Origin of the sequence: Nesterenkonia haasae (assembly GCF_010119385.1) — a bacterium.
Lineage (GTDB): Bacteria > Actinomycetota > Actinomycetes > Actinomycetales > Micrococcaceae > Nesterenkonia > Nesterenkonia haasae.
Map to the genome: position 1 here is coordinate 1 of NZ_VFIE01000022.1, position 57671 is coordinate 57671.

Below are 57671 nucleotides of genomic sequence, written 5' to 3' on the forward strand. Positions count from 1 at the left end.
GCAACATCCTCACCCCCCACCAATGGGAAAACCACCACTGGACCTTCACCCAACTCGGCCGCAAAACCAACCACTGAAGACCGCAAGGCTCCGTACTAGCCGCGCATGGAGTCCCAGCCGCGGTTGTCCCCTAAAGGTTCAGAACTCAACCCGGCCGGACCGGACTCGATAGAACCAATTCGACGGAATCCCTCCGGGAGGGGAACCTCAGGGGGAAATGCGGCCAGGAGGGCGAAATCCTCTCCTCCGGTGAGGACCCAGTCGCGGCAGACCGATGTCGCCAGGCCAAGCTGCCGGGCGATCGGCTCCAGCGCCCGAGCCTCTGCCTCCACGGCCGTGTTGTCGAACGTGATCCGCACACCAGAAGCCCGGGCCAGACGAGTACAGTCGCGCATGAGCCCGTCGCTGAGGTCCATTCCTGCTGTGGCTTGTGATCTGAGCGCCGCGGCCCCGGCGCTCAGCGGTGGTTCCGGCCGCTTCTGCGCTGCCACACACTCAGCCGCCGTGCCCGTTGGCGTGCCACTATCCTGGGCTGGAAGTCCGCTCTCATGGGGCTGTTCCGACTGCTCCAGCAGGGTCAACCCTGCCGCAGCGTAGCCCAGGCGTCCGGAGACCGCTAGGACGTCCCCGGGGCGTGCACCGTCACGGGTCAGCAGGTGCCCGCCCATCTGCGGCTCGCCCACAGCGGTGATGGTGACTGATATCCCGGGCCCGGAACCCAGGTCCCCACCGGCCACCACGCACTGCTCCGCGCCGCTCTGGCTGCAGGCTCGCACCACACCCTGGTAGAAGTCACTGACCCAATCCACCGTGAGCTCCGGAGGAAGTGTCAGGCTGACCAGGAGGGCTGTGGGTGTTGCGCCCATAGCATTGAGATCGGACAGGTTCTGCGCTGCGGCTTTAGTGCCGAGGTCCTGTGGCCATTCGGCATCCGGAGCGCCGGCCCACCACTCCGCCCTAAAGTCCTGTCCCTGGCTGAGAGTGTCGGTGGTGATCACAGTTTGGGCGCTGGCGCAGGTGAGTACTGCGGCGTCGTCCCCGGGGCCGAGCAATATGCCGGGGCGGACAGCATTATGCGGGTCGATCACCCGGCGGATCGCGTCAACCACTGCATCTTCGCCGGCCTGGGCCAGGGTGAGCGGATCGTCTGTCATGGAGGTCATCTTGCCATGGTCAGGAACATCGATGGAGATCACGATTACGATGAACGCATGCCAACCCCTCCTTGGGCACGAGCTGCTGCCGGTGCCAATACCTATGACCACACTGCAGAGGCTGTTCTGCCCACTGTCTATGAGCGCACCACTGCTGCGGCTATGTCTGCCGGCTCTATCAATCTTGGCCAGGGATTCCCCGATGGTGAGGGTCCGCTATGGATGCGGGCTGCCGCCGCAGAAGCGATCACCACGGATGCAGGCCCCACTAATCAGTACCCGCCGGGAATCGGGTTACCAGTTTTTCGTGAGGCGGTAGCGGCCCATCAACAGACGCACTACGGAGTGGAGTTGGACCCAGATCGCCAAGTGCTGTTCACTACCGGAGCCACAGAAGGCATTGCTGCGAGCATATTGTCCTTCGCCGAACCCGGCAGCGAAGTGGTGGCCTTCGAGCCGTGGTACGACTCCTATGGAGCAATGGTGGCGTTGGCCGGTGCTGAGTTGCGAACTGTTCCGCTGGAGGCGCCGGATTTTCGACCTGACATTGTGGGGTTGCGGGCTGCGGTGAGTGAGCGGACCTCCATGATCCTGCTGAACTCACCTCACAACCCGACGGGCGCAGTGTTCACCGCGGATGAGATGGCCGAGATCGTCACCATCGCCAGGCAGGCAGGTGCAGTGGTGATGAGCGATGAGGTCTATGAGCACCTGACCTTCGACGTTTCTGCTCACACACCTGTCCTGTCCATCCCGGGGTCGGAGGACGTCGCCGTTGCTGTGAGCTCAGTGGGCAAGTCGTTCTCTTTGACAGGGTGGAAAGTCGGGTGGGTCACCGGAAGCCCGGCACTGGTCAACTGCGTTCGGGGAGTTAAGCAGTTTCTGTCGTTCACATCCGCTCCCGCCTACCAATGGGCCACTGCTCAGGGGCTGCAGGACGACCGAGGTTTCTTTGCGCAGAACCAGGAGCAGCTTCAGAGTGCACGGGAGATGGTCATGTCAGGGCTAGCTGCTGCCGGACTGCGACCACACCGCCCCGCAGCCGGGTATTTCATTCTGGCCGACATCTCCCCGGTGACGGACAAAAGCGCAGCTGATTTTGCAGCAGAGCTGGTGGAACACGCCGGGGTCGGCGCGATCCCGGTGTCAGCGTTGACCCTGCCCAGCACGCAACAGGACCCCGGCAGCGCCCTGAACTATATGCTGAGGTTTGCCTTCTGCAAGAACGAACCGGTCCTCGAACGCGCCCTGACAAGGCTCAGCAGTTGGATTCGCTAACCTGGGTCCATGGCCATGACACATCACCGACGTACTCGGATAGTCGCCGCCGGCCGGCCGCACGAGCCGAATTCGCCGGTCAATCCTGCTGTTGACTTCACCTCCACTTTTACCTACCGGCCCAGCGTGGAGTACCCGCAGGTCTACGCCCGGGAGGGAATCCCCAGTTTCGGACCGCTGGAGCAACTGTTGGCCGAACTGGAGGGCGGGGCCCACGGCCTACTGTTCTCTTCCGGCCAATCAGCGATCTCGGCCATGATCAGTCAACTTCCGCTCGGCGGACACCTCATTATTCCGCGGCACGCCTATATGGGGTTCTCCTCCATGGCCCAGCAGATGGCCGAGAAAGGTATGTTGACCCTCCACCGCGTGGATATTGCTGACACCGAGCAGGTGCTCACCACCGTCCGCGAAGTGGCTGCCGACGCGCAGGCCGCCGGAACGACCGTCATTCTCTGGATCGAGTCCCCCACAAACCCGATGCTCGAAGTCGCAGATGTGCCGGTCCTGCTGGCTGAAGCGAAGTCACTGGGCGTGACAACAGCCGTTGATAATACGTTCGCTACTCCACTGCGGCAGAATCCACTCCAGCATGGCGCCGATGTGGTCATCCATTCGGTCACCAAGTTTCTCTCCGGACACTCAGACGTCATCATGGGAGCTGCACTCACCAATGACGCCGAACTTCACGCCACACTCCGGGCTCATAGGAACCTCCACGGCACAATTCCAGGTCCAATGGAGGTCTTCCTTGCTCTGCGGGGGGTGCGCACTCTCGCCGTGCGCCTTGATGCCGCTGAGCGAAATGCCGGGTATTTGGCCTCTCGGCTCAGCGATCTGACCAATGACGAGACGCTTCCGCTGGTCGACGTCTCCTATCCGGGGTTGCCTGGTCATCCACAATTCGACCGGGCGGCTCGGCTGCTCCGCGGCTTCGGAGCGATCATCACCATCGAAACGACAAATAGGCGGGCTGCCGACGCAGTGCTGGAAGCGGTGGAGGTGTGGACGCCAGCCACCAGCCTCGGAGGAGTCGAGTCCTTAGCTGAACGTCGGCGGCGCCATCCCGGTGAACCGGACACTGTGCCAGAAGGCCTGATCCGCCTGTCGGTGGGGATCGAAGACCCCGAGGACTTGTACACGGACCTGCTGCGGGCTCTGCGGTCTGCCGCAGATAACTGACCGTGGACCTCACCGGCTGGGGTGGGATCTTATATTAACGCGGTAAGCCCTCCGACGGCAGGCAGGGGGTCCTGCCGCCGGAGAGCGGATTATGGAGCTGAGATTCTGGGCTCAGCCTGGTGAGTGGCGCCGGAGCGCACCTCACTCAGTAGGCATCGCATCCGGTGATCACCGCTCTCGTCAGCGCGCTCGTCATAAGTTGCGACCCCGCCGGGCAGCGGCAGTCCGAGAAAGACGAGGTATTAAGTTTCAGCAAACTGTGCACCATGATTCCGTGTGACGGCACCGCTGACTCCGCTTTGAGGAGGGGGTGGGCCCCTGGGCGCTGCCGCAGAACCGACAACACTGCACGACGTAATCCCGGGCGGCCGATCGTAGGAATAATTGCTGTGATACGTGGCGGGTTCATCAGGCCCGCCCTGTTGTCTAGAGAGGTGGCGTGCTCGATGATCCGCAGCTGAGCTCTAGCACACCCCTCATCACAACTGGATTGGAGACTAAGACGACGAGAGTCATTGATGAAACTCCAATTGACCGAAATAGCTTCAATGGTGCTGAATAGTGTTTTATTATTTGCGAACTTTGAGTCACGCTTATTACTCATATTCCACCCTGTTATAAATTATATGAACTTCTAAGCGAAGTACTGTAAACACTCTATTTACAACTCCATGTTGGAGACAATAGGTACATTTACCATTCTTTTAAATTCGCACTACTTATTTCGTGCGAATCGGTTCCGCACCGACTGCATACTTTCCGCGAACACACCTGGCGATGTCCGCATAGGGTGAACTGAGCGAGGACCAGGAACGGTGGTTCACCGGAGAAACTCTGCGATTCTGACAGCGCTGGTTTGAGGGTGACGTCAGTGTTTTGCTGGAAATACAAGCGCAGAGGCCGGTCAGTGCGGTGTCCGAGCGCCTACAGGCTCAGCTTGTCAGGAGATCCAGTCCGATGAGCTCGACTCGGTTGGCGCAGCCAAAGCGTTTCAGCAGTGCCGAGACCGTCGCCTCGACTGTTCGCGGGGAGACACTGAGCATGCGGGCAATGGCTCGCGTGGTGTCGCCACGGTGTAGGGCTTCGAGTACAGAGCGCTCCCGCGGTCCAAGAGTGAGCTCCTCGAAGGTGCTGATGAGCAATGAATGCTCAGTCAGCTCCTGCCGCAGCGACAACACTGTCTTGGCGACACGGGCGCGTATCTCGTTGTCAAGTCCTTCACGTCGAGCCCATAAGGCTGCCAGGATGCTCAGCCCAAAGTGCTGAGAGCTCGCCGCAATGAAGACATCTGCGGTCTCAAGGGCTAGACGATCGTCAGAGGTGGTCAGAGCCTCAGCTAGTCTGTAGATCATGCTAGGTCGTCCTGGTTGCTCGCCCCATGGGGCTTCAAGGATCATTTCGGCGGCCTCGGTCGACATACCCAGTACTGAGAGCAGAAGAAGTTGCTGCTCCTGGAGCAGCTCTGATTCCTCACGTGCCTGCCGCGCTAATGGCAGCAGTGCCGCGGCGACTACCGGGGTGGGTGGCCCGCTACCAATAAGTGCCATGCCCTGAGTTGCTAGCCGGAGCGAGGGAAGACCTCGATCAACTCGTCCGGTACCGACTCGTGGGCTGCAGTTGCGACGTGCTCTGGCTCCCGTCTCTTCATCGAGATAGGACGCCGTGGCCATGACGAGCGAGGCACTAAAGGGGGCCAAACCGTAGGGGTCGCTCATGTCGAATGCACGCAGGGCAGCTGCGGCGTGCAAATGGGCACTGTGCATTCTGTCCTGTTGCATAGCCACGATTGCTGCCACCACGCTCGCAACTCCGGGCAGCGCTGGTCCACGAATGGTTCTGCCGTTCCATATCTGAAAGTGCACACGCATCATGTCCGTGCGCCAGCCCTGCGCCGTGACGATGAGCAGCAGCACAGCGACAACGGCCTCTTCGATGTCCGGTTGCCCGCCTTCACGGATCAAGTCGTCCAGCAGGGAGGAGAGCACCAGTCGGCCAAGCTCAGGATGCATACGGAGTCCGAGCTTGACGCCAACACACAACTGGGCAGTGACCGATTCCTCCCATGTGCCGTGCAGGCGAGCCTCCAGCATCTCCCCCACCCAGTGGTCGGAGTCATCGGCCTGAGTCGCTGCGACGACCCGCTCGAGTGACGGCGCGCTCGCTCCAGCCCCAAGAGTGGTGAGGCGTTCCACGATGGGACCAACCGCTTCTGGGTGGAACAGGCTCATTCGCCGCGCGAGGATGAGCGCCTCACGCTGTGTCTTGTGATCCATGGCATCGCCGTTGGCACGATCAATCTGCGTCAGTAGTTGATGCATCTCCTTACTGGCCCCGGCTACATCCCCCCGTGCATATTCCGCCCGCGCTCGAAGTGCTCGCATGGCCGGCGGAATCGTGGACAGCGCCTGGCTGAGTATCGCGACCTGCTCGTACCAGCCGTGGCTGATGCAGACCCGAGCCGCCCACTGCGCCCGGAATGAGGGAATGGGCTCGCCCGAGCGCGCTGCCCAGCACACCAAAGCAGCTTCCGACAGCGCACTGCCAGTAAGACGAGGGATTCTCTTTCCGTACTCATACCAGAGACTGATGGCCCCGATCTCGCGGACTACTCTCCGGACAGACTCGCGAAGCGCTTCTGGCTGAATTCGTAGATCGACGCTTCCCAAACGTGCCTTATAGTCTGGGCCGAGGATCCCTTGGTGCCTGAGGCTCAGGACCACTGCATCGGAAAACTCTTCGACGGCCCACTGCTCAGGAATCCTCCCAGCGACGGCAGTCAGTTTCAGTAGAGTTCGCTCGGAATCCGTTAGGCCACTGAGCAGGTGTCCGCTCTCGTTCTCGAGGGCCACATGCAGGGGCTGCTCATCCGGTTCCCAGATCCACATATCGTCACGTTGGCGTAGGACGCCGTGGAGTATTGCGGTCTCTACGACTCGGCGCGCTAAGGCGACATGGCCCCCACTGAGGGCAGAAATCCTGCGCTGAGAGGTGATCGACACTGGAGCACCCACCCAGGCTTCTAAGGCCCGGCCCATCGCCTGTTCACGGAGGCGCTGTGGAAACAGTTCGACCAGAGACCCAGCCTCCTGAAGGGCAACTGAGAGTTCCGACTTTTCCGAAAAGTGGCGCATGGGCAGCAGAAGTCGGATCCACCCTCGGCCTGCAAATTCGTGGAGCAGCGCTGCCGTGGCCCCGTCCATGAGGTTCGCAAATTCAGCGACGACCCATGGAACGGAGCCACTTGCCACGAACGCTTCTCGCGACCACTGCTCAAGTCGATCTCCCAATGGGTCAGAGACAGACGAACCGCCGGGACCGTTGACTGCGTCAAGTGCCGCTGCGAGTGCGCAGGTCCGTGCGCTGTTGCCACGGTTGACGTCCACGTAGAGCGTTGGGGCGTACTCCCCCAGACGAGCGACAACATCGTCTAGACACCACAGCCCAGGAAGTACGAGCACCACACTCTGCGAAGCAGGTGCTTTCAGGACCTCTGCGACCAATTCGGCCGCTGGCTCGAGGGCCGCCGACTCTATGCCGCGGGAACGAATACTCATAACGGCACCTCGCCGCCTCTGGCGAGTCTGGCGAGCAGTTGGAGTCTCGAACCCACGCCGAGCTTTCGGTAGATGCTGCGTATATGTGCCTGAACCGTGCGTGAAGAGATACTCAGTTGACGTGCGACCTCAGCTGCGCTGGCGCCATCAGCAAGGAGGGCGGTGACGTGGGACTCCCGACCCGAGAGCAGCTCTGCGATTTCAGGCTTCAGCTGCGGAACACCGTGATGCTCAGAGGCCTTAGAGACGCAGAAGCTGAAAGCAGGATGACCGGGGATAGGCTCAGAGAGAATATCGGTCCTAGAAGCGTCACCCCGCTCAAGACAGGCCTCAACGCGCCTGATAACCTCACGCTCGACTCCGGCCGTTTGCGCCATACCAAGGAGCTCACGCAGGACTTCAGCCGGAAGCACGCTCGCCCGCCGTAGAAGAAGACACCGCATGGACGTTCGCCACATGCCGGGAGCAAGTGGCCGCGCCTCGGCGGTCCGGTACATCGTCGAAATCAGGTCCCGTGCCGGCGTGTGGAGCAAACGGCCGAGAATGGCCACAACCTCCACGCAGATGTCACGAAAAGTCCTACCGAATGCGGGAAAGCTGAGCCCGGTAGGCCCGAAGATCTCTTCAGACCTGGGCCCTGAGACCACGAAGTCCAACGCTTCGAGGAGCCTCCGCGAGACATTTCCCGAGGGCAAGCCGACCTCGAACTGTAGCCAGAGGTCATCCAATTCCGCTCGAAGCACATGTGAGTCCACTCCGCACACAGTGTGTTTAAGCGCGAGAAGAGCTTGATCGGTAATGGTGTGCTGCAGTTGTCTTTCGGCAGGTTCCCCTGCCATCCATTCTTGCGGCAGGACTTCCTCACCGGGAAAAGCCAATACGCGAGCCAGGCCCACTCGTTCCAGAATCCAAGTCGAAGCAATAATAGGCAGCTCAGCAGCTCTAATGCTCATGACAACGGCTAGTGATGAGTGTGCGCGTTCTCCATCACCTGCGAGAACGGCTGCGTACGCATCTAGTGCTGCGCAGCTGGCGTTAGCAAGGAGTTCTGTGTCCACTACGTATTCGTCGTGTTTACTGCGGCTCCGCTTCCAATCTTCGGAAGCGACGAGGGGGCCCTGAGGTGCAGGGAAGGTCTCCAAATATCCATCCGGCGCGAAGTCTTCCAGTTGGTCAAGCCTTTGTGAAAGGTCTGCCATCTTCGAAAGGTCTTCACCCGGAGCCGATAGCAGAGCTGATCGCGCAAATGCTTCGAGAGCTGTCACATCTGTTGGAGATTCCTCCCGGGGATCCTGTTGCAGCAGTGTCTCCACCGCCGTGCGCGGCGCTCCTCGTACAGCTAGGACGCTGGCTTCAATACCCAGTTTTCTGGGGTCGGTCCTGGGTATATCGCTCACGAGGTACCACGCTTGGTCGAGGAGACCACGCTCCAGATGCTCTCGAGCGGCGAAAAGAGCCGCTTCGCCCTCAGGAACACGTGGGCGGGTGCGGTAATGCAGGATGTCCCCGGGAGTCTCATATTCGGCCAGGTCGTCCTTACCGTGGGACAACACCAAAGCGTGCCGATGCCACGCGCGCGCCAGATAGACGTGGGAGCCCCTCACAGTAAGTAGGCCCGCTTCTTCACACCAGTAGACTGTGGCCCGCGTTTCGGCATCAGCGAAAAGATTGACGATAGGGATTCGCTCCGCCAGCGCGACCTGTCGGAGCAGCTCTACTACGCCTTCGCTCAGAATGCTCTCGATTTCTTGCTTAAATGCATCGGCTCCGCGACGATCCAGCCAAATAGGAGACCGGAGGATGGCGCTTCGCGCGTCGATCGTAGCGATCCACCCTTCATCCCGCCCGGTGAGAGCCACAACGATGAGATCCTCCGCAAAAGAGCCAGTCACACTCTGAAGGTAGCGCTGGAGCGCCGAAGTAGGAGGAGCCCCTAGGACTTCGTGCAAAAGACCCCTGACATCTGCCTCGGCGAGCGCGGTCAGTCGGAGAATAAGGCCACGGTCGCCTTGGAGGGAGCGGCTTAGCTGAGAACTGATCCTGGACTCAGACGAACACGTCGCCACCACGCTCACCCACTGCGCGGCGATAATGAGCCGAAGCACTTCCAGGGAATCATCGTCGAAGAGGTCAACGTCACGAAAAACTAATGTTCTTGTGAGTCTGCCCTCAAGCATCCCGTTCGCCAGAGTGGAACCATGAAGTCTGGCGACAGCCTCAGCTGGTGTGTCGACTCCGGGTGAATCGAAGGCTTTGAGACGCCTGCCCAGAGATTTGCCAGGAACTGCCGCTGTGGAACACAGTTCAAATTGTGAACCAAGATGTGTTTCTAGGTCTTGGACGAAACGCCCTTTACCAGCGCCGAAAGGGCCGGAGACTAGAACAAAAGGAACTTTGACGCCATTGTAGTGCTGGACGGCTTGGCGCAGAACATCAGCCTTTAACATGTCAATCCCCCTGGCTCCGATTATGGTACCCCCTGGTTCTCGCACTGCCAACAAGTAGATTGGACCAACGCCTCGCAGGGCCTGATTCCGATCAATGCGCCCATCAGACGACCGTTTGTCATGCGCAGCTTTCATGTCACTCGGCCACTAACGGGTTTTACCACGCCCCCCCCTAAGAGAGCATATGGTGTCTGTCACTTAAAGCGAGAAGCATGGCAACACTGTTTCTTCCTGTCTCCTCAGAAATTCTCGAGGCCCTACGCGTCGCTATCACGCTATCTGTTCGGAACAACTAGGTCATCCGGATGGAACGTCACACACATGAACTTTCTCGGCGCCACTGAAAAACCAGCGGACAAGGAATCCAGTCCGTGTGAGCACCCCTCATTCGACGAGACTCGTTTTCCGTTTTTCTGTGTTTAGGTGGTTTAGATCTTGCAAACACAGACATACACAGATAAAGTCAGGGCAATTCCACGCCATGTGGCTCATATCACTTTCTAGGAGACGGAATGGCTCAACTCACACCCGAGCGACATCAGAGCATCCTCGCTCGTTTGGAGGATGGACCCGTCACCGTGCAGGTGCTGGCGGACCGACTGCACGTCAGCAAGGAGACGATTCGCCGCGATCTGGACCTCCTGGAAAGCCAAGGGAGTCTGCACCGAGTACATGGTGGCGCAGTCCCGGCTGGTCTTGTCTCCCGGACGGAAACGTCCTTGCATGACCGGTTGCGTCGCCATACCGCACAGAAGCAGCGGATCGCTGAAGCTGCGCGAGGTTTCTTACCGCCCGCTGATGGAGGGTCCATGATTTTTGATGCAGGAACGACGACAGAAGCACTCGCAGATTTGCTGGCAGCAGAATCTCAGGTGGAGGGCAAACACCGCTACCTGATCACCAACGCTGTCCCGATCGCCCAAAAACTCTCCACGTCTCCCGGCGTCCAGGTCGAGATACTCGGCGGGAGTGTCCGCGGTGTGACCGGAGCTGCCGTTGGTCCGGACACCATTACTGCATTGCAAAGCCGCCGAGCCGATGTGGCGTTCATCGGCACAAATGGGGTCGACGCGACTTTCGGCCTCAGCACTCCCGACAGCTCAGAGGCCGCTGTGAAATCCGCACATATTTGTGCAGCACGCCACCGAGTCCTCCTGGCCGATTCGTCCAAGCTGGGTCAGACCACACTGGTTCAGTTCGCCGCACTCACAGATATCGATGTTCTGATCACTGACGCTGAACCAGTTGCGGACCTGGCAACTGCTCTTGCAGAGGCTGAAGTCCAGGTCGTGGTCGCGTGATCCTGTCTGTCACTCCCAACCCGAGCCTCGACGCCACCATTGAGCTGCTCGGACCTCTGTCACCTGGGCAGGTTCATCGAGCCGTATCAGGCCATCGCGGCCCCGGCGGTAAGGGTGTGAACGTATCCCGGGCTCTGGCAGCAGCCGAAACGGAAACTCTCGCGCTCTTGCCCGGAGACTCCGGCGATGCGCTCCTGACGGCACTGGAGACCATCGAACTGCCCCATCACACTGTTCCCATCGGGGCTCCGCTGCGGACCAACATCACCATTACGGACCCGACGGGCACCACCACCAAGATCAATGAACCGGGCCCGAGGTTCAAGGCCGAAACTACCTCCGCATTTGTCAATCTCGTCGTCGAGCACGCGTGGCAGGCCTCTTGGGTGGCCCTGGCCGGGTCACTGCCTCCAGGAGCACCTGAGAGCTTCTACGCGCGCCTGATTCATCAGATTCGCCGCGACGATTCCCTCCGGAAACCGCTTATCGCCGTTGATTCCTCCGGAGCGGCCCTAGTGCAGGCAATCACTGCCCAGCCGGATCTCATCAAACCCAACGCTGAGGAACTCCTCGAACTGCATCGCAACGTCCACGGTGTTAGGTCGACCGCGGAGGAGACCCCCGAAACGCTGGAAGCCAATGTCGAGCTGGCAGCGAACCTCACCGTTTCACTTCAGCCATTCGGGGTCCGCGCCGCCCTGGTAACCCTGGGGGCACGCGGAGCATTGTTCGTCCCTGCGGCACCGAACCTAGACGCCCCCCTCCTCTTCGCATACGGGCCGTCTCTCGCAGCTCGCAGCACCGTCGGCGCAGGGGATGCCGCACTTGCAGGTTTCCTCTACGCCCACCAGCGAGGCGACTCGGACGCCGATTGTCTGCGACAAGCCGTAGCCCATGGGCGGGCGGCTGCAACCCTGCCGGGGTCCGCAATGCCGGGACCCAAAGACCTCTCACTCGTCGACGTGGCCGTCGATGAGATCAACACCACTATGAAGGGCAGCCCATCATGAGTATCATCACTAGCGAGTTGGTCAGTCTGGACCAGATTCGCGCGTCCACCCCGCGTGAGGTCATCCAGGCCGTCGCGGAGCATATCGCTACCACAGACCGTGCATCAGACTCCCAGGCACTGTTCAACGACGCGTGGAGTCGTGAACAGGAATCAGCGACGGGCATGCCTGGAGGCTTCGCCATCCCGCATTGCCGCACCAGCGCGATTAATGCCCCGACACTTGCTTTCGCCAGACTCGCCTCACCTGTGGACTTTGGCTCCAGCGACGGCCCGGCCGACTTGGTGTTTTTCATCGCCGCTCCTGAGGGCGCAAATCAGGATCACCTCAAGATTCTCTCCGCCCTGGCGACATATCTCATGCGCGACGAGTTCGTGGACTCCCTACGAAACGCCTCCTCTGCTCAGCGGGTTGTGAGCCTCATCGATGAAGCGGTCGCCCCTGAAGGGCGCACCTCCTCCAATTCCAGCTCATCCACCAGTGCAAATCCTGCAGCTGAGGGTCGCCCGGAAACCCTCTCGCTTGTGGCAGTGACATCCTGCCCCACTGGAATCGCCCATACGTACATGGCAGCCGACGCGCTTCGGCAGGCAGGGGAAGCGCGCGGTATCACCATCCACGTCGAGACACAGGGAGCCTCAGGTGCAGATGCCCTGCCCAGCAACGTGATCGCAGCAGCTTCAGCGGTGATCTTCGCTGCGGACGTCGATGTCCGAGAGAAACACCGGTTCGCTGGAAAGCCGGTCGTCGCTTCCCGCGTCAAACGCGCCATCAACGACCCTGAAGGCATGATCGAAGAGGCCCTTAGGGCGGCTGAAGACCCTGCCGCCCAGACGGTGGCGGTTGAGTCCCAGGAGAACTCAGCTGGTGACCAAGAGTCTGAGAGCTTCGGCCGGAAAGTCCAGCGTGTGCTGATGACCGGGGTCAGCTACATGATTCCATTTGTGGCAGCCGGTGGTCTGCTGATCGCACTAGGATTCCTGCTCGGCGGTTACAGCATTACCGAAGTGGCGGATGACATCGCCTTCAACAGGGCGCTGTGGAACCTACCGACTGAGGCAGACCTGCCGGAGGACTTCCGCGGATTCGGAATGCTCGGGGCGTATCTGGGAGCAGTGTTCTTCGTCATCGGTGGCACTGCGATGAGCTTCCTGGTTCCGGCTTTGGCCGGGTACATCGCGTTCGGCATGGCTGACCGACCTGGCATCGCCCCAGGCTTTACCGCAGGCGCGGTCGCCTTGGCAATGGATGCGGGCTTCATAGGCGGCATTGTCGGCGGTGTGCTGGCCGGTGCCATAGCCTATTGGATCCGCAGACTAGACGTGCCGCGTTGGTTGGCTGGGCTGATGCCCGTTGTCATCATTCCGCTGGCCGCCAGTCTCGTTGCGGGCGGCCTGATGGTGATACTTCTTGGTGGCCCCATCGCTGGACTCACCGCCGTCCTGGAGAACTGGCTCCAGTCAATGACCGGCACCGCAGCAGTACTTCTCGGGCTCATCCTCGGCCTGATGATGTGCTTCGACCTCGGTGGACCTGTGAACAAAGTGGCCTACTCCTTCGCCGTGGCTGGGATCTCGGCAGGAGTCGGCCTCGAAACCGAGGCGCCCCTGATGATTATGGCGACCGTCATGGCGGCAGGGATGGTTCCGCCTCTGGGTATGGCCCTTGCAACCTTCCTCGACCGGAAACTCTTCACCGTGGTCGAGCGTGAGAACGGAAAGACTGCAGTGCTCCTGGGAGCCGCGTTCATTTCTGAAGGCGCGATCCCATTCGCAGCAGCTGACCCGTTGCGTGTTCTGCCGGCCTCGATGGCGGGTGGCGCAGTCACTGGCGCACTGACGATGGCCTTCGGGGTCACCTCCATTGCACCGCACGGCGGCGTTTTCGTACCCTTCGCCATTGGTGGGTTCCCTCTGTTCCTGCTGGCAGTCATCATTGGAGCTGCGGTGACTGCATTCACTGTGATCGCACTCAAACGGTGGGTCCGCAAGCAGCCGGTCGACGCCGCAACAACACCGGTCCCCGCCGCGGCAGCAGTCTAGTACCGGGTCCCCTGTCTGTCCTCGCTCGACCAGGCAGGGGACCTGCTTGAATGGAGGTCATGACCACCCCTGTTAATCTCATTCGCTCTGAACGCCTATCTGATGTTGCTGAGTATGCTTACGCATCGAAGGTCTCAGCAGATGCTCAGTTCGTCTTCTTGGCCGGTTCGTGCCCATTGAATGACGATGGTTCCACCGCCAGTATCGGAAACTACGCCGGACAGGCCGCCAAGTGCGTTGAAAACCTGCGCCTAGCCCTAGAGGATGCAGGAGCTTCGATCCACCACGTGGCCAGCACTCGTGTCCTAGTGGCCTCCGCACAGCAAAAGGATCTTGTGGAGGCATGGAAAGTCGTGCGCGATGCCTTTGGCCCCCACGATGTGCCTAGCACTCTGATGGGAGTGACGGTGCTTGGATACGACGATCAACTTGTTGAAGTCGAAGCCATCGCCGCGCTCTGAGCCTTCCGCCTTCAGGCGGTCACGCCATGACGCACTTGGTTGTCTGTTCTCAATGTGCATACCGAGAGCCGATACCGCGCACCGGTCCAGACAACGGTTTGTCATCAGCACCATTGGTACGGCGAGTGCGAAAGTACCGACTGCATTAGTGGTGTGCTTCGGCAGAGACATCTCGGGCCCCCACAGCGCTGGCGAGATGGGTGGCTAACCAGCCGAACGATTGGCGAAACCTGCCAAAAGTCATGCAGTGGGTTGCGGAGAAGTCTTTCCGACCATAGCCACGAACCTGGCCCGACGCCAGCAGCACGGCTATGCCCTATAAGCACGGCCTATACCTCGGAAATCTCTTTGGGAACGACAAAACCCTCTGTCAGATTGCTCCGACAAAGGGCTTTACCTATATTCACTCTGAGAGTGACCCCAGCGGGATTCGAACCCGCGTTACCGCCGTGAGAGGGCGGCGTACTAGGCCGCTATACGATGGGGCCTTATGCAGTTGTTATTGCATACTCTTATGTGTAAAACTAACTTCTCATAACAATGCCCTCGTTGCCGAGGGCGTATACATCCTAGCAGAATGTCTGTCTGATACTGAAATCAGAACGCTGGGCTACTAGGACTCGAACCTAGAACAACGGTACCAGAAACCGACGTGTTGCCAATTACACCATAGCCCACTGTTTACCGGCTAAGCCGGAGCAACAGCAATCAATATTACAGCACTGCAGGCTTCAGCCACAACTCAGGCCTGTGCGTCGATCAAGTCACGGAATCGGATAATCCGCTTCAGTGACGATTCCTTCCCCAGCAGCTCCATGGATTCAAACAGCGGAGGTGAGATTTTGCGACCGGAGATTGCCGAACGCACAGCCCCGAAGGCCTTTCGAGGTTTTAGCCCCAATCCATCGATCAGCGCTTCTCGCAAAGCAGCCTCGATTTTCTCAGTGGTCCAGGACGACTCGTCGATGATCTCCAAAGCTGCCGCGGCGGCGTCGAGAGTTTCAAGGACCTGATCCCCCAGGCCACTGAAGGCTTTGTCCTCGATCTCGAGGGCCTCATCATCGACGAATAAGAAGCCCATCATGTCAGCACCCTCGCGCAGCAGGGCTATGCGCTCCTGCACAAGCGGGGCCGCGCCCTCCAGAAGCTGAGCCTCCCTCTCTGAGAGTTTCTCCCCCACGAACCCCAGCGTCCGAAGGTACGGCACCAATCGGAGACGGAAGTCCTCGGCCTGCAGCCTGCGGATGTGGGTGCCGTTGATCGCTTCTGCCTTCTTCACATCGAACCGTGCGGGATTCCCCAAGACATCTGCGATGTCGAAGTTCTCCACAAACTCATCCACCGTGAAAATGTCCTCATCAGCAGAGAGTGACCAGCCCAGCAGAGCCAAATAGTTCAACAGCCCCTCGCGGACAAATCCGCGGTCCCGGTGATGGAAGAGATTCGATTCGGGGTCACGCTTAGAGAGTTTTTTATTGCCTTCCCCCATGACGTACGGCAGGTGGCCGAACGCCGGCATGTGCTGAGCAACGCCTACCGCATACAAGGCACGGTACAAGGCAATCTGGCGCGGTGTGGAGGACAGCAAGTCTTCGCCGCGAAGGACATGCGTGACTTCCATCAGTGCATCATCCAGTGGGTTGACGAGCGTATAGAGGGGCTGACCATTGGCCCGGGCCACCACAAAGTCCGGAGCGGACCCCGCTTTGAAGGTGATCTCCCCCCGCACCAGATCTGTGAAGGTAATATCCTCATCCGGCATTCGCAGCCGCAGCACAGGCTCACGGCCCTCTGCGCGGAAGGCGCTGATCTGCTCTGCAGTCAGCTCCCGGTCGTAGTTGTCATATCCCAGTTTGGGGTCACGTCCGGCGGCGCGGTGCCGGTCCTCAACTTCTGCCGGGGTGGAGAAAGACTCGTAGACATAGCCTCCGGATTGGAGCTTGCCGAGCACGTCAGCGTAGATATCCATGCGCTGGGACTGCCGGTAGGGCTCGTGGGGGCCACCGGTCTCAACCCCTTCATCCCAGTCGATGCCCAACCAGCGCAGTGCCTCCAGCAGCTGCAGATACGACTCCTCAGAATCGCGCTTATCGTCGGTGTCCTCTATCCGGAAAACGAGTTTGCCGCCGGTGTGCCGGGCATATGCCCAGTTGAACAGGGCCGTGCGAATGAGACCAACATGCGGGGTGCCGGTCGGCGATGGGCAGAACCGGACCCGAACGGGAGTGTCGGCGTCAACATTGGGAATTGCTGAGGCAGCAGCGGTGGTGGTGCTCATGGTAGGGCGGGGTTCTCCTTGAAGGGTTGTGTTCGGCGTCTTGCCGCGTCGCTCGGCGAAGATGATCTTGGGTTACACCCGGAATGTGTTCCGAAGGATGCCGATTCCCTCGATTTCAGCCTCGAAAGTGTCGCCGTCGGACAGCAGGCCCACTCCTGCCGGGGTGCCGGTGAGGATGACGTCACCGGGCAGGAGCGTCATTGCTTCCGAGATGTAGGACACCAGCTCGTGCACACCGAAGATCATCTGCGCGGTATTTCCGTCTTGAACAGTCTTGCCGTTGTGCGTACCCGTGATGCGCAGGCCCTCTGGTTCGAGCTCGGTTTCGATCCACGGGCCCAGTGGCGCGGAACCGTCGAACCCCTTGGCGCGCGCCCACTGGTTATCTGAACGCTGCGCATCGCGTGCTGTGAGGTCATTGGCGACGGTGTAGCCAAAGATCACCTCGGGGACGCGGTCCAGGGGAACATCCTTGCAGATCCGGCCGATCACCACAGCGAGTTCAGCTTCATAGCTGATCTCATCAGAGAAGCTGGGCAGCTTGACCGGCTCATCTGGTCCGACCACCGCTGTGTTTGGCATCAGGAAGAGCAGCGGGCTCGCCGGCACCTCTCCGCCCATCTCTTTGACGTGGTCAGCGTAGTTCTTACCCACGCCGATCAGTTTGGATCGGGGAATGATGGGGGCGACGAGTCGCACATCCTCAAGCTTATGGGTCTGGCCGGTCTCCTGAATTCCCTGGTAGAACGGATCTCCCGCGAGCTGGATGATGGTCTGCTCATCCGGCTCACCGGTGACAACTCCATAGGCCGGATCAGAATCAGTGACAAATCGTGCAATACGCATGATGACACTCTATCGTTCCGGTTGCGCCGGGTGATTCCTCTGGCAGGATAGTTGTCATGAGCAACCATCATGAGTCCACAACTCCTCGCGAACTAGCGGACTGGTACGTCGACCAGTTGGCTGAGCTGGAGCCTTCGGTAGCAACGATGCTTGGGGTGCGGCCCGGTGATGACCGCATGCCGGACTTCTCCCCCGAGACCCGAGCAGCCCGCGCCCAATTGGGGCGTGAGGTGCTGCAGCAACTGGATGCTCTGCAGGATGCGACCGGGCCAGTTGGGTTTGCGCCGGTGGATCAGCGGTGCGGCGCGCTGTTGCGCGATCGGATCAGCGTGGAACTGGAGGCGCATGAGTCGGGCGAGGACCTCCGGGTATTGCGCAATATTGCCTCACCTATCCACAGCGCACGGTCCTTGTTTCTGTTGATGCCGCAGTCCACACCGGAGGATTGGGTTGTTATTTCCCGTCGGATGGCGAAGTTCCCTGCCAGCTATTCTTCCCTTGAGGCAACACTGGATGAGGGACGACGCCGCGGCCTCACCTCGGCAACTCGCCAGGTGGAGACCATCATCGGCCAACTGGAGCAGTGGCTGGAGGGCAATGAGAGCTGGTTCCATGAGTTCGCCCGCGACGGCCCTGACGCTCTCCGCCAGGACCTGAGACAATCCGCCGACGCCGCAGCCGCTGCCGTGGCCAGAATGCGCACATATCTTCAGGACGAGTATCTGCCAGATGCCCAGGGAACACCTGATGCGGTCGGCCGTGATCGATATCTGCTGAGCACCCGACGGTTCATGGGAGCCAGTATTGACCCCGAGGAGGTCTACGGCTGGGGGTGGCAGGAGTATCAGCGGATCAATGCGGAAATGCGAGATCTCGCAGAAGAGATCAAGCCTGGCTCCTCGCCCTTGGAGGCCATGGCATGGCTGGATGTCCACGGCCGGCGAGTGGAGGGAGTGGAGCAAGTACGCCAATGGCTGCAGTCAATGATGGATACAGCGATCCGTGAGCTACACGGCAGGCATTTCGATATCGCTGAACCCATCAGGACCGTGGAGGCGAAGATTGCCCCCTCTGGGTCTGCTGCTGCCCCCTACTACACTCGGCCTACTGTTGACTTTTCGCGTCCGGGCCGCACCTGGCTGCCCACGCTGGGCAGGACTGTCTTTCCGGTTTACGACTTAGTATCTACCTGGTTCCACGAGGGCGTGCCCGGTCATCACCTGCAGTTTGCGCAGTGGGCCCATATGTCCTCGGAACTGTCGATCTACCAGACGACCCTGGGCTCCTCCTCCGGCATGACCGAAGGCTGGGCGTTGTACGCGGAACGGTTGATGGACGAGCTGGGGTATCTGGATGCTGAGGAGCGCATGGGGTACTTGGATGCTCAAATGCTCCGTGCGATTCGAGTCGTGATCGACATCGGTATGCACCTTGAACTGGGCATCCCGGAAGACTCACCGATTGCCCCAGGGCAGACCTGGACTCCGGCTCTTGCCGAGCAGTTCCTCAATGAGCATTCAGGCAGCTCACCGGAATTCGTCGCCTCTGAGGTCACCCGATATTTGGGCTGGCCGGGGCAGGCCATCAGCTACAAGCTCGGCGAACGCGTGTGGCTAGCCGGACGGGAGGAAGCGAGGAGAGCCCATACCGAGCGCGGCGAAACATTTGACCTTAAAGCCTGGCATATGCAGGCTCTCAGTCTCGGAGCGTTGGGCTTGGATGACCTTCAGAAGGTATTGGCGGAGCTTTAGGTGAGGCGGTGAAGCCAGCCGTGGCGGTCCTCCACTGTGCCGGTCTGGATCCCCAGGAGTTCCTCGCGGATAGCTTGAGTGACTTCGCCGGTTCCGGTTGAGGCAATGATGTGCTCGCCGTCAACAAGTTCCCCGATGGGAGTAATGACTGCAGCGGTGCCGCAGGCAAACGCTTCGGTGATATCCCCGCTGCGGACCCCTTGGTCCCACTCATCGAGGGTGATCCGCCGCTCTTCGACGATGAGACCACGATCCTTGGCCAGTTGGATGACCGATGACCGGGTGATTCCTTCGAGGATCGTTCCGGTGAGCTCTGGCGTCAGCAACCGGCCATCGTTTGTGACCAGAAAGACGTTCATTCCGCCGAGCTCTTCGATTGCGTTCTCATGGAGCGGATCCAGGAAGAGCACTTGCTGACAGCCTTTCTCCACTGCCTGCTGTTGGGCCACGAGCGACCCGGCATAGTTACCACCGGTCTTCGCCACCCCAGTCCCACCCGGGGCTGCGCGCACGTAGTCACGGGAGACCCAGATGCGCACCGGCTTGAGCTCTCCGCCGAAGTAGTTTCCAGCCGGAGAGGCGATGACGCGGTAGCTGACTTCTTTGGCTGACCGCACGCCGAGGAATGCTTCTGTGGCGAACATGAACGGACGCAGGTAGAGCGCCTCCCCCTCACCCCCGGGCACCCACGCCCGATCGGTGGTGACGAGCTTTTCCAGCGACTCGATGAAAACCTGCTCATCCAGCTCTGGCAGCGCCATCCGGCGGGCGGATTTGTTCATTCGCGCGGCGTTGGACTCCGGGCGGAAAGTGTAGATGCTTCCGTCACTGTGAAGATACGCCTTCATGCCTTCGAAGACTTCCTGGGCATAGTGCAGCACTGAAGCCGCAGGGTCCAGGGCGATTGGACCGTAGGGTTCCACCCGCGCATTGTGCCAACCATCCTGTTCGGTCCAGTCGACTACAGCGGTGTGGTCGGTGAAGTTGGTGCCGAAGCCGGGGTCGGCCAGGATTTTCGCAATCTTTTCTGCCGAGCTGGGATTGGGGTGGTCGACGATCTCGAACTGCATGTGGGTAGCCCTTTCTAGTCCGTCAGTGCTTTGATTCTACTGACGTAGGTGTCTCCGCGCTCGGTGGTACTGAGACCCTCACCGGTGTTTCGCTCTGCCCATTCGGTCAGCTGCGCGTTCACGGCCTGCTCGATGCGTGCTGCCGATTCGTCCAAACCGAGGTGTTCGAGCATCAGCCCCGCCGAGAGGATGGCTGCGGTGGGGTCGGCAATACCTTGACCGGCGATATCGGGCGCTGAGCCGTGGACAGGTTCAAACATGGAAGGAGTCGCGCCGGCACCGTTGATGGACGCCGAAGGCGCCAGGCCGATACCACCGGAGACAGCGCCCGCAAGATCGGTGAGGATGTCACCGAAGAGGTTGTCGGTGACGATGACGTCGAAACGTTGAGGATTAGTCACCATATGGATGGTGGCGGCATCGACGTGCATGTAGTCCCAGCTCACCTGGGGGTTGAGGCCGGCATTCTCCTCCACGGTGCGGCGCCAGAGACCTCCGGCATGGGTGAGCACATTGTGCTTATGCACCAGAGTGAGGTGACCGCGGCGGGCGGCGGCGCGTTCGAAAGCGTCAGCCACCACGCGCCGAACACCGTGAGCGGTGTTGACGGAGACCTCGGTGGCGATTTCCTGGGTCGTGCCGCGGCGAAGGCTTCCGCCGTTGCCCACATACGGTCCCTCCGTGCCTTCGCGAACCACCACAAAGTCAAAGTCGTCCGCTGAGGCGAGCGGAGTGGACACTCCAGGGTAGGTGCGGGTGGGGCGTAAGTTGATGTAGTGATCAAGCTCGAAGCGCAGCTTCAGCAGCAGGTCGCGCTCGATCACTCCGGAGGGGATGCGCTCGTCTTGCGGGTCGGCTCCGACGGCGCCGAAGAGGATGGCGTCATGTGCACGCAGCTTGTCCAGAGTCTCATCGTGAAGGGTCTCCCCGGTCTCCAACCAGTGACCGGTTCCCAGGGAATACTCCGTGTAGTGCAGCGTGGCGTCGTCGTTCTCCAACGCTGCGTTGAGGACCTTGCGGGCTTCGGCAATGACCTCGGGACCAATCCCGTCACCGCCAATCACGGCAATGCTGAAAGTCTTTGTCATGACGCCTCCTGAAGGTCCTCGTGGCGGGGGAAAATGGGCTCTGGTTTGCTGATGGGCGAGCCCGGGGTCAGCGCGTCGTCATATGCGGCGAATGAGCGGGGGCCAATGTTTGAGGCGTTGGTGGCACCGGCGTCACCACCGGACTCGACCCCGAGGGCATCCAGCAGTTTGGTGGCGGAGCTGGGCATCACAGCTTGGATCAGCAACGACACTTTCCGGATGACTTCAGCGGTCACGTAGAGCACTGTGCGCATTCTCAGCTCATCGGTCTTCTTCAACTTCCAAGGAGCTTGGTCGGCAAAGTAGGCGTTGGCTTCACCGAGCACATACCAGGTGCGCTCCAGAGCGCGGTGGAACTGTTGTCCCTGGTAGGCGTCGCGAGAAATGCTCAGCAGGGACTCGGCCTGCTCCAGGATCTTGCGATCCTCCGGCTGCAGCTCGCCGGGCTCCGGAATGGTTCCCTCGCAGTTCTTGACGATCATGCTCAGCGATCGCTGTGCAAGGTTGCCAAGATTATTGGCGAGGTCAGAGTTCTTCCGTCCCACCACAGCGTCGTGGGTATAGGACCCGTCCTGTCCGTAGGGAAATTCCCGCAGCAGGAAGAAGCGAACAGCATCCAGGCCATAGGTCTCAGTCCACGCAGCTGGCGCCACCACATTGCCGACCGATTTCGACATCTTCTCACCGGCGTTGTGCAGGAACCCATGGATCATGACCCGCCTGGGCAGCTCAAGTCCAGCACTCATCAGGAACGCCGGCCAGAAGATGCAGTGGAAACGGGATATGTCCTTGCCGATGATGTGCAGGTCCGCCGGCCACCGCCGATGGAACTCTTCGGAATCGGTTTCGGGGAAACCCGCTCCGGTGAGGTAGTTCGTCAGTGCGTCCACCCACACATACATGACGTGGTTGAGCTCCGTGTCACCGGCGGTGAGTTCCTTTGGCACAGGAACGCCCCAGTCGAAGGTGGTGCGTGAGATCGACAGGTCCTCCAGGCCACCCTCTACAAAGCGGATGACTTCGTTGAACCGGCTGGCCGGGGCGGCGAATTCGGGGTGGGCTCGGTAAAGGTGGAGCAGTTTGTCCTGGTAAGCGGAGAGTCGGAAAAAGTAGCTTTCCTCTTCAGTCCAGGTCACCGGTGTCCCAGTTTCGACCGCGTACCGGACGCCGTCTTCGCGAACTTCCGTCTCGTCATCAGTGAAGAAGCGCTCATCGCGCACTGAGTACCAGCCGGAGTATTTGTCCAGATAGATATCGCCTGCGTCCAACATGCGCTGCCAGATCGCCTGCGACGCTCGGTAGTGGTCGGCGTCGGTGGTGCGGATGAATCGGTCGTAGGAGATGCCAAGCACCTCATCGTCTACCCGTTTGATGGCTTCAGCGTTGCGGGTGGCCAGTTCGTATGGCGTGAGCCCTTCGCGCTCAGCAGTCTGCTGCACCTTCTGACCATGTTCGTCCGTGCCGGTGAGGAACCGCACGTCGAAACCGTCGAGTCTTTTGAACCGCGCCATCACGTCTGCCGAGATGTACTCATAGGCATGTCCGATGTGCGGTTCACCGTTGGGGTAGGTGATGGCCGTGGTCAGGTAATACGAGGGGCGAGACGCCATCAGGGCTTCCTAGCTCTCTTCCAGGTCGACTTCGGCGGCAAGTGCGGCATCGACTTCTGCTGCGATCGCCTCCAGAACTCCCGCCGGCAGCGCAGAATCTACCGCAAGCACTGCCAGTGCCCGGCCTTCCTTCATGTTTTGGCTGACCTGCATGCCAGCGATATTGACCTCGTGCTCCCCCAGAATCCGTCCCAGGGCACCGACGACGCCGGGGCGATCTCCGTATTCGAAGACCACCAGGTGGTCCGTCAGGGTGATCTCCAAGTCATATCCGTTAATTCCCACAATCTTGTGGATCTGCTTGGGGCCGGTGAGGGTTCCGCGCACCGATAGGTGCTGACCCGAAGAGGTTGCGGCACGGATAGTCAGCGCGTTGCGGTAGTCCTCGACCTCTGTGGTGGTGGTGAGTCGAGTGGAAATGCCCCTCTGTTCCGCCAGCACAGGTGCGTTGACGTAGCTCACCGGGTCGTTGACCACGTCGGTGAACACGCCTTTCAGCGCGGCCAACTGCAGGGCCGAGACGTTGAACTCAGCAATCTCACCGGCCGCTTCAGTCTCGATGTCAGTCAACGCGTCCGTGGACAGCGCTGTGAGAACCCGGCCGAGGCGTTCCATCAGCGGAATGCCGGGGCGGACCAGTTCGTCGATCGCGCCTCCAGCCACATTGACCGCGTCAGGTACCAACTCGCCGTCGAGTGCCAGGCGGACCGAGCGCGCGACCGATACCCCGGCCTTCTCCTGCGCCTCATGGGTGGAAGCGCCCAAGTGAGGCGTGACCACCACACTCTCATGGGAGAAGAAGGGCAGATCGGTCGATGGTTCGGTGGCGAAGACATCGACAGCGGCTCCACCGATGGTTCCCGAGGCCAGTGCGGTTTCGAGGTCCTCCTCGTTGATGAGCCCCCCGCGGGCGACGTTGACGAGGAAGACGGAGTCTTTCATCTTGGCGAACGCTTCAGCGTTGAGCATGCCCACCGTCTCCGGAGTCTTGGGCATGTGTATTGTCACCACATCGGCTTTGGCGTAGAGCTCGTCCAGGGTGACCAGTTTTGCGCCAAGTTGGTGGGCGCGCGCGGAGGTGACGTACGGGTCATAGGCGAGGATTTCCATGCCGAAGGAGGCCATTCGTTCGGCCACCAGTCCCCCGATGCGGCCCAGCCCGATCACACCCAGTGTCTTTTCGGAGAGCTCGACGCCGGTGTACTTGGAGCGCTTCCACTCTCCGGCTTTGAGTGCCTGATGCGCTGGAGAAATATTACGCGCCAGTCCCAGGATATGGGCGCAGGTGAGTTCTGCTGCGGAGATGATGTTGGAGGTGGGGGCATTGACGACCATGACACCTGCCGCTGTGGCTGCGGTGATGTCTACGTTGTCCAAACCGACTCCGGCTCGCGCCACCACTTTGAGCTGTTTGGCGTGGCTGAGCAGTTCCGCGTCGACTGTGGTGGCTGAACGCACCATGAGGGCTTCGGCAGCAGCGATGTCAGCGAACAGACGGGGCCTGTCCGTACCGTCAGACTGACGAATTTCGAAGTCGGGGCCGAGGGCCTCAACAGTGGCTGGCGAAAGCTCTTCAGCTAGGACAACGACAGGACGAGTGCTCACGGGTTCCTTCTTCTTAGAATCACTGATGAATGACGAGTGGGGGCCACCGGTATCGCCGTTTGGCCCCCACTCACTCTAGTACTGTGACAACGCTCAGCGAGCGGCTGTGCCCTCGGTGTAGTCGTCGTCGTTGGGGATCCAAGAGAACAGCTTGCGCAGCTCGCGTCCGGTGGGCTCAATGGGGTGGCTCTGGTTCTTTGAGCGCAGCTCCTGGAACTCCTTGGCGCCGGTGCGCTGGTCGTTCATAAACCGATCGGCGAACGCACCGGACTGGATGTCGCTCAGCACGGCCTTCATATTCTCCTTGACCTCAGGTGAGATCACCCGTGGTCCGGAGACGTAGTCGCCGAACTCAGCGGTGTCGGAGATGGACCAACGCTGTTTGGTCAGTCCGCCTTCGACCATCAGGTCAACAATGAGCTTCAACTCGTGGAGCACCTCGAAGTAGGCGATTTCCGGCTTGTAGCCAGCCTCGGTGAGCACTTCGAAGCCATACTGCACCAACTGGGAGGCACCTCCGCAGAGAACGGCCTGCTCCCCGAAGAGGTCGGTTTCGGTTTCCTCGGTGAAAGTCGTCTCGATGACACCCGCCCGGGCCCCACCGATGCCTTTGGCGTACGCCAGGGCTAGGTCCTTGGCTTCTCCGGTGGGGTTCTGCTCCACTGCAATGAGTGCTGGTACGCCACGGCCGGCCTCATACTCGCGACGGACCACATGGCCAGGACCCTTCGGCGCGACCATAGCGACATCGACGTCGGCAGGAGGCTGAATGTAGCCGAAGCGGATGTTGAAGCCGTGGGAGAAGAACAGCGCATTGCCGGCCTGCAGGTTGGGAGCGATGTCTGCGGTGTACACCTCAGCCTGGTACTGGTCGGGCACCAGCATCATCACGATATCGCCAGCCTTGGCGGCCTCTGCCACTGTGGCGACTCTCAGCCCCTGCTCTTCAGCCTTAGCGCGCGATGTCGAGCCCTCTTTGAGACCGACGACGACGTCTACCCCGGAGTCCCGCAGGGAGAGCGCGTGTGCGTGTCCTTGGGAGCCGTAACCGATGATTGCTACGGTCTTGCCGCTCAGCAGGCCCAGGTCGGCGTCGTCGTCGTAATAGAGGTCAGTCACAGGTGTTCTCCTCGAGTTGGTGGGTGAAGTCTTTTTTACTTTATGGTTTTTTCGGATGGAATCTTCTCGGTCATCGATTTGGCACCACGGCTGATGGCCAGGGAGCCTGAACGAACGATTTCGCGGATCCCGAACGGTTCCAGCACTGACAGTAGGGCATCGAGCTTGTCGGCGGCGCCGGTGGCCTCGACCGTGAGCGAGTCGGTGGACACGTCCACTATCTTCGCCCGGAAGAGCTCCACTGCCTGGGTCACCTGCAGACGCGCAGCCGCATCTGCTTTGACCTTGATGACCAAGTGCTCGCGCTGAACCGAGTTGGACGGTTCCAGTTCGATGATTTTGATGACGTTGATCAGCTTATTCAGCTGCTTAGTAATCTGCTCCAGGAGTTTCGCGTCGGCGTCGACCACGACTGTGATGCGGCTAAGGCCCGCGATCTCAGAGGGGCCAACGGCCAGCGAGTGGATGTTGAAGGCTCGGCGCGCAAAGAGCCCCGCGACTTTCGCGAGAACACCGGGAACGTCTTCGACGAGAACGGAGAGAGTTCGGCGGGCGACGCCGTCTGCTGGGGTGGTTGCCATGGCTTACTCCTCTTCGTCCCACTCGGGGGTCATATTGCGTGCGACTTGGATATCGCTGTTGGAGACCCCTGCAGGCACCATGGGCCAGACCATAGAGTCGCGGGAGACGACGAAGTCGATCACCACGGGACGGTCGTTGACCTCCAAAGCCTGGGCAATGACCGAGTCGATGTCCTCGTCGCGTTCGCAGCGGAGCCCAACGCAGCCGTACGCCTCGGCCAGTTTCAGGAAGTCAGGAATACGCACGACCGATTCGCCGGAAGGGTTAAGCGAGGTGTTGAGGTCGGTGTTGGAGTACCGGGACTCATAGAACAGTGTCTGCCACTGGCGCACCATACCGAGGGATGAGTTGTTGATGACCGCGACCTTGATCGGGATGTTGTTGATGGCGCAGGTAGCCAGCTCTTGGTTGGTCATTTGGAAACAACCATCGCCGTCAATGGCCCAGACTGTGCGCTCGGGGTTGCCGACTTGAGCTCCCATGGCTGCAGGCACGGAGTAGCCCATCGTGCCGAGACCTCCGGAGTTGAGCCATTGCCGTGGCCGCTCGTAGGCGACGAACTGGGCAGCCCACATCTGGTGCTGGCCGACCCCGGCCACGTAGACCGCCTCAGGGCCCGACGCCTGGCTGATCTTCTGGATGACCTTCTGTGGAGCGATCGCGCCGTCCTCTGGCGTCGTCCACCCCAAGGGGTATGTCTCCACCAGGCGACTCAGTCGTTGCCACCAGGGCCCGAGGTCCGGGCGGTGGTGCTTAGCGAAGGTTTCCTCCACAGCGTTTTTCAGTTCGGGGATGATCTCCTTGAGAGACCCCACGATCGGGACGTCTGCGTGCCGGTTCTTGGATATCTCCGCCGGGTCTATATCGGCATGGATGACTTTGGCTTCGGGGGCAAAAGAGTCCAGTTGTCCGGTCACCCGGTCGTCGAATCGAGCTCCGAGGGTGATCAGAAGATCCGACTGCTGCAACGCTGCGACTGCGGAGACTGTCCCATGCATCCCCGGCATACCGACGTTGTTCGGATGACTGTCCGGGAAGGCACCGCGTGCCATGAGCGTGGTGACCACAGGGGCCCCCACAGCTTCGGCCAGTTCAGCGAACTCAGCGCAGGCCTCTGCCTTGATGACGCCGCCGCCGAGGTAGAAGGTGGGGCGTTGGCTCGCGGCGATGAGCTTGGCTGCCTCACGCACCTGCCGCGCGTGGCCTCGCGTGACGGGCTTGTACCCGTTCAGTCCCATTTTCGGGGGCCAGGAGAAGGTGGTCTTCGCAGCCTGGGCGGATTTGGTGATGTCGACCAAGACGGGACCTGGACGTCCCGAGGAAGCGATATGGAAGGCCTCGGCGATCACCCGTGGTATTTCATCCGGATCGGTCACCAAATAGGTGTGCTTTGTGATGGGTGTCGCGATGCCGACGATGTCAGCTTCCTGGAATGCATCGGTTCCGATGACCGAGGCATTGACTTGGCCGGTGATGGCGACCATGGGCACAGAGTCCATATGGGCATCGGCCAGCGGAGTCACAAGGTTGGTGGCCCCTGGCCCAGAGGTGGCGAAGCAGACTCCGACTTCTCCGGTAGCCATAGCGTAACCCTGTGCCGCGTGTCCGGCACCCTGCTCGTGACGCACCAGGATGTGGTTGAGCTTCTCCGAATCCATGAGCGGGTCGTAGGTGGGGAGGATGGCTCCTCCGGGGATGCCGAACACGTCGGTGACGCCGAGTTCTTCGAGGCTGCGGATGATGGCCTGGCTGCCGGTAACAGTCTCGGGCGCGACGCTGCCCCCGGGTCCGTAGAGCCGGTGGTCGGCTGTTGTGGTTGTTAACATAGTCCCTGTCCAATCCCTATCTGCCCCGACACAGACGAAACCCCGGCGATGCGGAGTCCCTGTACGGGGCCCTCGTGCCGGGGTGATCGATCGGTTCGCGTCAGTTCTAGATCAGCAGACCGTTCATGCCCCGGCGGGGGCAATGACGGGTACTACTACTAGTCCTAGCATCTGGCGCATGGTCCTATACTTTCGCCCGGCGTCAGCTACGTCAATACCTGGTGTGTACGTCTCATTATTCGGACACGTAGGGCTCTGCATCAGTGTCGCCTCTGCCGTGATCCGGTCATCGGGTCTGGCGCTGCTGGGCGAGAAGACTCAGTGCGCTCATGAGCGACTTGTCATCGGCACCGTGTCGATGAGGATCGATCTGGCTGGCGCGGTCGGCTATACGCTGCCCTAGACCCGCAGTGTCAGATCCCATATCCGGGCCGGCGAAGGCTGGAAGCTCCGCCAGGACAGATGCGACCGCAGCTTCCAGGGTCAGGGCTGCTTGACGTTCTCCCAGACCAGCCAGGCACAGTGCCGCCGAGAGGGTCGCCGCAGCGGGGTTGGCCCACCCCTTGCCCGCGATATCCGGAGCGGATCCGTGCACCGGTTCGTACATACTTGGAGCAGAACCTTTCGGGTTGTAGTTTGCGCCGGCAGCCAATCCCAATCCGCCCTGCACGGTGGCCCCAAGGTCACTGATGATGTCTCCGAATAAGTTGTCTGTCACGACCACATCGAAGCGTCCTGGGTTCAGCGGCAGATGCTGACACATCGCGTCAGCATGTACATAGTCATGCTCGACGTCGGGATACCGCGATGCGACCTGGTCCACAGTGTCCTGCCACAGCCGGCCAGCGTGGACGAGAATGTTCGTCTTGTGACAGAGGGTCACCCGGCCACGCCGGGCCCGCGCCAGCTCAAAGGCGAACTCCACAGCGTCAGCGGTGGCCGCGGCAGTCGAGATCGAGTTCTGAATGGCGACAGCGTTGTCGGAACCGGTGTGGGAGAGGGAACCGCCTCCGGTGTACAGGCCTTCCGTATTCTCCCGAATGACCACTAAGTCGCAGTTCTCTGGGGTCACTCCTCGGACAGGGCTTTCGACTCCCGGATAGAGGCGCACTGGACGGATGTTGACAGATTGCGCGAACGCAACCCGTAGGGCGACGATCAGCCCGCGCTCAAGGACCCCGGGTGCTACTCGCGGATCACCCACAGCCCCGAGGAGTATGGCGTCATGGCCCCGGAGTGCTGAGATCGTCTCCTCGTCGACCACCACGCCGGTGCGCAGGTAGCGCTCAGCTCCCAAGTCGAAGTCCGTGGTGTCCACTGCGAAGTCATAGCGTTCAGCCACCGCCTGCACTCCGGCCAACGCTGCCTGAGTGACATCAGGACCAATACCGTCTCCGCCCACTACAGCCAGGGTATGTGTGCTCATTTGCTTCTTTACCTCCACAATTCTCATCTGCCCAGGCTGCGGCAGTGCTACTCATAACGGTGACTTGACCTATCACTGAGATCTGGAACACACTATAACTGTCTCAGTACTGGTCTGACCAGCATACGAGGACCGCCACTGACCTCCAGGCGAAAGGGACCTGTACAGATGAGTCACCACCGCGAATTTCTCATGCCCCCAATCCCCGAGGGCTTGCCAATAGGCCCGGGGTGGGTGACAGACCTGCCGACCTCGGCAGTGACCTTTCCCTACGACGGTTCAGTCGTGTCCTACGCCCCGGTGGGTCAGCCAGAGCATGCAAGGCAAGCACTCTCGGCTGGCGCTGACGCCGTGAGGTCCGTCGGTAAGCTCATCTCGGAGACCCGGCGAGCGATCCTGCTGGAGGTCCACGCGGCGCTGCGCCGTCACTCCGATGAGTTCGTCGAACTCCTGATCGCCGAGACTGGCAAAGTGCGGCGGGACTGCGAGGTGGAGATATCCCGAACCTTGTTTACCTGGTCAGCAGCTGCTGAGGAGGTCGGGCACATTCACGGTGAGACGGTTCCTCTTGATATGCAGGCCTCAGGGGCAGGTATGTTCGGGTTCTGGACTCGCAAGCCGATCGGTCTGGTTGTGGGGATTGCGGGTTATAACGCACCGCTCCTGTTGGCCAGTCACAAGATCGCCCCCTCTATTGCCGCCGGATGCCCGGTCATCTGCAAGCCTGCCCCGGCGACCCCGCTGACAACCCTGTGGCTCGCGGCTCTGGTCCGCGAAGCCGCATCCGCACATGAAGCCCCCCAAGAGATCATCCAGGTGGTCACGGGAGACGCCGAAGTGGGGAGCACATTGGTCCAAGACCCGCGTGTTGCCGCCGTGTCGTTCACCGGCTCCGACGCCGTGGGCCATCAGATCGCCCGCGACGCTGCACCGCGAAAGACGCTCCTGGAGTTGGGCTCCAATACGGCGCTGATCGTCGATTCTGACGCCGACATTGCCAAGGCAGCCGATGCGGTCGTGCGGGGTGGTTACTATTTCAACGGGCAAGCCTGTATCGCAGTGCAGCGAGTGCTTGTCTGCGAGTCGGTCCGCGATGAGTTCTTGGCCGAGCTCACGCCGAGAGTCGATGACCTGCGTATGGGTGACCCGCGAGATGCCGAGACCCAGGTGGCACCGCTGATCAATGAAGCATCGACAGAGCGCGTCGTGAACTGGATCGAAAAAGCCCAGCAGGAAGGCGCACAAATCCTGCGCGGCGGTGCCGTTGAGGGACGCACTGTGGAGCCCACGGTTTTGGTTGATGTGCCAGAGACAGAGGCAGCGTGGTGCGAAGAGATTTTCGCTCCGGTGGTGGCCGTACGATCAGTTCCGGATCTGGATGCCGCGCTGAAAGCCGTCAATCGTTCCCGATACGGGCTCCACGCAAGTATCTTCACCCGCTCACTGAGCAATGCCTTCAGGGCAATCGAAGAACTCGAAGTCGGCGGCGTCGTCGTCAATGAAGTTCCAGGCTTCCGGTCCGACATCATGCCGTACGGCGGAGTCAAAGATTCCGGCGTTGGCCGCGAAGGCCCCCGGTTCGCCATTGAAGAACTGACAGTCACCCGAATGGCCATCATCCGGCCGGAATAAGTACGAGGAACCACTATGGACGAGACCAACACCTACAAAGACCTCTTTCGCCTGGACGGGCGAAGGGCACTGATCATTGGCGCCGGGGGCATCGGCAGTGAGGCCGCACTGGCTCTGGCAGCCCACGGCGCTCAGATCACCTGCGCAGACCGGGACCCTTCCGTCGCGGAATCGACTGCCGCAGCAGTGAACGGGGAGTCGCTTGCGTTGGACATCACCAATCCCGAGGCCGTGCGCCAGGCTGCTGAAGATTTGCCAGATATGGATGTAGTAGTTCTCACCGCAGCGATGAACGTCCGGAAACGCATACTTGACTACTCGCCGGAAGAGTTCGATCGCGTCGTCAACCTCAACCTCAAGGGGACCTTCGCGGTCATCAAGTACTTCGGAGAGCAGATGGTCAATCGAGAAAAGGGCAGTGTCATCGTCTTCTCATCGATCCGTGACCAAGTCGTGGAACCGGGTCAATCTGTCTATGCCGCCACAAAAGCGGGTGCGGTTCAGCTGGTGAAAACGGCGGCTGTGGAGTTCGGAGAAGTCGGCGTCAGAGTCAACGCTATCTCGCCAGGCATCGTGGAGACTGCGCTGACGGACCAGATCAAATCCGATCCTGAGTGGTATAGGGCCTACGCGACGAAGAACGCGCTGGGACGCTGGTCGGTACCCTCAGAACTCGCCGGCGCGGTCGTCTATCTCGCCTCTGATGCGGCAAGTTATGTCACCGGCACCACATTGCGGGTCGACGGCGGGTGGACGTCAGTGGACGGCCGATTCACTCCCCCCACAGAATCGTGAAACACCGGTGACACACAGCCTGTGGTCTACTGGCCAGACCAGTACGTTATACTCAATTGTGATTCAGAGCACACCATTTCTAGCTGACGGGGTCGATACATGGAGTCACCAGCCACACCGCAATTAGCCGATCTGGACGCCGCGCAGTTGAGTGCCGCCTATGCCGCCGGAGACGCCAATCCCGTAGACGTCGTGACCGCGTGCCTGCAGAGAATGGACGCGTACGAGCCGGCGCTTCGTGCCATGGCTGAGAGATTCGATCATCAGGCCCTAGCTGCAGCAGAGTCTTCCCGGCGCAGATGGGAGCGTGGCGAACCCCTCGGCGTACTCGACGGAGTTCCCTTCACGCTGAAGGAGAACCAGCAGGTGGCCGGTTACCCCACCATACTCGGTTCGGCATCAACGGAGCCGGTCCCGGCTGAGCACAATGCACCCGTAGCGGACCAGGCCCTGGCCGCAGGTGCCTGCCTCCTGGGACGCACCACGATGTCAGAACTTGGAATGCTGTCCTCTGGCATTTCCTCCGCGCATCCGATCACTCGCAACCCGTGGAACCCCGAGTGGAGCCCGGGCGGCTCTTCAGGAGGAGCTGGTGCCGCATCGGCAGCCGGCTACGCTCCGATCAACCTCGGCTCAGACATCGGCGGCTCCATCCGCCTGCCGGCCTCATGGTGCGGCGTGGCGGGCTTTAAGCCCACATACGGCAGGATCAGCGTCGATCCGCCATACCCAGGGCGCACCATCGGACCCATGGGACGCTCAGTGGCTGACGTGGCTCGTTCCATGAGTGTTCTGACGGGGACGCATTCGGCTGATCCATGGTCTCTGCCCAAGGACGCTACGGACTGGTCTGATCTCAGCATCAACCCTGCTGGCCTCAGAGTGGGCGTGCTGCTCGACGTGGGGGACGGCACGGCAGTTGATCCCGAAGTTGCTTCCGTGATCCGTCAAGCCGCGGAGACCTTTGCCGCTGCAGGTGCCGAGGTCATAGAAATGCCGCCCTATCTCGCGCCCGGTACGGTGAGCCTGATCGACAGGTTCTGGCGAGCCAGCCACTGGCGGAAGTACACCGCGCTCAGCCCAGAGCGGCAGGCGAAAGTACTGCCCTTCATCGCGGAATGGTGCCGAGGCGCGTCAAGGATCACAGCCGAAGAGGCGCTTGCCGCCCACGACGCTCAGATTGACCTGGGACGCAAAGTCCTCAGCGCGACCGAACGCTTCGACGTTGTCCTCTCCCCCGTATCTCCCGGACCCGCGTTCCCTGCGGAGTGGCCGATGCCGTCGAATAACGTGGAGTCGGCAATGTCCCATATCCACTTTTGTGTGGGATATAACTTCTCCGGTATGCCTGCAATCAGCGTCAATGGTGGGTTTACCACTGCAGGGAGCCCAGTCGGTGTGCAGATCGCAGCGCGCCGGTATCAAGACCGCACCGCGCTGGCTGCAGCAGCATTCTTTGAATCCGAGCGTCCCGATGACGCCTCACAACCCTGGCCGCGACTTGACCTCGTAGACCACCGCACACCCGCACGATGAGAGGGAAGAAAACCATGAAGAGATTGGTTCGATCCGGCACACAACTGACAGCGTGTTTAGCCATCGGCGCTCTGGCACTTACAGGGTGTGGGGCTGGAGGCGATGACTCCGAAGATGGCGAAGGGACTGACACCAGCGGCAATGGCGCAGCCCAGGACGCGAGTGTCAGCATCGGCATGTTCGCTGTGCCAGCCAACCTGGACTTCACCACCACCGGTGGCGCAGCAGTATTCGAGGCCCTGCTGTACAACGTCTACGAGGGATTGGTGCGTCTCGATGCTGACGGAGAGGTTCAGCCCCTCCTCGCAGAATCCTGGGAAGTCAGCGACGATGGACAGGAGTTCACTTTTCAGCTTCGGGAAGACGCCACCTTCCACGACGGCACGGAGTTTAACGCTGAAGTCGTGAAGTTCTCCTTGGAACGACTCGACGAATGGTCGGCCAACACTCCGGAAGCTCTCGCAGCCATCGAATCCGTGGAAATCGTGGACGACTACGAGGTGACCGTGGTGCTCTCCGAGCCGGACTACAACGCACTCTTCTGGCTCGCGGGCCCACTGGGTGCCATGTTCGCACCAGACAGCGTTGATGACCTGGCCAACGACGCCAATGGCACCGGTCCTTTCGAGTTCGTCACGTACGAGAACGCCGTGCGCATGGAGTTTGCACGCAATGACGACTACTGGGGAGAGCCTGCCGGAGTAGCAGGTATAGAGCTGGTGTATTACGAGGACGCTTCGGCAGCTGCCAACGCGATCCGTACCGGCGGTGTCGACGCTATCCTGCGCTCAGAAGCCTTCGATCAGTTCGAAACATTTGAGGCAGAAGAAGACATCGAGGTGCGCGTGGGCTCCAGCCAGGGCGTCGTGGTGATGTCGATGAATCAGGATAATGAGGCACTCGCGGAGGACGATGTCCGCGAAGCTATCCACCGAGCCATAGACAAAGAGGCGGTGCTGGCTGCAGCGACGGCCGGGTACGGGGAAGTTCTTGGCGGACCCAGTGTGCCGACCGATCCCTACTACATCGATTTCACGGACACCTACGAATACGACCCCGAGGCGGCCCAGGAGCTCCTTGACTCCACCGGAGTCGATGACATCTCACTGACGTTCAATGTCCCCAACCGGGCGTACGCCGAAGCCTCCGCGCAGGTGATCCAGGACAATCTCGGGGAGATTGGCATCGATGTCACCCTCCAAACTCAGGAGTTTCCCGCAGTGTGGGTCGAGGAGAACATGGTCAATCAGGACTTCGACCTCGCTATCATCAACCATGTTGAACCCCGCAATATGAACAACTACGCGTACCCCGACTACTACTGGGGATACGACTCAGAGGATGCCCGGGATCTCTTTGATGAGGCTGCCGCGGCGACGGACGATGACGAATATGAGGCCAGCATGGAGGAACTCACCGAACTCATTGTCAGTGATACCCCAGGGGTTTGGCTCTACAACCCTCCCAACGTGGGACTTGCGACTGAAGGTGTCTCCGGGCTGCCCCTCAATGACCTCGGTGTGGGAATCGACCTCTCCGATGTCACTGTGTCCGAGTAGCTCAGGCTTCTGAGGAGAACCGTGCTGCTGAACGTGATTCGCCGGCTGGGAGTCTTCGCCCTGACGGTCTTCGTCGCATCCGTCGTCGTCTTCTTTCTGCTGGGTATCCTGCCTGGAGATCCCGCGCGCGCTCAGTTGGGTCTCCAGGCGAGCGAGGAGCAGGTCCAAGCGCTGCGTCAGCAGCTCGGTGTTGATCGACCCCTGCCAGTGCGCTATTTCGAGTGGATCACGGGGTTCTTCACCGGGGACATGGGGGTGTCCTACGCCTCCAGGACCCCGGTGGCACCACAGGTTCTCGACGCCCTTCAGGTAACCCTGCTGCTGGTGGTCGGCGGCATAGGAGTTGCGGTCCTCATTGCTCTGCCTCTCGGGATCCTCGCCGCTGTCCGGCACCACAGGCCCGACGGCACCCTGTTCTCAGCGCTGAGCCAATTGGGAATCTCCATCCCAAACTTCCTCGCCGGGCTGCTGCTGATTGCAGTGTTCTCGGTCGCCTTGGGTTGGCTGCCATCGGGCGGATGGCAACCCCCAGTCGCCGGGGTCGACTTTCTCCGGCATATTGCACTGCCGGCACTGGCTCTCGGTTTGGTCAATGGCGCCATACTGGCCCGCTATACTCGCGCCGCCGTCCTTGAGGTGATGCGTGAGGACTTTATGCGCACGGCTCGTGCCAAAGGCCTCAAGCCCGGTGCAGCTCTGGTCCGCCACGGACTTCGCAATGCCTTGGTGCCCGTGGTCACGGTCACGAGCATCGAGTTCGCCAACCTCATCATCGGTGCCGTCGTCATTGAGACGGTGTTCGTCATCCCAGGCCTCGGCTCAACTCTTATTCGTGCCGTCGCCAATCGTGACCTGATTATGATTCAGTCGATCGTCATGTGTGTTGTGGTGCTCGTGCTGCTGGTCAATCTGCTCGTGGACCTGCTTCGTCCCGTCATTGACCCCCGACTCAGGAGTGCTTCATGAGGAAGCAAGACGCAGGCTCAGTCACTGCAGCCCCCCGGACCACGGCGAGGCGCTCTCGTCGTCGAGGGGGCACCCCGCTGGTTATCGCCGGTGGCGCCTTGGTGTCACTGGTGCTTGTGATGGCCATTGTGTCGCTGGTATGGACCCCACAGGACCCGACAGCCACCGATGCAGTGAACCGATTGGCAGGACCAAGCCCTTCGAATTGGCTGGGCACAGACGGTTTGGGGCGTGATATTGCCTCGATGGTGCTTGCCGGTTCACGGGTACCTCTGATGGTGGGCCTGGGAACTGTCGCCGTGGGGTTCACTATCGGCATCCCCGTGGGTATCTTTGCAGCGATGACAGACCGCGGAGCAGGAATGTGGGTGATGCGGGGCAATGACATTCTGCAGGCATTTCCAGCTCTGCTGCTGGCCATAGTTCTTGCGGCCGTCTTCGGCCCCAGCACGCTTACGGCCGTCATCGCCCTCGGGCTGGGTCTTGCACCTGGGGTAGCTCGAGTGGTCCGCTCCGGCACCCTACAGGTGCTGAGCAGGGAATACTCTCTTGCAGCTCGTGCAGCCGGACGGGGCCCTCTCTACCTGGCGGTACGCCATGTGCTTCCGAATATTCGTGGAATTCTCATCGTCCAAGCGAGTGTCGGATTCGCCATCGCCATTCTCGCTGAGGCGGCGTTGAGCTTCCTGGGTCTGGGGACTCCCCCACCCGCAGCCTCCTGGGGCCGTATGCTCCAGGACGGTCAGTCTGTGCTGCAGATCGCCCCGCTCACAGTTCTCTGGCCTGGTATGGCCGTCGCTATCGCGGTGTTGGGATTCAATCTCCTCGGTGACGGACTTCGGGACCGATTCGATCCCAGAATGGAAGTGACACGTTGACCGTCGACCTCACACACAAACTGCTCAGCGTTGAGAATCTCACTGTCAGCGCCGGAAGCGATCAGCTGGTTCACGGCATCAGCTTCGAGATATTTCGTGGCGAGCGTGTCGGCCTCATCGGCGAGTCAGGGTCAGGAAAGTCACTGACGTGTTTATCAATCATTGGGCTGTTAGACGGCGGGCTGAGTGCCGAAGGCCGCATCATGTTCCACCACATCCCCCAGGAGCCGGTATCTCCCGAGGCCGAGACTCATGCACATAACCTGCTGAGTGCTGATGAGAACAAACTCTCCGGCATTCGCGGCAACCGCCTCTCAATGGTCTTCCAAGAACCGATGACTGCACTGAACCCACTGATGAAAGTTGGCGACCAGCTTTCCGAGGTGATCAGGCTGCATCGACCAAAGACTAAGGACCTCAAGGCAGAGGTGGTCCAGCTGCTGTCCTCAGTTCAGATTCCCAACCCCGTCCACACTGCGACGGTCTACCCTCATCAGATGTCCGGAGGCCAACGGCAACGCATTATGCTCGCCATGGCAATGGCGAACGGCCCGGATCTGCTTCTGGCGGACGAACCCACCACAGCGCTGGATGTCACCGTGCAGAAGCGAGTGCTGAACCTCATGGCCGAGCAGGTAGAAAGTGCCGGTTCATCTCTCCTCTTCATCACTCATGATCTCGGCGTGGTGTCGGAAGTGTGCGATCGCGTCATCATCATGCGTCATGGCCGAATAGTCGAAAGTGGTCCCATGGAACGTGTGTTCACGGCGCCTGAACACCCTTACACCCGTTCCCTCTTGGCCGCCTCCAGCCTGGAGACCCACCCTGGCACCCAACGACTAGTCACTCTGGAATCCGCCAGCGCAGACGAAGCAGGGACTCAGGAGAGTTTCGAACCCACATCCGCTCCGCCACCAAGGACCGCCACGGAGCGGCATCAACCGAGGGTTGAGCATCTCACGATGACCTCCGGGGGCGAGGCACCGGTGTTCAACCGCGTCGACGACCCTGTGATCAGCGTGCGCGATCTGACCCGAACCTATGGCAAACCGCGGCTCTTCGGTCGCAATAACCCTGTCCAGGCACTGCGCGGGGTCTCGTTCGACGTGGCGCTTGGACAGCGATTCGGCATTGTCGGCGAATCTGGCTGCGGAAAGTCCACACTCCTGCGCCTGCTCACCGCACTCGATGAACCCACTACAGGCAGTATCGAGGTGTCGGGAAGCTCGATCGTCGGCCGTCCGGAACGGCAGCTTCGCTGGCTGCGCGAATCGATGCAGCTGGTATTTCAAGACCCGATGGGATCACTCGATCCGCGCATGAATGTAACGGAGATCATTGCAGAACCGATGCATCGAGCAAGTCGTGCCGAGCGCCGCTTCCGAGTGGACGAGCTGCTTGAACAGGTAGGGCTGCCGGCGGGCTCTGCGGAGAAGTATCCGCATGAGTTCTCCGGAGGCCAGCGTCAGCGCATTGCTATCGCCCGCGCCCTGGTCACCCGGCCTAAGATTCTCATCGCCGATGAGGCGGTCTCCGCACTCGACGTCTCAGTACGGGCACAGGTTCTCAACCTGCTCGATGACTTGGTCGATGAGTACCAGCTCACGCTAGTATTCGTCTCGCATGATCTGAATGTAGTGCGGCATACCTGTGACGTGGTGGCGGTCATGAACGGCGGGCGCGTCATAGAGTGCGGACCGGCTGATGCTGTGATGGAGTCACCTCACCATCCGTACACCGCCGAGCTTGTCGCCGCGATCCCCCGTCTGCGAGAAGGTGCGTCCTAGATGCAATTCGAACCTGTGAAAAAGCTGAACTCCTACGAAATGATCGTGGATCAGATCGAAGCCGGAATCAGAGAAGGTCGGCTTCATCCCGGCGACCGGCTTCCCGGGGAGCGAAAGCTGATGGAGACTTTCTCCGTCTCCCGGCCCACCGTTCGGGAAGCCATGCGAGTGCTACACGCTACTGGAGTCGTCAACACTCGTGCCGGGGACCCCCGCGGAGCCGAAGTCCTGCCGTTCACCCCACAGGCACTGGAACGCCCGCTTGCGCGCATGACTCATCAAGAGGGAACTACTCGGGCGGAACTGATCCAGTTCCGCCTCCTTCTTGAAGGTCAAGCATCACTGCTGGCTGCGGCCGCCGATGACGACAGTGCGAAGCGCCGTATCGCAGCGCGCGCATTGGATCTGACTGATTTGGCCGAGAGGACCGGCGGTGCGAAGTCCACCGCTGAGATCTCGGAGGAGTTCGGGGAGGTGCTGTCGAATTTCCATTCGGCCATTCGGGCAGCATCGGGCAACCAGCTTCTCCAGGCAACAGGCCAGGCGGTTGATGAGGCTCTGACCACCGTCGCTCGGCAACGGCTAGGGGAAGAGACGGAGGCCCCCGCACTGGAGGCCCGGCTGCGCTGTTCGGCGCAGGATGCCGCGACACTGACTGAGCGCATCCGGGCCGGGGACACCGCCGGGGCCCGCAGGACAGCCACGGAAAACATCTACCGGTTTTACAAGGACCGCCTCTCACCCCACGAGCTGGAGGCCCTGGCCCCCCTCATCGGTTAGCTGAAGACAGGCCAGAGCTGCACTCCACCCGGACCTAACCGCAGTAGGCGCCCTCAGCCGCTGAGCGCACCAGTTTGGCGTACTTGCCCAACACTCCGGTCGTCACATAGGGAGGAAGCGGCTGCCAGTCCGGGCTAGCTCGGCGAGTCTCAAGTTCCGCCTCGTCGACCTGCAGGTCAATGGTTCGTCCGGCGATGTCCACACGGATCGTGTCACCGTCGGCGATGAACGCAATGGGACCACCGTCAACGGCCTCCGGTGCGATGTGCCCAATGCACAGACCTGTGGTGCCTCCAGAAAAACGACCGTCGGTGATGAGCAGCACATCCTTGCCCAAACCAGCGCCCTTGATGGCACCAGTGATCGCCAGCATCTCCCGCATTCCAGGCCCACCCTTGGGCCCCTCATAGCGGATGACGACGACGTCGCCGGACTGGATTCTGCCCTCTTCGAGCGCCTTCAGCGCCTGTTGTTCACGTTCGAACACGCGGGCGGTTCCCTCAAAGATCTCAGCGTCGAAGCCGGCGGACTTCACGACGGCACCTTCCGGCGCCAGGCTGCCGCGCAGCACTGCGATGCCGCCGTTGTGGTGAATCGGATTGTCCAGGGTCCGAATGATCTTCCCATCAATATCCGGCGGGTTGATCTCAGCGAGGTTCTCGGCGACGGTCTTTCCGGTCACCGTGAGGCAGTCTCCATGGAGCAGCCCCGCGTCGAGTAGGGCGCGCATCACCACAGGCACACCTCCGACGCGGTCGACGTCGACCATTACGTGCTGGCCGAAAGGCTTGAGGTCCCCCAGGTGAGGGACCTTATCGCCGATCCGGTTGAAGTCCTCCAGCTCCAGGTCCACTTCAGCTTCCCGAGCGATGGCCAGAAGATGCAGCACTGCATTGGTGGAACCGCCGAAGGCCATGGTGACAGCGATGGCGTTTTCGAAGGATTCGCGGGTGAGGATGTCCCGAGTGGTGATTCCCTTGCGAAGCAGCTCTACCACTGCTTCTCCCGACTTATGGGCGTAGTAGTCGCGGCGTCGATCTGCGCTGGGCGGAGCAGCCGATCCCGGGAGCGAGAGACCCAGGGCCTCACCGATGCATGCCATGGTGTTGGCGGTGTACATGCCGCCGCAGGCGCCCTCGCCTGGGCAGATGGCACGTTCAATGACGTCGAGGTCCTCCTCGGTGATGGTCCCGCGGGCGCAGGCGCCGACACCTTCAAAGGCGTCGATGAGCGTCACTTCCCGCTCGGTGCCGTCTTTGAACCGCGCCACACCGGGCATGATCGAACCGGCGTAGAGGAAGACACTGGCGAGGTCGAGACGGGCCGCTGCCATCAGCATGCCCGGCAGCGACTTGTCACACCCAGCGAGCAGCACCGATCCATCGAGGCGTTCTGCCTGCATGACAGTCTCCACCGAGTCTGCAATGACTTCGCGGGACACCAGCGAATAGTGCATCCCCTCATGGCCCATGGAGATGCCGTCAGAGACGCTGATGGTGCCGAACTCCATCGGGTAGCCGCCCCCGGCGTGAACGCCTTCCTTAGACGCTTTGGCCAAACGGTCCAGAGAGAGGTTGCAGGGGGTGATCTCGTTCCAGGAACTGGCGATTCCGATCTGCGCTTTGGCGAAATCGTCGTCTCCCATGCCCACTGCCCGCAGCATGCCTCGGGCCGGCGCGCGAGTGTAACCGTCAGTCACTTGCCAGGATCGTGGCTTCTCCGGACTGGATGGACCGGTGACGGGTGTAGGAGGAACAGCGACGGGGTGATCAGCGGTGGTGCGCTCAGTGGGTGCGGACATGTGTGTCATATTACGCCGGAGTTTCGACTGACTCATAGCCCACCAAGCGCGTCTCACAACGTGGGAACCGGGTGGTGTCCCACCGTGCCTGGTAATCAGCTGGGAGCGCGGCCCATGACGCCTAGCGTTCAGGGGGAAGCCGCAGGGGGCGCCCGTTGGCCCAGAGGACACCTGCAAGCACCAGCGCGCCACCGAAAATCTCACCGACTGCCGGGGTCTGACCCAGCACCATCCAGGCCAGGACAATGCCTACCACTGGGACCAGCATGGAGAAGGGCGCTACTGTTCCAGCTGGGTGCCGACCCATCAGCCACACCCATATCCCGGAACCGACGATCGTGCCGCAGATGATGGTGAACGCCAGCCCCCACCACGCCGGAGCCGCAGTTGTGGTGAATGAGGTGGTTACGGCCACAGCGACTTCCTCTGGACCCTCTACTGCCAGGGACAGCGCGAACATAGGCAGCGGTGGAATCACCGACATCCACAGCACCAAACGCAACGGCTGAGGCGCCTGTGCCTGACGGGAGGCGAGATTCCCCAATGCCCATCCGAATCCGCCAAGTACGACGAGGAGGAACGGGATCCATCCGTCCGCTCCGCCTCGGGTAAGGCCCACCAGGGCCAGGCCGAGCACGGCCAGCCCGACACCTGAGGCCCGACGCCCGCCAAGCCGCTCGCCTAGGAGCAAGGCTCCAAGCAGCACGGTGAAAGGGGCTGAGGACTGCAGCACCAATGAGGCGAGACCAGCCGGGAAACCGGCAGCCATCCCCAGATAGAGGCCGAAGAACTGCAGTGTGCCGAAACCCAATCCGTAGCCGATCAGCCACCGCCACTTCACCTGCGGCCGAGGAACAAACAGTAGGACAGGCACCGCCATGATGAAGAAACGGAGAGCGACGAGAAAGAGCGGCGGGAACTGCTCCAGCGAAAAGTGGATCGCGATGAAGTTCGCGCCCCAGAGCACGATGACGATAAGTGCGAGGAGCACATGGCGGATGGGCATAGGACCCAGTGTGATCGGGGCAATCCTTCACCACAAGTGAATCTTTATACACGAACAGTGAAGCAACACTTCACTTTCTGGGATACTCCTCCTATGGACTACAGGCATCTTGAGCTGCTGCGCGAAATCGCCGCCCGCGGGACACTGGCTGCCGTCGCGGAGGCGACACATCGCTCCCCCTCAGCGGTGTCCCAGCAGCTGAGAGCGGCTGAGAAGGAGTGGGGAGTCCGGCTGGTCGAACCGTTTTCGCGGAGTGTGCGACTGACTCCGGAGGGTGAGCTTCTGGCCTCGGGAGCGGAGACGATCAGCGAGCACGTCGCCGAGCTAAAAGCCCGGTTGGATGCCCGACGCGGGGCACCAGCCGGCAGAGTCACCATCGGCACCCTTCCCAGTGCCGGAGAAGCACTGCTGCCTGGTCTGATTAGCCGTCTCCAGGGCAGCCAGATCAGACTGGAACTTGATGACTTTGACCTGGCTGAGGCGGACTTCGGGGCCCGAGCCCATGACGCCGATATCGTCATTGCCCACAGTGTCAGCGGCTCCGCTCCTCCCGGTACTGAGCGGCTGGAGTCTGCGGTGCTCGGTGAGGAGCCGCTCGTGGTCGCACTGCCAGCCGAGCATCCCATGGCCTCGGCGACCGCCATCGGTCCTGAGGAGGCGATTCGTATGGACTGGATCGGCGTACCGGAGGGATATCCCTTCGACACCGTGCTCCAGGCTTTTGAGGCGCGCACAGGGCAGCCAGTGAGGCGGAGACTACGCCTGCGTGACAACCGCCTGGTGGAGGCTCTTGTCGTCGCAGGCGTGGGACCAGCTTTGCTTCCCGGTTTCACTACCCGATCCCGGCAGGGCATGGTGCTCCGCCCCCTGACAGGAGTCAGGTCGAGCAGGCTCATACTCGCCCTCAGCAGATCTGACCGGAGGGCACGGCTCGTGGTTCGGACGGTCCTGAACCTGCTGACTGAAGTAACTGCAGAGCTCAGCGTTCGAGTCGATCACAGTGCGTGAAGACTCTCAACCCATCTGATCGACCACGGTTTCAGCGACCTCTCGCATTGTCAGACGCCGATCCATGGACGTCTTCTGGATCCACCGGAAGGCCTCGGACTCGCTCAAAGACATCTTTGAAATCAACAACGACTTGGCGCGGTCCACTAGTTTGCGAGCCTCAAACTTCTCTGCAAGGGTCGAGACCTCACTCTCCAAAGCGCGCAGCTCGTCAAATCGAGCCGCGGCAACTTCGATGGCCGGTATCAGGTCATTCTCACCGAATGGCTTGACCACATAGGCCATCGCCCCTGCCTCACGGGCAGACTCCACGAGGTCGCGCTGGGAGAACGCAGTCAGCATCACCACTGGCGCGATCTTCTCGTCAGCGATGATCTTGGCCGCAGTGATGCCGTCCATCACTGGCATCTTGACGTCCATGACGACGAGATCGGGGGTGTGCTGGCGGGCCAGCTCAACAGCCTTCTCACCGTTTTCTGCTTCACCGACGACGTGGTAGCCAGCCCCGGTCAGAATCTCGACGATGTCGAGGCGGATCAGCGTCTCATCCTCGGCCACCAGCACCCGGCGCTGTGTGCCTTCGACGGCACTGCTCTCCTCAGGTGAGGCTTCATTCTCCTCAGTCACAAATCTCCTCGATCACGATCGCGAGTTTCAGCGGCACCTGCGAATGCCGCCTGATGATTACATTCGCCCCGATCCTACCGTCACCACCGCGGCGGTACCTAGCTGATGATGGCGCGGATGTCGTCGGCGGTCAGCTGCCCCAGATCTGCGGGTCCTGAACCGTCAAGCACCCGGTTGAAGAGGTCTAATTTGGCCTTCTTCAAGTCCATGACTTTTGCCTCGATAGTGTCTTTTGACACCAGTCGGTAGACCATGACGCTGCGGGTCTGGCCAATCCGGTGCGCTCGGTCAATCGCCTGCTCTTCTGCCGCGGGGTTCCACCACGGGTCCAGAAGCACCACATAATCGGCTTCCACCAGGTTCAGCCCGAAGCCTCCGGCCTTCAACGATACAAAAAAGACCGGGGCCTTGCCTGAGCGGAACTTCTCAATGGCACCGGCCCGGTCAGAGGTCGATCCGTCCAAATAGGCACTAGGAATCCCTGACGTCGAGGCCACTTGCCGCGCTTTGTCTAGGAACCGGGTGAACTGGCTGAGCACCAAGACTTGATGCCCCTCCCCCACCGCCTCGCTGAGGAGAGCCTCCAACGCATCCAATTTGGCCGATGGAGCGGTCCCTTCCGACACGAGCTCAGCATCCAGCGCCAACTGCCGCAACAGCGTCAGTGAGCGGAAGATCTCGAAACGGTTGACTTTCATATCGTCCACCAACCCCAGGACTTTGAGTCGTTCCCGCTGGAGTCGACGGTCGTAGAGCCGGCGATGCTCGCTGTCCAACTCCAGTTCCAGTACCTGTTCCTGTTTCGCAGGAAGCTCGGCGGCCACTCGGTCTTTGGTGCGGCGCAGCAGAAAGGGCTTCAGGCGGCGTCGAAGGCGTGAAAGCTGCTCAGTGTCGAGTTCCTTCTCGATAGGGTCGCGGAAGACACGGACGAACTCTTTGCGTCCGCCCAAGAGGCCCGGACAGGCGATGGACGTCAGCGCCCACAGTTCCTGCAGATTGTTTTCCATCGGGGTACCGGTGACCACCAGTTTGAAGGGGGTTCGCAGTTTTTGGGCGGCGCGGTACCCGCGAGAGGTGTGGTTCTTGATCATCTGGGCCTCATCCAGAATCAGACCCGACCACTCAAGCCCGTCATAGTCCTCAAATTCGAGCCGGAACAGAGCATAGGAGACCACCACAACATCAGCCGTGGCCACAGCGGCGGCCAACTCCGTGCCCCGCCTGGCCTCAGTGGAGCTGATCATCGTCACCTGCAGATCCGGTGTGAAGGAGGAGGCTTCCGCTTTCCAGTTGGACATCACAGAGGTGGGAGCCACAATGAGAAACGGCGGAGCTTCCGGAGTTGATTCGTGAATCCGCTGAATCATGGCCAGCGTCTGCAGTGTTTTGCCGAGCCCCATCTCGTCAGCCAGTATTCCGCCTAGCCCGTGGTCATAGAGGAAGCTCAGCCAGCTGTATCCGAAGCGTTGATACTGGCGCATCTGCGCCTGCAGGCCACGGGGCACGGGAAGCTCATCCACCTGGTCTTCCTGAGTGAGCCGGAGGACGGCCTGCCACCAGCGGTCCTGTTGAGCGGAAACCAGGTCAATTTCCGCCAGCTCCTCCCAGAGGTCCACCTGGTAGCGGTTGATGCGCAAGGGCGCGCGCGGGTCGTTGAGGTCGCGAGCCTCCTCGATGATGTCGCGCAGCTTGTTCAATTCGGGCGAATCAAGGGAGAACCAGGTGCCTGATGGCAGCACAAATAGGCTCTCATTGCGCACAAGGGCTGAGAAGAGGGCCTCAAAATCTACCTCTTCTCCTTCAATGCTGACGGTGATCTGGAGGTCGAACCAGTCGCCGTGCGGAGTCGAGGTTCCGATTTCAACCTGTGGGGCTTCTTCCGCGTGGCGGTGTCCGGGACCCAGTGGCGGCAGGATCAGTCCTGAGGAGATGAGTGCCGCCTGAGCGTGGATGCAGTCCGCACCGGGACCGGAGGGCGAATCAGCACAGGTGCACGTGGCATCAGCGTCACCGTGGTGCTGTTCAAGCACGACTCGTTCGTACCACTTTCCAGGTACGCCGGCGGCGACGACGGCCTCGATTCGCAGGACTGGACCGTTCTGATCGCGGCTGACAACAAAGACATCGTCAGCCAGATCGGCTGCGGCGGTGCTCATGGATGTCACCCGCCCGACCCCTCGCATCGATGGTCTGCTGCTACGACATGCTGCACTGCATCTGCAGTGAACGGCATTTGACGTCCATGCAGTGTGCAACAAATGTGCCCGCGGTGAGACTCGAACTCACACGATCTTTCGATCGCCGCATTTTGAGTGCGGTGCGTCTACCATTCCGCCACGCGGGCAAGCCCGTTAACAATACCTGCCACAGGACGTGAAGAGAATTTGGCTCCTCACGCCCCTGTCTTCAGGCGCACTAACCGGCCCTGCGAACCAAGCCTGTCTCAGAAGGCGCTGTGGGCTGAGACTGCACTGGATGCGCTTGCCGAAGGCCATGGCCCAACAGGCTCTTTGGTCGGCGGGTCATCACCACGGCGCAGCGCTTCAACGCTGAGACCGCCATCAGGCAAGTCACCAATTCGGTGAACCTTGACCATATTGGTGGTGCCTGCCTGTCCTGGAGGGGAACCAGCCGCGATGACCACCAGATCACCTGCAGCGGCCACCCCCTCTTCCAGCAGCAGCTTCTCCACTTGCGCAGTCATCTTGTCCGTATGCGAGGCGAACTCCACCCAGCGTGGCTGAACGCCCCAGGACAAGCACAGTGCGTTATGGGTGTGCTCCACATGGGTGAAGGCGAAGATCGGCTGTTTGGGGCGCAGGCGGGATAGTCGGCGTGCGGAGTCGCCGGAGCGAGTGAATGTCGCCAGGTAGGGCACATTCAATTGTTCAGCAATCTCATTGGCGGCCCTTGTGATGGCGCCGCCACGAGTCTGCGGCTTGGTTCCCAGCTGCGGGATCCGTTCAAGCCCCTTGACCTCGGTGGCTTGGATGATCGAGGCCATCGTCTTGACCGTCTGGACGGGATATTTGCCGACTGATGTCTCACCGGAGAGCATCACCGCGTCGGCACCGTCCAATACTGCATTGGCGCAGTCGGATGCCTCAGCCCGAGTGGGGCGAGGGTTGTCGATCATGGACTCAAGCACCTGCGTGGCCACGATGACGGGCTTGGCCCATCGCCGGGCGAGCTCCACAGCGCGCTTCTGAACGAGTGGAACCTCTTCCAGAGGAAGTTCTACGCCCAGATCTCCGCGGGCCACCATGACGGCGTCGAACGCATCGATCACATCCTGGAGCGCCTCCACTGCCTGAGGTTTTTCGATCTTGGCGATGATGGGAACGCGTCGGCCTTCTTCATCCATGATCCTGTGCACAGCTTCAATATCTGCTGCGTCACGAACGAACGACAGGGCGATCATGTCGAAGCCCGTGCGCAATGCCCACCGAAGATCGGCCTCATCCTTTTCGCTCAGGGCAGGGACCGACACCGCAACCCCGGGGAGGTTTATTCCCTTGTTGTTCGAAACGGCGCCGGGCACGACGACTTCGGTGACGACGTCAGTGTCCGTGACCTCAAGGGCACTGAGGCTGACTTTTCCATCATCGATCAACAACGTGTCGCCGACATTGACATCCTGCGGCAGGGTCTTCAGCGTCGTGGAACAGATGTCTGCAGTGCCCTCCACCTCGCGAGTAGTGATGGTGAAGCGTGCGCCCACGTCCAACTGATGTGGCCCGGCTGTGAAGCGTCCCAGGCGGATCTTGGGTCCCTGGAGGTCGGCGAAGACGGCTACTGCCCGGCGCAGGTCTTTTGCGACCTCCCGCACCGTGCTGTAAGTCGACTCATGGACGTCGTAGTCGCCGTGGCTCATATTGACGCGGACGACGTCCACGCCAGCCTCTATGAGCTCCCGCGTCTTGTCATATCCTGCTGTTGCTGGTCCGAATGTGGCGACGATTTTGGCGTGTCTCATGCCTCACCTTTACTGGTTGTCGAGCGGTATGGAATATGGCACGACATTGGGCCGGATCTGACTGCGAGCCTATCGCAGAATGACTACCTAGAGAACGGCAGAATACTCAAGGAGCGAGCGTGATCGCCCGATCGCTGGGCGCCACCGGAGCAGGCAGACGCGTGCTGCCTTCCAGGTATTCATCGACCTTTGCCGCGACCGCCCGGCCCTCGGCAATGGCCCACACCACCAGTGAGGCCCCGCGACCGGCATCGCCGATGGTAAAGATGCCTTCTACGTTGGTTTGGTAGTCCTCAGCGCGTTGGACGGTGCCCCGGGAGGCGAACTCGATCCCCAGCTGGTCGGTGAGCGTCTGTGGTTCTGCACCGGTGAAGCCCAGGGCAAGCAGGATCAGGTCTGCGGGCATTTCCCACTCCGTGCCCGGTTTGGGTGTGCGCGTGCCGTCGTCGTTGTACTGAGTCTCAGCACCTCGCAAAGCACGGATGTGCCCGTTTTCGTCTCCTAGGAATTCCACGGTGGAAGCCAACCATTTGACCTCCCCACCCTCCTCATGGGCGCTGGATACCTCAAACACACGAGGGTCCATCGGCCATGGCTCGTGCTCAGGCCGTTCGCGGGGCAACTCCTTACCGATGGCGAGGGTCGTCACCGACTTAGCTTGGTGCCGGTGCGCGGTTCCGATGCAGTCCGCACCGGTGTCACCGCCGCCCAGAATGACCACGTGCTTGTCCTTGGCGTGAATCTGATCGGGCACGACGTCGCCAGCGACTGCCCGGTTGGACTGAACCAGATACTCCATGGCGAAGTGGATACCGCTGAGCCCCCGTCCTGGGATCGGCAGGTCACGTGGCACCATGGCCCCGGTAGCCACTATGACCGCGTCGTAGGAGTCTCGCAGTCCATCCCAGGTGATATCGGTTCCGACATCAGTGGAGGGGTAGAAGCGCGTTCCTTCGGCTTCCATCTGTGTAATGCGGAAATCGACCAGGTTCTTCTCCATTTTGAAGTCCGGGATTCCGTACCGCATCAGTCCGCCAAGCCGATCATCACGCTCGTAGACGGCGACTGTATGCCCAGCGCGGGTCAGCTGCTGAGCGGCGGCCAAGCCAGCCGGCCCTGAACCCACCACAGCAACGGTCTTGCCGGTGAGGCGGTTCGGGGGCTCCGGTTCGACATAGCCCTTCTCCAAGGCTTCATCGGCGATTTCGACCTCGGACTGCTTGATGGTCACCGCTGGCTGGTTGATGCCCAGAACACAAGACGTCTCACATGGTGCAGGACAGACGCGCCCGGTGAACTCGGGGAAGTTGTTCGTCATGTGGAGCCGGTCGGAAGCCTCCTCCCACTGATCTCGCCAGACCAGATCATTCCATTCGGGAATGAGATTGCCCAGCGGGCAGCCGGTGTGACAGAACGGGATCCCGCAGTCCATGCAGCGTCCCGCCTGGGTTTGGGTCACTCCACGGTCCTGCCGCTCCTTGACTTCTTTGAAGTCCATGATGCGCACTGGAACCGGGCGGGATGGCCTGTCCTGTCGTTCGCGATGCTTGAGAAATCCACGCGGATCAGCCATTGGTCACCTCCAAAATCTTCTGCCATGCGGCATCGCCGTCGGGGTCAAGGCCCTCATCGAGGGCCGCACTGCGGGCAGTCAGCACCCGGTCGAAGTCACGCGGCAGGATCTTGGTGATCCGTTCCAGGACTCCTTGGGGGTCTTCGAGAAGCCGGGCCGCCAGGGGCGAACCAGTCTCTTCTTGGTGGCGGCGCAGAAGATCCAGAATGATCTGCTTATCCTCCTCATCGGGGGTCAGCAGAAGCAGCTCCCCATTGGAGGCGGCTTGAGTGTTCAGCTGTGTCTTGTCGAAGTCGAGCACGTACGCGGTACCACCGGACATGCCAGCGCCGAAGTTGCGACCCACGGGTCCGAGGATGAGGGTCTGGCCGCCGGTCATGTACTCACAGCCATGGTCCCCTACTCCTTCGGCGACCGCGGTCGCCCCGGAGTTGCGCACCAGGAACCGCTCACCCACCTGACCCGACAGGAACAGCTCCCCTGCCGTGGCGCCGTAACCGATGACATTGCCGGCGATCACATTATCGGCGGCTTCGAACGGTGCCGCCGGGTCAGGGGCGACGATGACACGCCCACCGGAGAGCCCCTTGCCCACGTAGTCATTCGCGTCTCCGGAGAGGCGCAGAGTGATGCCATGAGGAAGGAACGCCCCGAGGGACTGGCCGGCCTGACCAGAGAGTTTGATCTCGATGGTGTTGTTCTCCAGCGTGGAGAGCCCCAGCGCTTTGGTGACCTCATGTCCGAGCATGGTGCCGACCGCGCGGTCTGTGTTCACGACAGTCTTCTCGATCTGCACGCGCTCTCCGTGGTGAATGGCCCGTTGGGACTGCTCGATCACATCCACGTCGAAGTGCTTTTCAAGTTCGTGATCCTGAGTGGTGGTCCGGCGCAACTGGCGTGCCACCTCCGGATCCTCTGGGTCCCACCCAGAGAGGACTTTGGTGAGGTCCAGGCCCTCTGTCTTCCAGTGGCGTTTGGCGTCGTCGATGTTGAGCGACTTGATATGCCCGATGGCCTCATCCATTGTTCGGAAGCCCAACTCCGCCAGATACTCACGCACCTCTTGGGCGACGAACTCAAAGAAGTTCACCACATGGTCCGCTTTGCCGGTGTAGCGCTCCCGCAGAGTCGGGTTCTGGGTCGCGACGCCAACAGGGCAGGTGTCCAGGTGACACACCCGCATCATGATGCAGCCGGAAACTACCAGGGCGCTGGTGGCGAAACCGTACTCCTCAGCACCCAACAGTGCGGCGATGACAACGTCTCGGCCCGTCTTGAGCTGACCATCCACCTGCACTGTGATGCGCTGGCGGAGGCCGTTGAGCATGAGCGTCTGCTGGGCCTCAGCCAAACCGAGCTCCCATGGGGTACCTGCGTGTTTGAGCGAGTTCAGCGGGGAAGCTCCGGTGCCGCCATCGTGCCCGGAGATGAGCACGACGTCGGCTGAGGCCTTGGCCACCCCGGCAGCCACAGTGCCGACTCCGTGCAGTGATACGAGTTTCACGTGGACTCGAGCACCTGTGTTGGCGCGTTTGAGGTCGTAGATGAGCTGTTTGAGATCTTCGATGGAGTAGATGTCATGGTGAGGTGGCGGGGAGACCAGAGACACTCCAGGGGTAGAGTGCCTGGTTTCAGCCACCCACGGATAAACCTTTTTGCCCATGAGCTGTCCACCCTCACCGGGTTTGGCTCCCTGGGCCATTTTGATCTGCAGGTCATCCGCATGGGTCAGATACTGGCTGGTGACACCGAAACGTCCGGAGGCGATCTGTTTGATCGAGCTGCGGCGCTCGGGGTCGATGAGCCGCTGCGGGTGTTCACCACCCTCACCGGTGTTGGAACGGCCTCCCAGCCGGTTCATGGCGATCGCCAACGTCTCATGCGCTTCCTGAGAGATGGACCCATAGCTCATCGCTCCGGTCTGGAACCGTTTGACGATCTCGGAGACGGGCTCCACCTCGCTGAGCGGGACTGAGGGACGGTCGTTCTCAAGCTTGAAGAGCCCACGGAGCGTCATCAGCGCCTTGGACTGGTCGTCCACCGCCTTGGTGTACTGCTTGAAAACGTCATAGCGCCGTGTGCGGGATGCATGCTGGAGCCTGAATACTGTTTCTGGGTTGAACAGGTGCGGCGGCCCTTCACGCCGCCACTGGTATTCCCCACCGACTTCCAGCTCGTCGCCACGTCCAAGTCCGTTCCCCGCAGGCGGGTAGGCCTTGGAGTGCCGAGCCATGGACTCTTTGGCGAGAACATCGACACCGACTCCGCCCATAAGCGATTCCGTACCGGAGAAGTACTGGTCCACCATATTCTGGGCCAAACCGACGGCTTCAAATGTCTGAGCGCCACAGTAGGAGCTGACAGTGGAGATGCCCATTTTGGACATGATCTTCAGCAGGCCCTTGCCGAGTGCCTTGATGAGGTTGGACACCGCCTGCTCTTCGGTCACCCGGGTGATATCTCCCCGACGGACCATGTCCTCGGCAGTTTCTATCGCCAAATATGGGTTAACAGCCGAGGCGCCATAGCCGATCAGACAGGCGACGTGGTGAACCTCTCGGACGTCTCCGGCCTCGACCAACAGGGAGGCTTTGGTCCGGTTCGCCGATTTCAACAGGTGGTGGTGAATGGCTGATACCAGCAGCAATGACGGGATAGGTGCCCACTGCGCATTGGAGTCGCGATCGGAGACGACGATGTAGCTGACACCGCGGTTCACCGCCGCCGAGACCTGTTCGCAGAGGGTACGGATGCGCTGCCGGAACTCCTCCTCGGTGGATCCCACGCGGAAGAGACCCCGAATACGCAGCGCAGCTTTGACGCCGTCTTCATTGCGGTGATTTGCGATGCGCGCCAATTGATCGTTGGTTAGCACCGGGAAGTCCAGCTTGATCTGCTTGGACTTCACCTGGCCGGTGTCGAGGAGGTTTCCCTCAGCTCCAACGTGACGGGAGAGAGAAGTGACCAACTCTTCACGAATCGCGTCAAGCGGCGGGTTGGTCACTTGAGCGAAAGTCTGAACGAAGTAGTCGAACAGGAGGCGTGGACGTTCGGCCAGGACGGCGATGGGTGTGTCGGTGCCCATTGCTCCCAGCGGTTCGGCGCCAGTGGCAGCCATTGGCCCAATGAGGATCTTGAGTTCTTCGTGGGTGTAGCCGAAGGTCTGCTGACGCAAGCGGACCGAACCGGCGGGGTGCTTGACGTGCAGCCGCTCTGGCAGGTCGTCCAGTGTGAGTCTGTTTTCGTCGACCCATTCACGCCAGGGCTGCTTGGACCCGAAGTCAGCCTTGATTTCCTCGTCTTCGATGATCCGGCCTTCTTTGGTGTCGGCGAGGAACATCATGCCCGGCGCCACGCGTCCCTTACGGACCACCGTCGAAGGCTCCAGTTCAGCGACGCCGACCTCTGAGGAGAGCACTACCAGCCCGTCTTCGGTGACCCACCAGCGGGCGGGACGCAGCCCGTTGCGGTCCAGCACAGCACCCAGCTGGTCACCATCCGTGAAGGCGATTGCGGCCGGACCATCCCAAGGTTCCATCAGAGTGGAGTGGTATTCGTAGAACGCCCGCAGGTCGGGATCCATCGACTCATGATTCTCCCAGGCCTCTGGGATCATCATCCTCATGGCCATCGACAGGGGCCTGCCGGAGAGCATCAGCAGTTCGGCTGCCTCGTCGAAGCTGGTGGAGTCCGATGCTCCCGGGGTGCAGATCGGAAAGAGGTACTCGGGATCGTCACCGAGGACAGGCCCGTACATCGTGGCCTGGCGTGCGCGCATCCAGTTTCTGTTTCCTTCAACGGTGTTGATCTCGCCGTTGTGGGCCAGGTACCGAAGCGGTTGGGCCAGCGGCCACGAGGGGAACGTGTTGGTGGAGAACCTGGAGTGGACGATGCCAAGGGTCGACTTGTACCGCTCATCAGAGAGGTCTGGGTAGAAAGGTTCGAGCTGTGCGGTCGTCAGCATGCCCTTATAGGTGATGGTCCGGGAAGACAGTGACGCGAAGTAGATTCCCAACCGCACCTGCGCACGCTTACGCAACCGCCATGCGCGTTGGTCCAGTGTGCCTTCTGCCGATTCCTGAAACTCAATGGAGTCTTCATCAGCGAAAGTCAGGAAGGCCTGTTTGAAGAATGGCATCGCCTCCCGGGAGAGGCTGCCGATGAGCGAATCGTCGACCGGAACATCGCGCCAACCGAGGACTTTGAGCCCTTGGACTGCGGCCATTTCCTCGAAGTTCGTCATCGTCTCTTCACGTTCGTCCTGCTCCTGCGGCAGGAAGGCCGTGCCCGCGACGTACTCTCCGGCAGCTGGCAGATCGATGTCCACCACTGCGCGGAAGAACTCATCAGGGATCTGGGTGATGATGCCTGCACCGTCGCCGGTGCCTACGTCTCCACCGGTCGCCCCGCGGTGTTCGACGCAGCGCAGTGCGTGGAGCGCGTAGTCCACGATGTCATGACCTGGCTCTCCACGCAGTGTCGCAATGGCGGCCATACCGCAGTTTTCGTGCTCTTTGGCTGGGTTATACAGCCCGGCCTTTTCAGGGAAGGCGGCGTATCGCTCGTAAGGGGAGATCACCTTATTCGGGCTCACAGGCGTGTGTTCCTTCCTCAAGGGAGCGGCATCTTCAAGGGGCGTTCGCTGGGGTGCGTGACAACGTCGTCAGACCTGATCCAGTGCCGTGGGTGGGCACTGCGGGTGCGCCTGCATCACGGTGGGTGCGTGACTGCAGGTACGGCGCTCACTCAGCGTTTGAGTGGTCGGTGTTCTATCTTGCGCCTGCGGTTGGGCCGGCGCAAGTCAAGGACCTGAGTTTTCACTCCGTGGACCCGTACCGTGTCTCTCATCGGTGACTGGTTCTGCAGCACTGTCGAGAGCGGCTTCGTCTCCGAGGACTCCCGCAACGGCTGGCTCTCCGGCGCGATGCGGGGAGTCGGGAGAGTATATTTCGGCATGTTCGGCAATCTCTGCCTCGGTCTGCGGCCGCTTGATGAAGAGCCAGACCAGGATGGCCACGGCCACGACAAAGATGACGAAAGCGATGATCTGATTCAGTCGCCAATCTAGCCCCAGGAGGTCACGCAGAGGGTACTGCGTGGACTTGTTGACCTCGTCAATCCGCATGGATTCGATCCAGAAGCGACCCAGGGCATAGTAGGCCACATAGGTCCACGCAATGAGTCCCTGACGGAATTGGAAACGCTTGAACAGCAAGATGAGGGCGATGAATCCCACCAGGTTCCAGAGGGATTCATAAAGGAATGTTGGGTGAAACAGTCCGCCGTCAGTGGCGTAGGCCGGCAGGCTCCCGGTCAATCCCTGATGCTGCTGGTCAGTGTCGATGCGCAGGCCCCAGGGAAGATCGGTAGCCCGGCCGAACAGCTCTTGGTTGAACCAGTTGCCCCAGCGCCCGATGGCTTGGGCCAGGATGACCCCCGGCACGATCGCGTCGGCGAATGCCCCGAATTTGATGCCGTTCTTGCGGCAGAAAAACCAGACAGCCAACGCACCCGCTATCACGGCTCCAATGATGGAGAGGCCCCCCTGCCAGAGCTGGGGAATCCTGGTGAGATCGCCGTCGGGACCGAAGTACGCATCGGGTGAGCTGACCACGTGATAGATGCGCGCGCCGACGATTCCGATCAGCACGGCCCAGAGCATGGCCGAGAAAATGTCGTCGCTCTGACCTCCGCGAGACTTCCACAGGCGGGTAGCAACCACCACGGCCATGACGATGCCGATCATGATGACCAGGGTGTAGAACGCGATGAAGAATGGTCCGGGAAGATCGATACCGCGTATCGGCGGAGGGGGGAAGCCCGTGAGTGTCTGGGCACCAGAAGATAGAGCGGAGAGCGTCATAGGTGGAACCGTATCAGGACTTTCCGCTGAGCTGGCGAGCCAACTCTCCTACGGCCTCAGGTCCACCGTCGCGCAGAGCGGCTACGAGGGCGGTGCCGACGATGACCCCGTCCGCGTAGCTTCCGATCTCCTCAACGTGGGAGCGCGCGGACACACCGAGCCCCACGCAGACTCGGCGGGCGCCAGCTGCTTTTGACGCTTCAACGACCTGTTCGGCAACGTCCGACACTGAATCGCGAGTGCCGGTGACGCCCATAATGGACACTCCGTAGACAAACCCTCGCGAGGCTTCCGCTACCATCTGGGCACGTTCCGGGCCCGAGGTGGGGGCTGACAGGAAGATGCGGTCCAACCCGTATTTGTCTGTGGCGGCGAGCCAGTCTTCAGCCTCGTCCGGGATCAGATCCGGCGTGATCGCCCCCGCTCCCCCAGCCGCAGCCAGTCGGCGAGCGAACTCCTCTGCGCCCATCCGGTCAATGAGGTTGTAGTAGGTCATTACGAGCACAGCGGCACCAGTGGCCTCTGTGACGGCCTGAACAATCTCGAAGACCTCACTGATCCGGAAACCCCGGGCGAGAACTTCGGTGGTCGCCTGCTGGATGACCGGTCCGTCCATCACAGGGTCGGAGTAAGGGATGCCGACCTCGAGGATGTCTGCGCCGTTCTCAATCAGAGCGATTGCAGCTTGGATGGAGGTCTCTTTGTCCGGATACCCGGCGGGCAGGTAGCCGATGAAGGCCGCTCGACCCTCAGCAGCAGCGGCGTCGATCGCGGCCGCGCTCTTGGACTGAAGCACTGCGGTCATGCTTGTACCCCTACTTCCGGTGCCGCGGCATCGGCCGTTTCGATGTCGGATTCCTGGTCCGGAAGCAGATCGAACCATTCGGCAGCAGTGGCAACATCCTTGTCACCGCGACCGGACAGGTTCACAATGATCACCTTCTCGGCACCCTCAGGTCCCCACTCAGCTGAGAGCCGTGCGGCTCCCGCCAACGCATGGGCTGATTCGATGGCGGGGATGATGCCTTCAGTTCGACACAGCGACTCAAAGGCTGACATACAGTCAGCATCCGTCACCGGTTGGTAGGTGACGCGTCCCTGATCGTTGAGATAGGCGTGTTGCGGGCCTACGGAGGGGTAGTCGAGTCCTGCTGAGATGGAGTGGCTGTCCACGGTCTGTCCGTCCTCGTCCTGCATGAGGTAGCTCCGCGCCCCATGGAGGACCCCTGAGCGGCCAAGAGTAATCGCCGAGGCGTGGCGTCCTGTCTCCACCCCGTCTCCTCCGGCTTCGTAACCGAAAAGCTCCACACCGGGATCGTCGAGGAAACCGTGGAAGATTCCAATCGCGTTGGAGCCGCCGCCTACACAAGCAGCGACGGCGTCCGGCAGGCGGCCAGTCTGGGTGAGGATCTGTTCCCGGGCTTCTTCGCCAATGATCTGGTGGAACCAGCGGACCATTTCAGGAAAGGGGTGCGGTCCGGCTACTGTGCCGAGGACATAGTGGGTGGTTTCTACGCTTGCCACCCAGTCACGAAGGGCCTCGTTGATGGCATCCTTCAGAGTCTGGGCGCCGTGGTCTACGGCGATGACCTCCGCGCCGAGCAGCTGCATTCGCGCTACGTTGAGCGCCTGGCGGCGAGTATCGGCTGACCCCATGTATACGACACAGTCCATCCCGAACAGTGCCGCGGCGGTGGCAGTGGCCACTCCGTGCTGGCCCGCGCCGGTCTCGGCGATGAGTCTGGTCTTACCCAACCGGCGCGCGATCAGCGCTTGTCCGAGGACATTGTTGATCTTGTGACTTCCGGTGTGATTCAGGTCTTCGCGCTTGAGAAAGATCCGCGCGTGCCCTGCTTCAGAGGCGAATCGCTTCGCCTCGGTCAGCAGGGAGGGGCGGCCGGTGTATTCACGGCAGAGTCTGAAGTACTCGTCGGTAAACTCCGGGTCCGCCTTGGCCTTGGCAAAGGTGTCGGCGACCTCGTCGAGGGCTGCCACGAGCGACTCCGGCATCCAGCGACCACCGTAGTCACCAAAGTAGGGGCCCGCTGCGTCGCGGTAATGAGTGTTCACTGTGCCTCCTTAGAAAGGCTTGCAGTCCGGAAACTCTTAACGGCTGCGGTCGGGTCACCGTGTTTGACAAGCGCTTCGCCCACCAGAACAGCGTCTGCACCCTGACGAGCGTAATCGAGAACGCCCTCGGGTCCGCTCACTCCCGATTCGGCGACCCGCACCACATCATGCGGAAGGTGGCGAG

General features: G+C 61.0%; 40 protein-coding genes and 3 tRNA genes (1 of these 43 running past the window's edge). 16 read left to right on the forward strand and 27 right to left on the reverse strand.

Going from position 1 to position 57671, the window contains the following annotated elements; translation table 11 throughout:
- Window positions 1–95: 95 nt before the first annotated feature.
- A complete protein-coding gene (gene thiL, locus FH975_RS10660) occupies window positions 96–1163 on the reverse strand; it encodes a thiamine-phosphate kinase (protein ID WP_162321346.1) in 1068 nt (355 codons plus the stop codon).
- Between the two features lie 48 nt (window positions 1164–1211).
- Here thiL and FH975_RS10665 point away from each other — a divergent pair, with 48 nt between their 5' ends.
- The gene (locus FH975_RS10665) at window positions 1212–2432 is read left to right on the forward strand and encodes an aminotransferase class I/II-fold pyridoxal phosphate-dependent enzyme (RefSeq protein ID WP_235928671.1); all 1221 of its coding nucleotides are present in this window, start codon (window positions 1212–1214) and stop codon (window positions 2430–2432) included.
- Window positions 2433–2441: 9 nt separating this feature from the next.
- On the forward strand, window positions 2442–3614 hold the full coding sequence (locus tag FH975_RS10670) for a trans-sulfuration enzyme family protein (RefSeq protein WP_162321348.1): 1173 nt from the start codon (window positions 2442–2444) through the stop codon (window positions 3612–3614).
- Between the two features lie 932 nt (window positions 3615–4546).
- On the opposite strand, the gene FH975_RS16325 is transcribed toward FH975_RS10670, so the two are convergent.
- Both FH975_RS16325 and FH975_RS10680 read right to left on the reverse strand, forming a co-directional pair.
- Window positions 4547–7168: a helix-turn-helix transcriptional regulator gene (locus FH975_RS16325; RefSeq protein ID WP_202923193.1), complete on the reverse strand. Its 2622-nt coding sequence runs from the start codon at window positions 7166–7168 to the stop codon at window positions 4547–4549.
- On the reverse strand, window positions 7165–9615 hold the full coding sequence (locus tag FH975_RS10680) for a helix-turn-helix transcriptional regulator (protein ID WP_162321349.1): 2451 nt from the start codon (window positions 9613–9615) through the stop codon (window positions 7165–7167). Before FH975_RS10680 ends, FH975_RS16325 begins: the two co-directional genes overlap by 4 nt.
- Window positions 9616–10127: 512 nt before the next feature.
- Between FH975_RS10680 and FH975_RS10685 the strand changes: the two genes are divergently transcribed.
- The 4 genes from FH975_RS10685 to FH975_RS10700 are packed head-to-tail and all read left to right on the forward strand — an operon-like array spanning window position 10128 to window position 14429.
- Window positions 10128–10916, forward strand: coding sequence for a DeoR/GlpR family DNA-binding transcription regulator (locus FH975_RS10685; protein ID WP_162321350.1), 789 nt, complete (start codon window positions 10128–10130; stop codon window positions 10914–10916).
- Entirely contained in the window at window positions 10913–11926 is a 1014-nt protein-coding gene (locus FH975_RS10690) for a 1-phosphofructokinase family hexose kinase (protein WP_162321351.1), read from the forward strand. The genes FH975_RS10685 and FH975_RS10690 overlap by 4 nt, the downstream gene beginning before the upstream one ends.
- Window positions 11920–13968: a PTS fructose transporter subunit IIABC gene (locus tag FH975_RS10695; protein WP_162321416.1), complete on the forward strand. Its 2049-nt coding sequence runs from the start codon at window positions 11920–11922 to the stop codon at window positions 13966–13968. Before FH975_RS10690 ends, FH975_RS10695 begins: the two co-directional genes overlap by 7 nt.
- A 59-nt stretch (window positions 13969–14027) precedes the next feature.
- Complete coding sequence (locus FH975_RS10700; protein WP_162321352.1) at window positions 14028–14429, forward strand: RidA family protein; 402 nt, start codon at window positions 14028–14030, stop codon at window positions 14427–14429.
- Between the two features lie 415 nt (window positions 14430–14844).
- Here the strand turns inward: FH975_RS10700 and FH975_RS10705 are convergent.
- The 4 genes from FH975_RS10705 to FH975_RS10720 all read right to left on the reverse strand — a co-directional run bounded on the left by FH975_RS10705 (window position 14845) and on the right by FH975_RS10720 (window position 17553).
- Window positions 14845–14917 (reverse strand) — tRNA-Glu (locus tag FH975_RS10705).
- Window positions 14918–15034: 117 nt separating this feature from the next.
- Window positions 15035–15106 (reverse strand) — tRNA-Gln (locus FH975_RS10710).
- A gap of 65 nt (window positions 15107–15171) precedes the next feature.
- The gene (gene gltX, locus FH975_RS10715; RefSeq protein WP_162321353.1) at window positions 15172–16707 is read right to left on the reverse strand and encodes a glutamate--tRNA ligase; all 1536 of its coding nucleotides are present in this window, start codon (window positions 16705–16707) and stop codon (window positions 15172–15174) included.
- A gap of 72 nt (window positions 16708–16779) precedes the next feature.
- Window positions 16780–17553: a fumarylacetoacetate hydrolase family protein gene (locus FH975_RS10720; protein ID WP_153078594.1), complete on the reverse strand. Its 774-nt coding sequence runs from the start codon at window positions 17551–17553 to the stop codon at window positions 16780–16782.
- Window positions 17554–17609: 56 nt separating this feature from the next.
- Between FH975_RS10720 and FH975_RS10725 the strand changes: the two genes are divergently transcribed.
- Window positions 17610–19304: a DUF885 domain-containing protein gene (locus FH975_RS10725; RefSeq protein WP_162321354.1), complete on the forward strand. Its 1695-nt coding sequence runs from the start codon at window positions 17610–17612 to the stop codon at window positions 19302–19304.
- Here the strand turns inward: FH975_RS10725 and FH975_RS10730 are convergent.
- From FH975_RS10730 to FH975_RS10765, 8 genes are all read right to left on the reverse strand, one after another.
- Window positions 19301–20374 carry a branched-chain amino acid aminotransferase gene (locus FH975_RS10730; protein WP_162321355.1) on the reverse strand — a complete coding sequence of 358 codons (1074 nt, stop codon included), beginning with the start codon at window positions 20372–20374 and terminating at the stop codon, window positions 19301–19303. The two genes, FH975_RS10725 and FH975_RS10730, sit on opposite strands and share 4 nt — an antisense overlap.
- Window positions 20375–20388: 14 nt before the next feature.
- The gene (locus FH975_RS10735; RefSeq protein ID WP_162321356.1) at window positions 20389–21462 is read right to left on the reverse strand and encodes a 3-isopropylmalate dehydrogenase; all 1074 of its coding nucleotides are present in this window, start codon (window positions 21460–21462) and stop codon (window positions 20389–20391) included.
- Complete coding sequence (metG, locus tag FH975_RS10740) at window positions 21459–23072, reverse strand: methionine--tRNA ligase (protein WP_162321357.1); 1614 nt, start codon at window positions 23070–23072, stop codon at window positions 21459–21461. Before metG ends, FH975_RS10735 begins: the two co-directional genes overlap by 4 nt.
- Window positions 23073–23081: 9 nt before the next feature.
- A complete protein-coding gene (serA, locus tag FH975_RS10745) occupies window positions 23082–24677 on the reverse strand; it encodes a phosphoglycerate dehydrogenase (protein WP_162321358.1) in 1596 nt (531 codons plus the stop codon).
- 93 nt (window positions 24678–24770) lie between these two features.
- Window positions 24771–25796, reverse strand: coding sequence for a ketol-acid reductoisomerase (ilvC, locus tag FH975_RS10750; protein ID WP_153078588.1), 1026 nt, complete (start codon window positions 25794–25796; stop codon window positions 24771–24773).
- A 35-nt stretch (window positions 25797–25831) separates the two neighbouring features.
- A complete protein-coding gene (gene ilvN / locus FH975_RS10755; RefSeq protein WP_153078587.1) occupies window positions 25832–26377 on the reverse strand; it encodes an acetolactate synthase small subunit in 546 nt (181 codons plus the stop codon).
- Window positions 26378–26380: 3 nt separating this feature from the next.
- Complete coding sequence (locus FH975_RS10760; protein ID WP_162321359.1) at window positions 26381–28204, reverse strand: acetolactate synthase large subunit; 1824 nt, start codon at window positions 28202–28204, stop codon at window positions 26381–26383.
- A 286-nt stretch (window positions 28205–28490) separates the two neighbouring features.
- A complete protein-coding gene (locus FH975_RS10765) occupies window positions 28491–29630 on the reverse strand; it encodes a 3-isopropylmalate dehydrogenase (protein ID WP_153078585.1) in 1140 nt (379 codons plus the stop codon).
- A 168-nt stretch (window positions 29631–29798) separates the two neighbouring features.
- Between FH975_RS10765 and FH975_RS10770 the strand changes: the two genes are divergently transcribed.
- The 8 genes from FH975_RS10770 to FH975_RS10805 all read left to right on the forward strand — a co-directional run bounded on the left by FH975_RS10770 (window position 29799) and on the right by FH975_RS10805 (window position 39563).
- Window positions 29799–31262, forward strand: a complete 1464-nt coding sequence (locus FH975_RS10770; protein WP_162321360.1) for an aldehyde dehydrogenase family protein — start codon at window positions 29799–29801, stop codon at window positions 31260–31262.
- A 15-nt stretch (window positions 31263–31277) separates the two neighbouring features.
- Entirely contained in the window at window positions 31278–32057 is a 780-nt protein-coding gene (locus tag FH975_RS10775; protein ID WP_162321361.1) for an SDR family NAD(P)-dependent oxidoreductase, read from the forward strand.
- A 99-nt stretch (window positions 32058–32156) separates the two neighbouring features.
- Window positions 32157–33593 (forward strand): amidase, encoded by a 1437-nt coding sequence (locus FH975_RS10780; RefSeq protein WP_162321362.1) that lies wholly within the window; start codon window positions 32157–32159, stop codon window positions 33591–33593.
- Window positions 33594–33607: 14 nt separating this feature from the next.
- Window positions 33608–35152 carry an ABC transporter substrate-binding protein gene (locus FH975_RS10785; protein ID WP_162321363.1) on the forward strand — a complete coding sequence of 515 codons (1545 nt, stop codon included), beginning with the start codon at window positions 33608–33610 and terminating at the stop codon, window positions 35150–35152.
- 21 nt (window positions 35153–35173) lie between these two features.
- Window positions 35174–36118, forward strand: coding sequence for an ABC transporter permease (locus FH975_RS10790; protein WP_153078580.1), 945 nt, complete (start codon window positions 35174–35176; stop codon window positions 36116–36118).
- Window positions 36115–36996 (forward strand): ABC transporter permease, encoded by an 882-nt coding sequence (locus FH975_RS10795; protein ID WP_162321364.1) that lies wholly within the window; start codon window positions 36115–36117, stop codon window positions 36994–36996. The genes FH975_RS10790 and FH975_RS10795 overlap by 4 nt, the downstream gene beginning before the upstream one ends.
- Window positions 36993–38783, forward strand: coding sequence for a dipeptide ABC transporter ATP-binding protein (locus FH975_RS10800; RefSeq protein ID WP_162321365.1), 1791 nt, complete (start codon window positions 36993–36995; stop codon window positions 38781–38783). Before FH975_RS10795 ends, FH975_RS10800 begins: the two co-directional genes overlap by 4 nt.
- Window positions 38784–39563, forward strand: a complete 780-nt coding sequence (locus FH975_RS10805; protein WP_162321366.1) for a FadR/GntR family transcriptional regulator — start codon at window positions 38784–38786, stop codon at window positions 39561–39563. It begins immediately after the preceding gene.
- A gap of 34 nt (window positions 39564–39597) precedes the next feature.
- Here the strand turns inward: FH975_RS10805 and ilvD are convergent, their stop codons facing one another.
- Together ilvD and FH975_RS10815 are read right to left on the reverse strand one after the other, a co-directional pair.
- Complete coding sequence (gene ilvD / locus FH975_RS10810) at window positions 39598–41364, reverse strand: dihydroxy-acid dehydratase (RefSeq protein ID WP_153078576.1); 1767 nt, start codon at window positions 41362–41364, stop codon at window positions 39598–39600.
- Between the two features lie 121 nt (window positions 41365–41485).
- Window positions 41486–42370 (reverse strand): EamA family transporter, encoded by an 885-nt coding sequence (locus tag FH975_RS10815; protein ID WP_162321367.1) that lies wholly within the window; start codon window positions 42368–42370, stop codon window positions 41486–41488.
- Between the two features lie 93 nt (window positions 42371–42463).
- On the opposite strand from FH975_RS10815, the gene FH975_RS10820 reads away from it, so the two are divergent.
- Complete coding sequence (locus FH975_RS10820) at window positions 42464–43378, forward strand: LysR family transcriptional regulator (protein ID WP_162321368.1); 915 nt, start codon at window positions 42464–42466, stop codon at window positions 43376–43378.
- Window positions 43379–43384: 6 nt separating this feature from the next.
- Here the strand turns inward: FH975_RS10820 and FH975_RS10825 are convergent, their stop codons facing one another.
- The 10 genes from FH975_RS10825 to trpC all read right to left on the reverse strand — a co-directional run.
- Entirely contained in the window at window positions 43385–44005 is a 621-nt protein-coding gene (locus FH975_RS10825; protein WP_153078573.1) for an ANTAR domain-containing response regulator, read from the reverse strand.
- A 98-nt stretch (window positions 44006–44103) separates the two neighbouring features.
- Window positions 44104–46161, reverse strand: coding sequence for a DEAD/DEAH box helicase (locus tag FH975_RS10830; RefSeq protein ID WP_202923195.1), 2058 nt, complete (start codon window positions 46159–46161; stop codon window positions 44104–44106).
- A gap of 105 nt (window positions 46162–46266) precedes the next feature.
- Window positions 46267–46349 (reverse strand) — tRNA-Leu (locus tag FH975_RS10835).
- Between the two features lie 99 nt (window positions 46350–46448).
- Window positions 46449–47981: a pyruvate kinase gene (gene pyk / locus FH975_RS10840; protein WP_153078571.1), complete on the reverse strand. Its 1533-nt coding sequence runs from the start codon at window positions 47979–47981 to the stop codon at window positions 46449–46451.
- Window positions 47982–48087: 106 nt separating this feature from the next.
- Window positions 48088–49554, reverse strand: coding sequence for a glutamate synthase subunit beta (locus FH975_RS10845; protein ID WP_162321370.1), 1467 nt, complete (start codon window positions 49552–49554; stop codon window positions 48088–48090).
- A complete protein-coding gene (gene gltB / locus FH975_RS10850; RefSeq protein ID WP_328821864.1) occupies window positions 49547–54148 on the reverse strand; it encodes a glutamate synthase large subunit in 4602 nt (1533 codons plus the stop codon). Before gltB ends, FH975_RS10845 begins: the two co-directional genes overlap by 8 nt.
- Window positions 54149–54355: 207 nt before the next feature.
- Window positions 54356–55417 carry a prolipoprotein diacylglyceryl transferase gene (gene lgt / locus FH975_RS10855; protein WP_153078569.1) on the reverse strand — a complete coding sequence of 354 codons (1062 nt, stop codon included), beginning with the start codon at window positions 55415–55417 and terminating at the stop codon, window positions 54356–54358.
- 13 nt (window positions 55418–55430) lie between these two features.
- Window positions 55431–56222 (reverse strand): tryptophan synthase subunit alpha, encoded by a 792-nt coding sequence (trpA, locus tag FH975_RS10860; protein WP_153078568.1) that lies wholly within the window; start codon window positions 56220–56222, stop codon window positions 55431–55433.
- Window positions 56219–57427, reverse strand: a complete 1209-nt coding sequence (gene trpB, locus FH975_RS10865) for a tryptophan synthase subunit beta (RefSeq protein ID WP_153078609.1) — start codon at window positions 57425–57427, stop codon at window positions 56219–56221. The genes trpA and trpB overlap by 4 nt, the downstream gene beginning before the upstream one ends.
- Before the next feature lie 56 nt (window positions 57428–57483).
- Window positions 57484–57671, reverse strand: the end of a protein-coding gene (trpC, locus tag FH975_RS10870) for an indole-3-glycerol phosphate synthase TrpC (RefSeq protein WP_162321371.1). Its footprint extends 628 nt past the window's final position; only the last 188 of its 816 coding nucleotides appear in the window; its start codon lies beyond the right edge, outside the window — the gene reads right to left on this strand; it ends in the stop codon at window positions 57484–57486.

What these genes read in the sequence shown, in the direction of transcription:
- FH975_RS10735 (WP_162321356.1), bottom strand. Translation starts at nt 21,462, where the DNA reads ATGACAAAGACTTTCAGCATTGCCGTGATTGGCGGTGACGGGATTGGT.
- FH975_RS10685 (WP_162321350.1), top strand. Translation starts at nt 10,128, where the DNA reads ATGGCTCAACTCACACCCGAGCGACATCAGAGCATCCTCGCTCGTTTG.
- ilvN (WP_153078587.1), bottom strand. Translation starts at nt 26,377, where the DNA reads ATGGCAACCACCCCAGCAGACGGCGTCGCCCGCCGAACTCTCTCCGTT.
- FH975_RS16325 (WP_202923193.1), bottom strand. Translation starts at nt 7,168, where the DNA reads ATGAGTATTCGTTCCCGCGGCATAGAGTCGGCGGCCCTCGAGCCAGCG.
- ilvD (WP_153078576.1), bottom strand. Translation starts at nt 41,364, where the DNA reads ATGTCCGCACCCACTGAGCGCACCACCGCTGATCACCCCGTCGCTGTT.
- FH975_RS10805 (WP_162321366.1), top strand. Translation starts at nt 38,784, where the DNA reads ATGCAATTCGAACCTGTGAAAAAGCTGAACTCCTACGAAATGATCGTG.
- FH975_RS10665 (WP_235928671.1), top strand. Translation starts at nt 1,212, where the DNA reads ATGCCAACCCCTCCTTGGGCACGAGCTGCTGCCGGTGCCAATACCTAT.
- gltX (WP_162321353.1), bottom strand. Translation starts at nt 16,707, where the DNA reads ATGAGCACCACCACCGCTGCTGCCTCAGCAATTCCCAATGTTGACGCC.
- FH975_RS10730 (WP_162321355.1), bottom strand. Translation starts at nt 20,374, where the DNA reads ATGCAGTTCGAGATCGTCGACCACCCCAATCCCAGCTCGGCAGAAAAG.
- FH975_RS10725 (WP_162321354.1), top strand. Translation starts at nt 17,610, where the DNA reads ATGAGCAACCATCATGAGTCCACAACTCCTCGCGAACTAGCGGACTGG.
- lgt (WP_153078569.1), bottom strand. Translation starts at nt 55,417, where the DNA reads ATGACGCTCTCCGCTCTATCTTCTGGTGCCCAGACACTCACGGGCTTC.
- FH975_RS10775 (WP_162321361.1), top strand. Translation starts at nt 31,278, where the DNA reads ATGGACGAGACCAACACCTACAAAGACCTCTTTCGCCTGGACGGGCGA.
- pyk (WP_153078571.1), bottom strand. Translation starts at nt 47,981, where the DNA reads ATGAGACACGCCAAAATCGTCGCCACATTCGGACCAGCAACAGCAGGA.
- FH975_RS10700 (WP_162321352.1), top strand. Translation starts at nt 14,028, where the DNA reads ATGACCACCCCTGTTAATCTCATTCGCTCTGAACGCCTATCTGATGTT.
- FH975_RS10795 (WP_162321364.1), top strand. Translation starts at nt 36,115, where the DNA reads ATGAGGAAGCAAGACGCAGGCTCAGTCACTGCAGCCCCCCGGACCACG.
- FH975_RS10720 (WP_153078594.1), bottom strand. Translation starts at nt 17,553, where the DNA reads ATGCGTATTGCACGATTTGTCACTGATTCTGATCCGGCCTATGGAGTT.
- FH975_RS10670 (WP_162321348.1), top strand. Translation starts at nt 2,442, where the DNA reads ATGGCCATGACACATCACCGACGTACTCGGATAGTCGCCGCCGGCCGG.
- FH975_RS10830 (WP_202923195.1), bottom strand. Translation starts at nt 46,161, where the DNA reads ATGAGCACCGCCGCAGCCGATCTGGCTGACGATGTCTTTGTTGTCAGC.
- FH975_RS10815 (WP_162321367.1), bottom strand. Translation starts at nt 42,370, where the DNA reads ATGCCCATCCGCCATGTGCTCCTCGCACTTATCGTCATCGTGCTCTGG.
- FH975_RS10760 (WP_162321359.1), bottom strand. Translation starts at nt 28,204, where the DNA reads ATGTTAACAACCACAACAGCCGACCACCGGCTCTACGGACCCGGGGGC.
- trpB (WP_153078609.1), bottom strand. Translation starts at nt 57,427, where the DNA reads ATGCCGGAGTCGCTCGTGGCAGCCCTCGACGAGGTCGCCGACACCTTT.
- FH975_RS10785 (WP_162321363.1), top strand. Translation starts at nt 33,608, where the DNA reads ATGAAGAGATTGGTTCGATCCGGCACACAACTGACAGCGTGTTTAGCC.
- metG (WP_162321357.1), bottom strand. Translation starts at nt 23,072, where the DNA reads ATGGCGTCTCGCCCCTCGTATTACCTGACCACGGCCATCACCTACCCC.
- FH975_RS10820 (WP_162321368.1), top strand. Translation starts at nt 42,464, where the DNA reads ATGGACTACAGGCATCTTGAGCTGCTGCGCGAAATCGCCGCCCGCGGG.
- FH975_RS10765 (WP_153078585.1), bottom strand. Translation starts at nt 29,630, where the DNA reads ATGAGCACACATACCCTGGCTGTAGTGGGCGGAGACGGTATTGGTCCT.
- FH975_RS10770 (WP_162321360.1), top strand. Translation starts at nt 29,799, where the DNA reads ATGAGTCACCACCGCGAATTTCTCATGCCCCCAATCCCCGAGGGCTTG.
- FH975_RS10680 (WP_162321349.1), bottom strand. Translation starts at nt 9,615, where the DNA reads ATGTTAAAGGCTGATGTTCTGCGCCAAGCCGTCCAGCACTACAATGGC.
- FH975_RS10845 (WP_162321370.1), bottom strand. Translation starts at nt 49,554, where the DNA reads ATGGCTGATCCGCGTGGATTTCTCAAGCATCGCGAACGACAGGACAGG.
- trpA (WP_153078568.1), bottom strand. Translation starts at nt 56,222, where the DNA reads ATGACCGCAGTGCTTCAGTCCAAGAGCGCGGCCGCGATCGACGCCGCT.
- thiL (WP_162321346.1), bottom strand. Translation starts at nt 1,163, where the DNA reads ATGACCTCCATGACAGACGATCCGCTCACCCTGGCCCAGGCCGGCGAA.
- FH975_RS10780 (WP_162321362.1), top strand. Translation starts at nt 32,157, where the DNA reads ATGGAGTCACCAGCCACACCGCAATTAGCCGATCTGGACGCCGCGCAG.